At 64.2% G+C, this 57,487-nt stretch carries 48 protein-coding genes (2 of these 48 only partly in view); 25 read left to right on the top strand and 23 right to left on the bottom strand.

Going from position 1 to position 57,487, the window contains the following annotated elements:
- Positions 1-807, top strand: the 3' portion of a protein-coding gene (locus JGZ97_RS08615; RefSeq protein WP_207062211.1) for a methyltransferase. The gene continues 330 nt to the left of window position 1, outside the view; only the last 807 of its 1,137 coding nucleotides appear in the window; the start codon falls outside the window, past its left edge; the stop codon is at positions 805-807.
- Here the strand turns inward: JGZ97_RS08615 and JGZ97_RS08620 are convergent.
- Entirely contained in the window at positions 804-1,757 is a 954-nt protein-coding gene (locus JGZ97_RS08620; protein ID WP_242521626.1) for a tRNA-dihydrouridine synthase, read from the bottom strand. The genes JGZ97_RS08615 and JGZ97_RS08620 overlap by 4 nt on opposite strands.
- Positions 1,758-1,887: 130 nt before the next feature.
- Between JGZ97_RS08620 and JGZ97_RS08625 the strand changes: the two genes are divergently transcribed.
- Positions 1,888-2,676: an enoyl-CoA hydratase gene (locus JGZ97_RS08625; protein ID WP_207062212.1), complete on the top strand. Its 789-nt coding sequence runs from the start codon at positions 1,888-1,890 to the stop codon at positions 2,674-2,676.
- A 3-nt stretch (positions 2,677-2,679) separates the two neighbouring features.
- Here the strand turns inward: JGZ97_RS08625 and JGZ97_RS08630 are convergent, their stop codons facing one another.
- On the bottom strand, positions 2,680-2,910 hold the full coding sequence (locus JGZ97_RS08630) for a hypothetical protein (RefSeq protein ID WP_207062213.1): 231 nt from the start codon (positions 2,908-2,910) through the stop codon (positions 2,680-2,682).
- A gap of 119 nt (positions 2,911-3,029) precedes the next feature.
- On the opposite strand from JGZ97_RS08630, the gene JGZ97_RS08635 reads away from it, so the two are divergent.
- Positions 3,030-3,644, top strand: coding sequence for a flavin reductase family protein (locus JGZ97_RS08635; RefSeq protein ID WP_207062214.1), 615 nt, complete (start codon positions 3,030-3,032; stop codon positions 3,642-3,644).
- Positions 3,645-3,742: 98 nt separating this feature from the next.
- Here JGZ97_RS08635 and JGZ97_RS08640 read toward each other — a convergent pair whose 3' ends face one another.
- Positions 3,743-3,949 (bottom strand): hypothetical protein, encoded by a 207-nt coding sequence (locus tag JGZ97_RS08640; protein ID WP_207062215.1) that lies wholly within the window; start codon positions 3,947-3,949, stop codon positions 3,743-3,745.
- Between the two features lie 245 nt (positions 3,950-4,194).
- Between JGZ97_RS08640 and JGZ97_RS08645 the strand changes: the two genes are divergently transcribed.
- Complete coding sequence (locus tag JGZ97_RS08645; RefSeq protein ID WP_242521627.1) at positions 4,195-5,409, top strand: nitrate/nitrite transporter; 1,215 nt, start codon at positions 4,195-4,197, stop codon at positions 5,407-5,409.
- Positions 5,410-5,786: 377 nt separating this feature from the next.
- Here the strand turns inward: JGZ97_RS08645 and JGZ97_RS08650 are convergent, their stop codons facing one another.
- Positions 5,787-7,382 (bottom strand): isocitrate lyase, encoded by a 1,596-nt coding sequence (locus JGZ97_RS08650; RefSeq protein WP_207062217.1) that lies wholly within the window; start codon positions 7,380-7,382, stop codon positions 5,787-5,789.
- A 293-nt stretch (positions 7,383-7,675) separates the two neighbouring features.
- Here JGZ97_RS08650 and JGZ97_RS08655 point away from each other — a divergent pair, with 293 nt between their 5' ends.
- Positions 7,676-8,623, top strand: a complete 948-nt coding sequence (locus JGZ97_RS08655; protein WP_207062218.1) for a LysR family transcriptional regulator — start codon at positions 7,676-7,678, stop codon at positions 8,621-8,623.
- Positions 8,624-8,770: 147 nt separating this feature from the next.
- Positions 8,771-10,933, top strand: a complete 2,163-nt coding sequence (locus JGZ97_RS08660) for a malate synthase G (RefSeq protein ID WP_207062219.1) — start codon at positions 8,771-8,773, stop codon at positions 10,931-10,933.
- Between the two features lie 93 nt (positions 10,934-11,026).
- Here JGZ97_RS08660 and JGZ97_RS08665 read toward each other — a convergent pair whose 3' ends face one another.
- Entirely contained in the window at positions 11,027-11,431 is a 405-nt protein-coding gene (locus JGZ97_RS08665; protein ID WP_207062220.1) for a cytochrome c family protein, read from the bottom strand.
- Positions 11,432-11,704: 273 nt separating this feature from the next.
- Here JGZ97_RS08665 and JGZ97_RS08670 point away from each other — a divergent pair, with 273 nt between their 5' ends.
- Genes JGZ97_RS08670 through JGZ97_RS08680 form a run of 3 tightly spaced genes read left to right on the top strand, consistent with a single transcriptional unit; the run spans position 11,705 to position 18,195 of the window.
- Positions 11,705-13,999, top strand: a complete 2,295-nt coding sequence (locus JGZ97_RS08670; RefSeq protein ID WP_207062221.1) for an EAL domain-containing protein — start codon at positions 11,705-11,707, stop codon at positions 13,997-13,999.
- A complete protein-coding gene (locus JGZ97_RS08675) occupies positions 13,996-15,108 on the top strand; it encodes an ABC transporter substrate-binding protein (protein ID WP_207062222.1) in 1,113 nt (370 codons plus the stop codon). Before JGZ97_RS08670 ends, JGZ97_RS08675 begins: the two co-directional genes overlap by 4 nt.
- 3 nt (positions 15,109-15,111) lie before the next feature.
- Positions 15,112-18,195, top strand: a complete 3,084-nt coding sequence (locus JGZ97_RS08680; RefSeq protein WP_207062223.1) for a PAS domain S-box protein — start codon at positions 15,112-15,114, stop codon at positions 18,193-18,195.
- Between the two features lie 135 nt (positions 18,196-18,330).
- On the opposite strand, the gene JGZ97_RS08685 is transcribed toward JGZ97_RS08680, so the two are convergent.
- Positions 18,331-19,551, bottom strand: a complete 1,221-nt coding sequence (locus JGZ97_RS08685) for a GGDEF domain-containing protein (protein ID WP_207062224.1) — start codon at positions 19,549-19,551, stop codon at positions 18,331-18,333.
- A 170-nt stretch (positions 19,552-19,721) separates the two neighbouring features.
- Here JGZ97_RS08685 and JGZ97_RS08690 point away from each other — a divergent pair, with 170 nt between their 5' ends.
- A complete protein-coding gene (locus JGZ97_RS08690; protein ID WP_207062225.1) occupies positions 19,722-21,179 on the top strand; it encodes a protein adenylyltransferase SelO in 1,458 nt (485 codons plus the stop codon).
- A gap of 20 nt (positions 21,180-21,199) precedes the next feature.
- Here the strand turns inward: JGZ97_RS08690 and JGZ97_RS08695 are convergent, their stop codons facing one another.
- Both JGZ97_RS08695 and JGZ97_RS08700 read right to left on the bottom strand, forming a co-directional pair.
- Positions 21,200-22,570 (bottom strand): DEAD/DEAH box helicase, encoded by a 1,371-nt coding sequence (locus JGZ97_RS08695; protein ID WP_207062226.1) that lies wholly within the window; start codon positions 22,568-22,570, stop codon positions 21,200-21,202.
- Positions 22,571-22,718: 148 nt separating this feature from the next.
- Complete coding sequence (locus JGZ97_RS08700) at positions 22,719-22,910, bottom strand: hypothetical protein (protein WP_207062227.1); 192 nt, start codon at positions 22,908-22,910, stop codon at positions 22,719-22,721.
- 282 nt (positions 22,911-23,192) lie between these two features.
- On the opposite strand from JGZ97_RS08700, the gene JGZ97_RS08705 reads away from it, so the two are divergent.
- Complete coding sequence (locus JGZ97_RS08705; RefSeq protein WP_207062228.1) at positions 23,193-25,202, top strand: DNA topoisomerase III; 2,010 nt, start codon at positions 23,193-23,195, stop codon at positions 25,200-25,202.
- Between the two features lie 97 nt (positions 25,203-25,299).
- Positions 25,300-26,472 carry an adenylate/guanylate cyclase domain-containing protein gene (locus JGZ97_RS18330; protein WP_207062229.1) on the top strand — a complete coding sequence of 391 codons (1,173 nt, stop codon included), beginning with the start codon at positions 25,300-25,302 and terminating at the stop codon, positions 26,470-26,472.
- Here the strand turns inward: JGZ97_RS18330 and JGZ97_RS08715 are convergent.
- The gene (locus JGZ97_RS08715; protein ID WP_207062230.1) at positions 26,457-26,807 is read right to left on the bottom strand and encodes a hypothetical protein; all 351 of its coding nucleotides are present in this window, start codon (positions 26,805-26,807) and stop codon (positions 26,457-26,459) included. The two genes, JGZ97_RS18330 and JGZ97_RS08715, sit on opposite strands and share 16 nt — an antisense overlap.
- A 264-nt stretch (positions 26,808-27,071) precedes the next feature.
- On the opposite strand from JGZ97_RS08715, the gene JGZ97_RS18480 reads away from it, so the two are divergent.
- Positions 27,072-29,363 (top strand): NADP-dependent malic enzyme, encoded by a 2,292-nt coding sequence (locus JGZ97_RS18480; RefSeq protein ID WP_207062231.1) that lies wholly within the window; start codon positions 27,072-27,074, stop codon positions 29,361-29,363.
- A gap of 130 nt (positions 29,364-29,493) precedes the next feature.
- Here the strand turns inward: JGZ97_RS18480 and JGZ97_RS08725 are convergent, their stop codons facing one another.
- On the bottom strand, positions 29,494-30,147 hold the full coding sequence (locus JGZ97_RS08725) for a hypothetical protein (protein WP_207062232.1): 654 nt from the start codon (positions 30,145-30,147) through the stop codon (positions 29,494-29,496).
- A 353-nt stretch (positions 30,148-30,500) separates the two neighbouring features.
- Between JGZ97_RS08725 and JGZ97_RS08730 the strand changes: the two genes are divergently transcribed.
- Positions 30,501-31,154: a response regulator transcription factor gene (locus JGZ97_RS08730; protein WP_207062233.1), complete on the top strand. Its 654-nt coding sequence runs from the start codon at positions 30,501-30,503 to the stop codon at positions 31,152-31,154.
- An 89-nt stretch (positions 31,155-31,243) separates the two neighbouring features.
- Positions 31,244-31,543 carry a hypothetical protein gene (locus JGZ97_RS08735; RefSeq protein WP_207062234.1) on the top strand — a complete coding sequence of 100 codons (300 nt, stop codon included), beginning with the start codon at positions 31,244-31,246 and terminating at the stop codon, positions 31,541-31,543.
- A gap of 48 nt (positions 31,544-31,591) precedes the next feature.
- Here the strand turns inward: JGZ97_RS08735 and JGZ97_RS08740 are convergent, their stop codons facing one another.
- Positions 31,592-32,923 carry a mechanosensitive ion channel family protein gene (locus JGZ97_RS08740; RefSeq protein WP_242521628.1) on the bottom strand — a complete coding sequence of 444 codons (1,332 nt, stop codon included), beginning with the start codon at positions 32,921-32,923 and terminating at the stop codon, positions 31,592-31,594.
- 265 nt (positions 32,924-33,188) lie between these two features.
- On the opposite strand from JGZ97_RS08740, the gene JGZ97_RS08745 reads away from it, so the two are divergent.
- Positions 33,189-34,715, top strand: a complete 1,527-nt coding sequence (locus JGZ97_RS08745; RefSeq protein WP_207062235.1) for a DUF2235 domain-containing protein — start codon at positions 33,189-33,191, stop codon at positions 34,713-34,715.
- A gap of 19 nt (positions 34,716-34,734) precedes the next feature.
- The gene (locus JGZ97_RS08750; protein WP_207062236.1) at positions 34,735-35,205 is read left to right on the top strand and encodes a M15 family metallopeptidase; all 471 of its coding nucleotides are present in this window, start codon (positions 34,735-34,737) and stop codon (positions 35,203-35,205) included.
- A gap of 1 nt (position 35,206) precedes the next feature.
- Here the strand turns inward: JGZ97_RS08750 and JGZ97_RS08755 are convergent, their stop codons facing one another.
- Positions 35,207-35,569 (bottom strand): hypothetical protein, encoded by a 363-nt coding sequence (locus JGZ97_RS08755; RefSeq protein ID WP_207062237.1) that lies wholly within the window; start codon positions 35,567-35,569, stop codon positions 35,207-35,209.
- A 373-nt stretch (positions 35,570-35,942) separates the two neighbouring features.
- Here JGZ97_RS08755 and JGZ97_RS08760 point away from each other — a divergent pair, with 373 nt between their 5' ends.
- Positions 35,943-37,007 carry a hypothetical protein gene (locus JGZ97_RS08760; protein WP_207062238.1) on the top strand — a complete coding sequence of 355 codons (1,065 nt, stop codon included), beginning with the start codon at positions 35,943-35,945 and terminating at the stop codon, positions 37,005-37,007.
- Here JGZ97_RS08760 and JGZ97_RS08765 read toward each other — a convergent pair whose 3' ends face one another.
- The 7 genes from JGZ97_RS08765 to JGZ97_RS08795 all read right to left on the bottom strand — a co-directional run bounded on the left by JGZ97_RS08765 (position 37,008) and on the right by JGZ97_RS08795 (position 41,513).
- Positions 37,008-37,490, bottom strand: a complete 483-nt coding sequence (locus JGZ97_RS08765; protein ID WP_207062239.1) for a GNAT family N-acetyltransferase — start codon at positions 37,488-37,490, stop codon at positions 37,008-37,010.
- 61 nt (positions 37,491-37,551) lie between these two features.
- Complete coding sequence (locus JGZ97_RS08770; RefSeq protein WP_207062240.1) at positions 37,552-38,901, bottom strand: sensor histidine kinase; 1,350 nt, start codon at positions 38,899-38,901, stop codon at positions 37,552-37,554.
- Positions 38,898-39,566 (bottom strand): response regulator transcription factor, encoded by a 669-nt coding sequence (locus tag JGZ97_RS08775; RefSeq protein WP_207062241.1) that lies wholly within the window; start codon positions 39,564-39,566, stop codon positions 38,898-38,900. Before JGZ97_RS08775 ends, JGZ97_RS08770 begins: the two co-directional genes overlap by 4 nt.
- A 70-nt stretch (positions 39,567-39,636) precedes the next feature.
- Positions 39,637-39,954 (bottom strand): PepSY domain-containing protein, encoded by a 318-nt coding sequence (locus JGZ97_RS08780; protein ID WP_207062242.1) that lies wholly within the window; start codon positions 39,952-39,954, stop codon positions 39,637-39,639.
- Positions 39,908-40,510, bottom strand: coding sequence for a diheme cytochrome c (locus tag JGZ97_RS08785; protein ID WP_207062243.1), 603 nt, complete (start codon positions 40,508-40,510; stop codon positions 39,908-39,910). The genes JGZ97_RS08780 and JGZ97_RS08785 overlap by 47 nt, the downstream gene beginning before the upstream one ends.
- Before the next feature lie 26 nt (positions 40,511-40,536).
- Positions 40,537-40,926 (bottom strand): DUF1924 domain-containing protein, encoded by a 390-nt coding sequence (locus JGZ97_RS08790; RefSeq protein ID WP_207062244.1) that lies wholly within the window; start codon positions 40,924-40,926, stop codon positions 40,537-40,539.
- Entirely contained in the window at positions 40,923-41,513 is a 591-nt protein-coding gene (locus JGZ97_RS08795) for a cytochrome b/b6 domain-containing protein (RefSeq protein WP_242521629.1), read from the bottom strand. The genes JGZ97_RS08790 and JGZ97_RS08795 overlap by 4 nt, the downstream gene beginning before the upstream one ends.
- A gap of 163 nt (positions 41,514-41,676) precedes the next feature.
- Here JGZ97_RS08795 and JGZ97_RS08800 point away from each other — a divergent pair, with 163 nt between their 5' ends.
- From JGZ97_RS08800 to JGZ97_RS08825, 6 genes are all read left to right on the top strand, one after another.
- Positions 41,677-42,411: a precorrin-6A/cobalt-precorrin-6A reductase gene (locus JGZ97_RS08800; RefSeq protein WP_207062245.1), complete on the top strand. Its 735-nt coding sequence runs from the start codon at positions 41,677-41,679 to the stop codon at positions 42,409-42,411.
- Between the two features lie 66 nt (positions 42,412-42,477).
- On the top strand, positions 42,478-43,839 hold the full coding sequence (locus JGZ97_RS08805; protein WP_207062246.1) for a nodulation protein NfeD: 1,362 nt from the start codon (positions 42,478-42,480) through the stop codon (positions 43,837-43,839).
- Positions 43,829-44,593, top strand: a complete 765-nt coding sequence (locus tag JGZ97_RS08810; protein ID WP_207062247.1) for a slipin family protein — start codon at positions 43,829-43,831, stop codon at positions 44,591-44,593. Before JGZ97_RS08805 ends, JGZ97_RS08810 begins: the two co-directional genes overlap by 11 nt.
- A 75-nt stretch (positions 44,594-44,668) precedes the next feature.
- Positions 44,669-45,766 (top strand): efflux RND transporter periplasmic adaptor subunit, encoded by a 1,098-nt coding sequence (locus tag JGZ97_RS08815; protein ID WP_207062248.1) that lies wholly within the window; start codon positions 44,669-44,671, stop codon positions 45,764-45,766.
- Positions 45,767-45,768: 2 nt separating this feature from the next.
- Complete coding sequence (locus JGZ97_RS08820) at positions 45,769-48,945, top strand: efflux RND transporter permease subunit (RefSeq protein WP_207062249.1); 3,177 nt, start codon at positions 45,769-45,771, stop codon at positions 48,943-48,945.
- 123 nt (positions 48,946-49,068) lie between these two features.
- Positions 49,069-49,746 (top strand): type 1 glutamine amidotransferase domain-containing protein, encoded by a 678-nt coding sequence (locus JGZ97_RS08825; protein ID WP_207062250.1) that lies wholly within the window; start codon positions 49,069-49,071, stop codon positions 49,744-49,746.
- 70 nt (positions 49,747-49,816) lie between these two features.
- On the opposite strand, the gene JGZ97_RS08830 is transcribed toward JGZ97_RS08825, so the two are convergent.
- Complete coding sequence (locus JGZ97_RS08830) at positions 49,817-52,891, bottom strand: AAA family ATPase (RefSeq protein WP_207062251.1); 3,075 nt, start codon at positions 52,889-52,891, stop codon at positions 49,817-49,819.
- A complete protein-coding gene (locus JGZ97_RS08835; RefSeq protein ID WP_207062252.1) occupies positions 52,888-54,036 on the bottom strand; it encodes an exonuclease SbcCD subunit D in 1,149 nt (382 codons plus the stop codon). The genes JGZ97_RS08830 and JGZ97_RS08835 overlap by 4 nt, the downstream gene beginning before the upstream one ends.
- 132 nt (positions 54,037-54,168) lie before the next feature.
- Between JGZ97_RS08835 and JGZ97_RS08840 the strand changes: the two genes are divergently transcribed.
- Entirely contained in the window at positions 54,169-55,392 is a 1,224-nt protein-coding gene (locus JGZ97_RS08840) for an MFS transporter (protein WP_207062253.1), read from the top strand.
- A 10-nt stretch (positions 55,393-55,402) separates the two neighbouring features.
- On the opposite strand, the gene JGZ97_RS08845 is transcribed toward JGZ97_RS08840, so the two are convergent.
- Together JGZ97_RS08845 and JGZ97_RS08850 are read right to left on the bottom strand one after the other, a co-directional pair.
- Entirely contained in the window at positions 55,403-56,602 is a 1,200-nt protein-coding gene (locus JGZ97_RS08845) for an ABC transporter permease (RefSeq protein ID WP_207062254.1), read from the bottom strand.
- Positions 56,602-57,487 carry the 3' portion of an ABC transporter permease gene (locus JGZ97_RS08850; protein WP_207062255.1) on the bottom strand. The gene runs 323 nt beyond the window's last position, so 886 of the gene's 1,209 nt are visible here — the last part of the coding sequence; its start codon lies beyond the right edge, outside the window; it ends in the stop codon at positions 56,602-56,604. The genes JGZ97_RS08845 and JGZ97_RS08850 overlap by 1 nt, the downstream gene beginning before the upstream one ends.

The raw sequence follows: 57,487 nt of genomic DNA on the forward strand, positions 1-57,487 counted from the left end.
GATCTGGTGCTGATCAAGATACCCAAGACCCTCGCCCTGCTCGAAGACCAGCTGCACCGGTTACGCCCCTGCCTGACGCCGCAAACCCAAGTTATTGCAGGGGCCATGATCAAGCACCTGCCGGCGTCGGCAGCCGAATTGATGCAACGCATCCTGGGGCCGACCACACCGTCGCTGGCGCGCAAGAAAGCCCGCCTGCTGTTTATCGAACCGGATCTGTCACGGGCCGTAGCCCCCCCGCCCTATCCGACCCAATACCCGCTTCAGGGCACGCCCTACACCCTTCTTAACCACGCCAACGTGTTTTCCCGGGAAAAGCTGGATATCGGTACCCGCCTCCTGCTGCAACACCTGCCAAGCAGCCCGCGCTTTAACGATATCCTCGACCTGGGATGCGGTAACGGCGTGGTCGGGTTGCTCGCCGCCCAAGCCAATCCCAGGGCACGGCTGCACTTCGTGGACGAATCCTTTATGGCTGTCGCCAGCGCCCGGGAAAACTTCCACCGCGCCTTCGGCGACAGCCGCAGCGCCACCTTCGTCGCCGGCAACTGCCTCGACGAAACCCCCGCCGACTCGCAGGATTTGATCCTGAACAATCCCCCTTTTCACCAGCAGCAGACCATCGGAGACCATATCGCCTGGCGCATGTTCCGCCAATCCCGGGACTGTCTGCGCGCCGGGGGGGAGCTCTGGGTGATCGGCAACCGCCACCTGGGTTACCACCTCAAGCTGAAAAAGCTCTTCGGCAATTGCCAGACCGTCGCCAGCAACCCCAAATTCGTCCTGCTCCGGAGCCGTAAAACCTAAGCGCTGGCGCTTTCCCCGAGCGGTAGTGCCGCCAACTGCTGCTGAATCAGATCGTTCCGGGTTTCCCGCTTTATCTGTTCGAACAACAGCGCGGCCTCAGGATAATGCCGCCGCAGGTAGGCCAGCCACTGTTTGATGCGCCCCGGGGCATAGCGGGGCGCCAACTCATCGGACAGGCGTTCGAAGTACTCTGAAATCCAGGGTTGCAGTGTCTCCCAAGCCAGGGGCGCTTGCGAACCTTTAATCTGCTGCGCTAGCCCCGGACGGGACAGCAATCCCCGCCCCAGCATCAGATCGCGACAGCCCGATTGCGCCTGGCAGCGCACGGCATCCGCCGGGCTCCAGATATCCCCGTTGGCGATGACCGGCACCGCGACAGCCTGCCGCACCCGGTCGATTGCGTGCCAGCGGGCAGGCGGGCGGTAGCCCTCGCGCTTGGTGCGCCCGTGGACACAAAGTTCCTCCACTCCGCCGGCCACCATCGCCTGGGCATTGGCCACCGACAACCCATCGTCCTCGTAGCCCAGGCGCATCTTGGCGCTGAAACCCACCCCCTCAGGGACAGCCCGGCGCACAGCGCAGACAATGGCGTAGATCCGCCCGGGGTCTTGCAACAGGATGGCGCCGCCCTGGCTGCGGTTGACGGTCTTGGCCGGGCAGCCGAAGTTGAGATCAATACCCAACGCACCGAGACGCACGGCACGGGCCGCATTGGCCGCCAGCAACTCGGGGTCGCTGCCCAGCAACTGCACGTGGACCGGCGTACCAGCCGGGGTTCGGCTACCCCGGCGCAACTCCGGCGCGAGGCGATAGAAGACCCGGTTCGGTAGCTCCCGGTCCGATACACGGACGAATTCGGTGACACAACGGTCAATTCCACCGATGCGGGTAAGCAGGTCACGCATCAGCGCGTCCACCACCCCCTCCATCGGTGCAAGAATAATTTTCATCAAACGGCGCTCTTTGACTTCACCGGGCGAGGGTACCACGAACGCCGGTGGCGATTGAGGGTTTGCCGCTTCCAGCTTGGCCATTGGCAGGTATACTGCTGCCAAGCCAACAACAAAAAAGGAGCATGAAATGCCCGATCAAGCCGCGCCCCTGGTGCTGCAGAACATAGAAGCGACTGTAGCCACCCTGACCCTCAACCGACCCGATGCCTACAACGCCCTCTCCATTGAACTGATGGAGGCGCTGCTTGCACGGCTACAAGGGCTGGCCGAAGACCGGGAAGTACATGTGATCATCCTCAAGGGGGCCGGGAGGGGGTTTTGCGCCGGTCACGACCTGCGCCAGATGAGCGGCAACGACGATCCCGAGTTCCACCGGCGAACCTTCGAAACCTGCTCGCGGTTGATGCTGCAAATCACCCGACAGCCCCAGCCGGTGATCGCCCAGGTGCAGGGCATCGCCACGGCAGCCGGTTGCCAGTTGGTGGCCACCTGCGATCTGGCGGTGGCCACCGACACCGCGCGCTTCGCCACGCCCGGGGTCAATATCGGGCTGTTCTGCTCCACCCCAATGGTTGCCTTGAGCCGGGCCATCGCCCGCAAGCAGGCGATGGAAATGCTGTTAACTGGCGAGATGGTGGACGCCCGGCGCGCCTGTGAGATCGGCCTGATCAACCAGACCGCACCCGAGGAGGTGGTGGACGAGGTAACCCTGGGGCTGGCCGCCAAAATCGCCGGTAAATCTCCCCACGCGATTCGTCTGGGCAAAGAAGCTTTCTACCAGCAACTCGAAGAGCCGCTGTCTCAGGCCTATGCCCATTGTAGCGATGTGATGTGCTGCAACATGGACAGCGACGATGCCCGGGAAGGCATCGACGCCTTTCTCAATAAACGCGAACCGGTCTGGAAGGGGCAGTAACGCTCAGAAATGTTCCAGCACGGATACCCGCCTGAAGCCCAGGTCCTTGGCGAGGCGGGTGGCATTATCCAGGTTATGGAAAATGCGGGCTTGGCCCGCATTGGTCAGCGGCGAGAGGCTGTCATCCACATCCCTAAACAGGATCACCCAGCCATTGCCGCGGCTGCCCGGTTCGATAATCGCCTCTTTAAGCGCGCCCATCTGGTAACCGAGCTGAACATCGTAATATTCCATAGAGCCCCCGTGAAAACCTCGTTGGCACCGTCTGCTTAAGGATAGCAGCCTGGCGTTGCAGCAGTCCGCGCCAGCTGACAAACTTAGCGCCACGGATACATCCAAGGAGCCTTCAAAACATGCAGATTGACCTCGGTGAACTGTCCCCCAGTGCCACCTACTTCAACATGATTCAGACCCTGATTCCCCGCCCCATCGCCTGGGTGCTTTCCGAGAACGCCGATAGCAGCCTCAACCTGGCCCCCTTTTCCTATTTCAGCGCCGTCTGCAGCGACCCGCCGCTGCTGATGATTTCCCTGGGCAAGAAACCTGACGGCAGCGCCAAGGACACCCGCGCCAACATCGAAGCGCGCGGCCATTTCGTGATCCAAATTCCTTCGATGGGCCTGCTCGAGGCGATGAACGAAAGCTCCATGACCTTACCCGCGGGAGAGTCCGAGCTGGACCGCCTGCAACTGGCCACCGAACCCTTTGCCGGCTCAGCCCTGCCCCGCCTAAAGGACGCGCCCATCGCCTATGCCTGTGAGCTGTACGAACTCCACGAGGTGGGCAACACTCCGCAGGCGCTGATCATCGGCAAAGTCACGCAGCTCTATATCGACGACCGAGTGGCCACCCAGGATGCCAAAGGACGCTTGAAAGTGGATGCCGCCAAGGTGGATCCGGTCGCCCGACTGGGCGCCTCGGAATACGCGAAACTCGGCGACATTATTCGCCTGCAACGCCCGGCGTAACTTGCGCCGCCGCGCTCAACCGCGCGTTGTGCCGGCCTGAATGAGTTCGAAGGGCCGGTACAGGTCCCAGACAACAAAAGGTGATGGGCAGACAGGTACTACCGCTGCCTCATGGATTCTCGAAAGTCCGCGAGCATGGGATCCAACCAGGATGGAAAATCCTGAGAGATGCTGGGTATGACCCGTTGGTGCAGCCGCATCAGCTGGTCCTCCACCTCGTCGAGGCTGTACTCGAGCTGAAAGGCTTTCCACTCTAAATGTCGAAGTTCAAAGCAGACTCGTTCCCTTAACTGCTCCTCGGTCATGGTACACCCCTCTCCCTTTGCGAGTTTTATTTCGATACTTACCAGTCCACCCAGTCCACCCAGTCCACTCAAACCAACTTGCTTAGTTCAATGCGGTTCAATGCGCCCAAAGTGCGTTTTGTCACTTCGACGTGTAAGGTTATGTTAGAAGAGTTTTGATTTTTGGCAACTTATCACCGGCTACCCTTTCTATACCCTCGTGCTAAAGTCCTTCTGCATCCACCCACTGATCCATGACAACCCCCTTGGCTGATTCCGATCCTGCTTCTAAACGCACCCCATTGATCCTGCCTGGCCTGGTGGTAGCGCAGCTGCTAGCAACCTCGCTCTGGTTCGCGGCAAATGCCGTGCTGCCCTCGCTGGAACCACTACTGGAGCGGCAAGGAGCCGTGGCGGATATCACCACGGCGGTGCAGCTTGGCTTTATCACCGGCACCTTCGTGTTCGCAGCCTGCGCGCTCGCCGACCGTTTCTCGCCCAGCCGGGTGTTTTTAATCTGCGCCCTTTTGGCTGCGCTGTGCAACGCCAGCCTGATCGCCCTCGCCCAGCACTACGCCGGCGTCCTGGGGGCACGTTTTCTGGTGGGATTCTTTCTCGCCGGCATCTACCCGGTAGGCATGAAAATCGCCCTCAGCTGGTACCCGGAAGGGCTGGGGCGGGCCCTTGGTTTTCTCGTCGGTGCCTTGGTGTTGGGCACCGCATCGCCTCACTTGATAAGAACGCTGGGACACTCGCTCCCCTGGGAGGAGGTCATCCTGACCACCTCCCTGGCGGCGGCGCTGGGCGGTTTCTGGCTGTGGTACGGTGTCGGTGACGGTCCCCATCGGGGGCCTGCGGGGGAATTGCACCCTCGGGCACTCCTGGCCGCGTTCCGGCACCCGCCGTTTCGCGCCTCGGCCATGGGCTATTTCGGTCACATGTGGGAACTGTACGCATTCTGGGCCTACCTGCCTTTGTGGTTGGCGGCCCATCAGCGGTGGCATGGGGAACCGACATTCAGCGTTTCGCTGTGGAGTTTCTTGGTCATTGCCGCCGGCGCGCTCGGGTGCGCAGGAGGCGGTCTGCTCAGTCGTCGACTGGGCTCAGCGAGGGTAGCCGCAACGCAACTGGGGATCTCGGGAGCCTGCTGCCTGCTCTCGCCGCTTGTTTTCTTGTTGCCCACAGGCGCGTTTCTCGCGGTGATGCTGGTCTGGGGCGTCACGGTTGCCGGCGACTCGCCGCAATTCTCAACCCTCAATGCCACCCACGCCCCGCCTCAACTCGCCGGCTCAGCACTGACGCTGGCCAACTGCCTGGGCTTCAGCCTTTCGGCCCTCAGCCTCCAGGCGCTGGACGCGGCCGCAGGCACCCTGCCGGTAGGCTGGCTCTATGCGCTGCTGATTCCAGGCCCTCTGCTTGGTCTCGCCTGCATGCGCACGCTGATCAAAAACCAGGGCACCCAGAGCCACTCACTGGCCTAGCCGCCCTTCAAACATTCGTTTTAAAAAACCTCCAGGCCCCGTGGATTGGGAGCCGCAAAAAGGTGTTCACAAAAGCTGTGGATAAGACTGTGAACACTCTTCGGGCAAGGGCTCCCAGGTGCGATAAAACAGGCCCCTCCCTCTGATTGATTAAAAAACAAACAAACCCAGTCGATGCAAAATTAATCAATAACTTACGAACAAATGCAGGGTTTCATTTAAACAGCTGATTGATTACTTGAGCGGCCTCTGACTCGTTAACGGCCATGCCTCGTTTTTGTGCATAAGAGAACCCCGCCGCTGGTGCCATTGCCGTTCTCAGCACAAAAAAAGGGCGGGTAAAACCCGCCCTTGATCCCCTAGGGGTCATGCCTGAATTAGAACTGATTCATGGTGTTGTCCTTGCCGCCAGCCTTGAGCGCGGCGTCACCGGCAAAGTACTCCTTGTGGTCATCACCCATGTCGGACCCGGCCATGTTCTGGTGCTTGACGCAGGCAATCCCCTGGCGGATCTCTTTGCGTTGCACCCCTTCAACGTAACCGAGCATACCGGCTTCACCGAAGTACTCTTTGGCCAGGTTGTCGGTAGACAGGGCCGCAGTGTGGTAGGTGGGCAGCGTGATCAGGTGGTGGAAGATACCGGCTTCGCGGGCCGCATCGGCCTGGAAGGTACGGATCTTGTCGTCCGCCGTCTGGGCCAGCTCGCTGTCGTCGTATTCGACGCTCATCAGGTTGGCGCGATCGTAGCCGGAGACATCCTTACCCGCTTCCTGCCAGGCGTCGAATACCTGCTGCCGGAAGTTGAGGGTCCAGTTGAATGAAGGGCTGTTGTTGTAAACCAGCTTGGCGTTGGGAACCACTTCACGGATCCGGTTGACCATGCCGCCGATCTGACCCACGTGGGGTTTCTCGGTCTCGATCCAGAGCAGGTCGGCGCCGTTCTGCAGCGAGGTGATGCAGTCCAGCACGCAGCGGTCCTCACCGGTCCCCTTCTTGAACTGGAACAGACCGCTTTGCAGACGCTTGGGCTTGAGCAACTTGCCGTTGGCCTTGACCAGCACGTCACCGTTTTCAATCTCATCGGCGCTGTTGATGTAGTCGCCGTCCAGGAAGCTGTTGTACTTGTCGCCCAGATCGCCCGGCTCATTGGTGACCGCGATCTGCTTGGTCAGACCGGCCCCCAGGGAGTCGGTGCGGGCCACGATGACACCGTCATCCACGCCCAGCTCCAGGAAGGCGTAGCGAACGGCGCGGATCTTGGCCAGGAAGTCGGCGTGGGGCACCGTCACCTTGCCGTCCTGGTGGCCGCATTGCTTCTCGTCAGACACCTGATTTTCAATCTGGATGGCGCAGGCACCAGCTTCGATCATCTTCTTGGCCAGCAGGTAGGTCGCTTCCTCGTTCCCGAAACCCGCGTCAATGTCGGCGATGATCGGCACCACGTGGGTTTCAAAATTGTCGATCTTGGCCTGAACCGCCTGCTCCTTGGCGGTGTCGCCGGCCTCACGGGCCGCGTCCAGCTCCCGGAACAGCCCACCCAGCTCACGGGCGTCGGCCTGGCGGAGGAAGGTGTACAGTTCCTCGATCAGCGCCGGCACGGAAGTTTTCTCGTGCATGGACTGATCGGGCAACGGGCCGAACTCGGAACGCAGGGCGGCAATCATCCAACCGGAAAGGTACAGGTACTTCTTCTTGGTATTGCCAAAGTGCTTCTTGATGGCGATCAGCTTCTGCTGACCGATAAAGCCGTGCCAGCAGCCCAGGGACTGGGTGTACTGAGAGCTGTCAGCGTCATACTCGGCCATGTCCTGGCGCATGATCTTGGCAGTGTAACGAGCCACGTCCAGGCCGGTTTTGAACCGGTTCTGCAAGCGCATCCGCGCCGCGTACTCGGGGTTAATGTCCTTCCAGGCGCTGCCGGCGGCTTCGCGCAGGGTGGCAATGGTGTCCATCTCTTGGTTGAAGTTTGACATGGTCAAATCCTGCTCTTGCATGGTTTTCGGTTGCGTCCTTCGAGGTGAAAGGCGCCGCTTGATGTCCTGAAATTCATCCTAATGAGGTTTTTAATATAAATACAATAAATGCTATCTATTTTTGCTATTCATCCTATGAATGAAAACAACTGCCGGGCGGGCCGACCTACCACGCTCCCTGCGGCCAGGTGCTACGAAGGTGACCCAGCGGACTTAACGGCTCCGGTCGACAGCGCCGGCCGGGACTGAGACAATTTGCTAAATCTATTGACTTGCTTAATGGCATTTCTGTTATGAATATTGATCGCATTGACCTTAATCTGCTGGTCTACCTGGATGCGCTGCTGCGCGAGCGTAATGTCACCAAAGCCGCCAACCAGCTGGGGTTGAGCCAACCGGCCATGAGCAACGGACTGCGCCGGTTGCGCGACCTGTTCGGCGATCCGCTGCTGGTGAGGACCAGCGACGGCATGACCCCCACCGAGCGGGCCAACGAACTGCAGCCGCAGGTGCGCGATGTCCTGGCCCGTATTGAAAAAGCGGTGCAACCCAATACCCCATTTGACCCCAGCACCTCGGATCGCATCTTCCGTATCGTCTCCAGCGACTATTCTGAGTCGACGCTGATGCCGTCCCTGCTCAAGCGGCTGCGTAACGAGGCCCCGGACGTACGGCTTGACCTGATGCCCCCCAGTGACGCCACCTTCGAGGATGTGGAGCAGGGCAAGATCGACATGGTGATCAACCGCTTCGACTCCATGCCCCAGTCCTTTCATCAGAAAACCGTCTGGAAGGACAGCTTTTCCTGCCTGATAAGCACCAAAAACCCGATTCTCGATCACTTCGACCTGGACTCCTACGCCGCCGCCAAGCACGTATGGGTCAGTAAAACCGGCTGGGGGGTCGGGGTGGGCGTCAACCCGCACGATGTTCAGCGCCTGGGCTGGGTGGATGCCGCGCTGAACCGCCTCAACCGCAAGCGCCGCATCACCGTCTTTACCCGCCACTACCAGGCAGCCATGTTGCTGGCCGAACGCAAGGACCTGATCGTGACCCTACCCAGCAAGGCGGCGCGGATGATGCGCAACAACCCCAATATCGTCATCAAGTCGCCCCCCTTCGACATTCCACCCTTCGAGCTGAAAATGGCCTGGAGCCCCTTGCTTCAACACAGCCCCGCCCACCGCTGGATGCGCCAGCTGGTCATGGAGGTGGCGCAGCAGGTGGACGAAACCTCCTAGTATTCATTCAGAAAATACCGAGCATAAAAGCCATTAATTAGATAAATCACCAAGAGCCCTTTAGGATAAGTGCAGGCCTTTGTCCATGAAGGCACCCATTGACAGCACCGGTGGTACGACCCCGGTTTGGTATCGAGGCAGCCATTTATGACCGCACCCATTCATGTAGGAGGGCTCAAGGTCGCCCCTGAGCTTCACGACCTTATCGTCAACGAAGTGCTTCCCGGCACCGGTATCGAACCCGGTTCATACTGGAATGCACTGGCGTCCATCGTCAACGACCTGGCACCGAAAAACCGCCAGCTCCTGGCCAAACGGGACGACTTGCAGCAGCGCATCGATGCCTGGCACCGGGAGCACGGCGCCGGCGACGTCAATGCTTACAAGGCGTTTCTGCAGGAGATCGGCTACCTGGTCCCGGAGGGGGAGGACTTCACCATCGACACGCGTAATGTCGAGCCGGAAATCGCCCAACAGGCCGCCCCCCAGCTGGTGGTTCCGATCATGAACGCCCGCTTCGCCCTCAACGCCGCCAACGCGCGCTGGGGCAGTCTCTACGACGCCCTGTACGGCACCGATGTGCTCCCTGAAACCGGCGGGGCCGAAAAGGGTACCGCCTTCAACCCGGTGCGCGGCGCCAAGGTCATTGCCTATGGGCGCCAATTGCTGGATGAAATCGCGCCTCTAAGTGAGGGTTCCCACGCTGACGCCACCTCTTACAGCGTCCAGGCCGGCGCGTTACACGTTCGCCTGAACACCGGCGCCGAGAGCACGCTGCAAACCCCCTCCCGGTTTGTCGGTTTCCAGGGCGAGCCCTCCAGTCCCCAGGCGGTGTTGCTCAAACACAACAATCTCCACCTCGAAATTCAGATCGATCCCCAGCACCCAATCGGTAAAACCGATGCAGCCGGGATCAAGGATGTGCTGGTGGAAGCGGCGGTAACCACCATCATGGACTGCGAAGACTCGGTCGCCGCAGTGGATGCCGAAGACAAGGCGCTGGCGTACCGCAACTGGCTGGGGCTGATGAAAGGGACCCTGGAGGAGTCGCTGGAAAAAGGCGGCAAGACGCTGCTGCGACGGCTCAACCCGGACCGCGAGTACCAGCAGCCCCAGGGCGGCACCCTGACTCTCAAAGGGCGCTCCATGCTGTTCGTGCGCAACGTCGGCCACCTGATGACCAACCCGGCGATTATCGACGCCGAGGGCAATGAAATTCCCGAAGGGATCATGGACGCCATGGTCACCGCCACCATCGCGCTGCATGACCTCAAGGGCAACGGCCCCTTCCGGAACTCCACGGCGCAAAGCATCAACATCGTCAAACCCAAGATGCACGGCCCCGAGGAAGTCGCTTTCACCGTGGAGCTCTTCTCCCGGGTAGAAGATGCCCTGGATCTTCCGCGCAACACCCTGAAAGTGGGCATCATGGACGAGGAGCGCCGCACCTCCGTCAACCTCAAGGAGTGCATCCGCGCTGCCCGGGAGCGGGTGGTGTTTATCAACACCGGCTTTCTGGACCGTACCGGTGACGAGATTCACACCAGCATGGAGGCGGGCCCCTTTGCACCCAAGGGCGACCTGAAATCCCTGCCCTGGATAGCGGCCTATGAAGACCAGAATGTCGACCTGGGGCTGGCCTGCGGCCTGCCGGGCAAGGCGCAGATCGGCAAGGGAATGTGGCCCATGCCCGACAAGATGGCCGACATGATGGAGGCCAAAATCGGCCACCCGCAGGCGGGCGCCAACACCGCCTGGGTCCCCTCGCCCACCGCGGCGGTGCTGCACGCCCTGCACTACCACAAGGTGGACGTTCCCTCCCGCCAGGAAGCGCTCAAACAGCGCGCACGGGCCAGTGTCGATGATATCCTCACCATCCCCCTGCTGGGCGATCGCACGCTGAGCGAACAAGAGATCCAGCGGGAGCTGGACAACAATGCCCAGGGGATTCTCGGCTACGTGGTGCGCTGGGTTGATCTGGGCGTGGGCTGCTCCAAAGTACCGGATATCAACGACGTCGGGCTAATGGAAGATCGCGCCACCCTGCGCATTTCCAGCCAGCACATCGCCAACTGGCTGCGCCATGGAATTTGCAGCGAGGAGCAGGTGATGGCGACCCTTAAGCGAATGGCCGCCGTGGTGGACGCGCAGAACGCCGGGGATCCCGCCTACCGCAACATGGCCCCCGGGTTCGACGGCATCGCCTTTCAGGCCGCTTGCGACCTGATTTTTAAAGGCTGCGAACAGCCCAGCGGCTACACCGAGCCGCTGCTTCACGCCCACCGCCAGGCGGTGAAGGCAGGCCAGTGAAGGTCGGGGCTTACCTGCAAAAAAAACGTTAAAAGCCACGACTAAAAAAGGAGCCCTCGAGGCTCCTTTTTTTATGCCCCGGGAGGCTCTTTCCTAATCTTGCAAGGTTTTGAGAAAGTCGATCAGCTCAGCCCGGGTTTCGGGATCGGCGATGGGGGTCATACTTTTCTTAGTCCCCGGCACGTAGGCGGTGGGGTTTTCAAAATACTTGTCCAACGCCTCCTCGGTCCAAGTCCCGCCCTTGGTTTTAAGAGCCGTGGAATACCCGAACCAGTCGTGACGCGCTTTTTCGGCCCCCACGATGCCCCACAGGTTCGGCGCACTGCGAAACGGGCCGTTCTTCTCCAGGCTGTGGCAGACTACGCACTGGGGCGCCTCCTTTTTGCCAAACGGCTCCTTCGGCAGAGCACTGTCGGCCACCCCGAACCCGGCAGCCCCGAGCCAACCGGCAACACACAGAGCGCTCCCCATCCCTCTGGTCAAATTTCTGTTTTTCATCCACTTCTCCTGAAAGTTAATCGCACCGAAACGCCACCGACCTCACCCTGGCTATCAGCATAGCGCATCGCCCGTGAGCCCCTCCAAATCGCCGGCCGAGCGCGTCTTGGGCACGCGACATCCTCCCGGCCTGGTAACGTTACAGTCTGGCGCCGACAGGCTGCTTCAGACTGCCCCCAGGGAACGCGACTATGACGGACGCGGGCACCGCTCCAATAAGTTGCCACTGCCCGTGGGCTCTCTTATATTTGAGGCTAGGAATGTCAATCTGCGGTGCCTGCAGAGCTCGTTGTCGAGGTCGCCGCCCGGGTCAGGGAGACCGCGCGGATCATGGCGACCAGTCAGCACACGGACGAGCTTATCCACTGGGCAGAGGAGTCTAAAGTCCAAGGTCCGGTGTCGCCAGACCTTCCCCCCTGGCGCGTTCTGATCGTCGATGACGATCAAGACGTGCATCAGGCAACCGAGTTCGCCCTCAAGCACCAGCTGATCCAAGGGCGTGCCCTGCATTTTCTCAATGCCCACTCCGCCGCCGAAGCCCAGCACCTGCTCCGTCAAGAGCCGGACATCGCTGTGGTGTTGCTGGATGTGGTGATGGAGTCCGAGCATGCCGGCCTCGAACTGGTACGGACCATCCGCGAGGAGTTGGGCCTTGAAGCCGTGCGCATCGTCCTGCGAACCGGCCAACCTGGCTACGCGCCGGAAATGGAAGCGATCCGCGATTACGATATAAACGACTACAAGACCAAGACCGAGCTCACCCGCAACCGCCTCTACAGTGTTCTGACCACGGCCATCCGTTCCTACCGGCAAATTCAGGCACTCAACAGCCAGCGCGCGGGGCTGAGCCAGCTTGCCGAAAGCAGCAACCGCCTGCTGCAGCAAGACACCCTCGAAGCCTTCTTCCAGCAGACCGTCACAGAGGCGGCGTCCCTCTTCGCCTCACCGCTGCAGGCCGCGCTCTGCGCCCGCGCATCGCCGCCGGTAAATGGCGAGCCACCACGGCTACTGGCCGCGACGCCCGGGCTCCTGGCCGCCACCGACGGATCGTTTTCAACCCTCCCTGGCAATGTCCGCGAGCCGCTTCAAGCCTGCCTCAGCCAGCGTAGCCACCAGCAAAAAACGGATACGCTGGCCCTGTATGTCCGGGGACCGGAGAGCGCCCCCCTGGGCCTCCTTGTGCAGGCCGAGCAGGCGCTGACTCGCGACCAGCTTAACCTGCTGCATCTGTTCGCCGCCCAGGTCGCCACCTGCTTTGAAAACCTCACCCTGCTCAAACGACTGCGCCGGTCGGCGTTCACCGATCCGTTGCTGGACATTCCCAACCGTTCCAGCCTGATCGTTAGCATCAATGAGAAGGCCCGCCAGGATGGGCTTGAAGGCTGGGTGCTGGCACTGCTGGATATCGACCAGTTTGCCGTCGTCAACCACGTGCTGGGTTACCGTACCGGGGATCAGTTGCTTCACGCCGTCGCCCGACGCCTGCAACAGCAGTTCCCGGCGCCGGCGCTCGTCGCACGCCTCGGCTCCGATACCTTTGGCCTGCTGGGCCCCAAGGAGCACATCTCGCTGCCCACCCTTCAGCGTTGCTTTCGTAATGCCTTCAACGTCAACGAACAGGCTCACCGCCTGAGCGCCAGTTTCGGCCTGGTGCGTCTGGACGGGGTCGCGGGCCAGGGGGAAGAGGCCCTTCGCAGCGCCCACATCGCGCTCAAGCGAGTGCAGGAGCGCGACCGCGGCCAGGGTCTCTACTATCACGAAACCATGGCTTCTGAGATCCGCAGCCGGGTATCCCTGGTTGAAGAGCTGCGCAAGGCAATGGCCGACAACCGGCTTTGTCTCACTTACCAGCCGCAGCTCTCGCTTATCAGCGGCCGCCCCATCGGGGTTGAAGCGCTGATCCGCTGGCCGGGAGAGCACGGCGACCCCATCCCCCCCTCCGTTTTTATTCCCCTGGCCGAAAAGGCCGGGTTAATCATCGAGCTCGGGGAGTGGGTGCTGCGCGAAGCCTGCCATGCCCAGCGTGAACTGGCCGCCGCCGGTCATGGCGACCTCCGCATGGGGGTCAACGTCTCGGTAAAACAGTTCGAGCATCCCGATTTCATTGCCATGCTGGACCGGGTCCTGTCTGATACCGGCATCGACCCGGCACACCTGGAGCTGGAGATTACCGAGTCGGTGGCAGCGCTCGACCCGGAACGCCTGACCCAGCTGCTCACCAACCTGAAAGCCCGGGGGCTGAGCCTTGCCATCGATGACTTCGGCACCGGTTTCTCCTCCCTGAGTTATCTGCACCGGCTGCCGATCGACCGCCTGAAGGTCGATCGCAGCTTTATCCAGCAGCTGGGGCAGGACGGTGACCGCGGCGAGATTGCCCGCGTGGTGATCTCTCTGGGTAAGACGCTGCAGCTGGTCCTTATTGCCGAGGGGGTCGAACGGGCGAACCAGGCAGAGTTTCTGAGAGAACTGGGATGTGATGAGGTGCAGGGTTTTTACTTTGCCCGCCCCATGAAGCGGGCGCACCTTCAACACTGGCTGCAGGAACACCCCCTCGGAGTGTCGCATTGAACAGGACATGGCCAAGGCTTCTGGTGCTGCTGATGCAGCTAGGGCTGGTGGCCAGCTGCGCTCAACCAGAGCCCGTCCAACTTGGGTTTATCGGCGAGTTATCCGGTCGCGGGGCGGACATGGGGCTTGAGGCACGGAACGGGGCCGTGCTGGCGGTGGAGGAGCAGAATCAGACCGGCGGTGTGGACGGGCGCTCCCTCAACTTGCTGATCGAGGATGACGGCCGCCATCCCGAGACGGCGCGGCAAGCCTTTAACCGCTTGCGGAGCAAAGGGGTGGTTGCCATCCTCGGCCCGACCAGCAGCGCCATCGCCCGGGTTCTGGTCCCCCAGGCCAACGAAACAGCACTCCTGCTGATGGGCATCACCGTGGCTCCAAACGAACTGACCGAAGCCGATGACTACTTCTTTTCCGCCCTCTCCTCCACCAAGATCTATGCCCGACGGAACGCCCAATACGTCTTGCAACACCTTAACGCCCGACGGCTGAGCATTGCCTATGACCGGGGTGAGCAGGCATTCACGCGCAGCTGGACCGAGGATTTTTCCCGCCACATCGCCGATCAGGGCGGTGAGGTGTTGACGACTGTCCCCTTTGACTCCTCCAACGCCACCGGCTTCAGCAATGTCGCCCGCCAGCTCCTTACCCCACGACCGGATGGGGTTGTGCTGGTCGCCAAATCGGTGGATACCGCGCTGCTGGCCAAGTCGCTGCGCACCCTCAACCCGGACATCCCCATCTCCACCACGGAATGGGGCGGCACCGAGCGCCTGATCAAACTGGGCGGACGCTATGTGGAGGGTATGCTGGTGGCCCAGCTCTTACAACGCGATAGCAGCGCCCCCTATTTCCTGGCATTTCAGGAAGCCTACCGGGAACGATTCGGCGATTTACCCGGGTTTGCCGCCACCACCGGCTACAACGCGACGCGGGTGTTGATCGAGGGGCTCAAAGCCCGCCGCTCCGGTGAGCACCTCAAAGATACCCTGCTGCGAATTGGCACCTTTCGCGGCCTGCAGGCCCCCCTGGCATTCGACCGTTTCGGCAATGCCACCACCAAAAGCTACCCCACCCTGGTCCGCCAGGGCCGGTTCGTACCGCTGGAATAACCCGTGACTCAGCCCCGCAGCCTGCTCAGCCAGCTTTTTTTCCAGATCCTGATGGTCGGGCTGATTCCGTTGCTGCTGGTCAGCGGTGTAGCCGCCTTGCTGGTGGGGCCGGCCCTCAAAGAGATGGTTTCAGCCCAGCAACACAACGTGGTCACCGCTATTTCCGGGAAGGTCGACGCCTACCTCTCCGATGCGGCCCGCGACCTGGAGATGCTGGGCACCCTGATCCAGAGCCGGGATTACAAGGCAGACCCCTTACTGACCCGTACCCTGGATATTCACGCGACCCAAAGAAGCCTCTACGAAGCCGTCTACCTGCTCGATGCCAACGGCATGGTGGCGGCGGCGGGTCTCCCCCAGGCCCGCCACGAGCAGCGGGCCAACCTGGTGGGGATGGACCTGTCGGCCAACAATTTCGTGCGGGTAGCCCGGGAGTACAACCGCCCGGTCTGGTCTGACACCTTCTTGTCGATCACCAGCGGCCAGTTATCGGTCGCCCTGGCCATTCCGCTCAAAAACTACACCCTGGTGGGCGAAGTCGGTATCGAGACCCTCTCCGAGCTACTGTCGGAAATCCGCCGTGAGAGCGGACTCGAAGTGATGGCGGTGGATAGTAAAGGCCATATCGTCGCCCATCCCGATGTGGATCAGGCCATCCAGAAACTCAACCTCGGACACCTGGAGCCGGTGCAGACCGCCGCCGAAGAGGGCAGCGCGGTGACCGCCGATATCACCCTGAACGGGAACGAGCGGCTGGCAATCGCGACGCCGCTGCACAGCATCAACTGGGTACTCATGGCCAGCCAGCCCCTGGAACTGATCAACCAACCACTGCGGCTTGCCGCCTGGATTATGCTCGCCGGGATCGGCATCAGCATGCTGTTCGCACTCACGATCGGCGCCCAGGTGGCGCGCCGCCTCGCCTGGCGTATCCGCACCTACTCCCAGCACGCCCGCGATATCGCCGCGGGACGACGCGAACACCGTTGGCCGGTCTCGAAAGTCACCGAATTCAGAGAGCTGGCGGCGAACCTGCAGCGCATGTCCGACCAGCTTTACCGGCACGAGCAGCAAGTACAGGCGAGTGAGCGCAGTTACCGGGAACTGATTGAGGACGTGGAGGACTTGGTGGTACGGGTCGACCCCGAGGGCCGCTTTACCTTCGTCAATCACGCAAGCCGCCATATATTCGGCCTGGAGCCCGGGCAGTGCCTCGGTCTGAGCGCCTTTGACTTTATTCACCCCGGTGACCGGGAAAGCACGGAGCAGGCTTTCAACAACTGGCTCCATTTCGGAAAAACCCATTTCAGCTTCGAGAACCGCATCATGCGCCGCGACGGCGAGGTCTGCCACGTATCCTGGAGCATACGGGTACACCAGAACGGTGATGAGGAGGTGGTGGACATGGTCGCCATTGGCCGCGACATCACCCACCAGGTCAAGGCCCAGGAAGCGCTCAAGGAACGGGAAAAACGCTACCGGGCGCTGGTCCAGCAAAGCCCCCTGGCGATCATCGAATGGAACCTGGATTTTGAAGTGGCGGAATGGAACCGCGCCGCCGAGCGCATTTTCGGCTATGGCCGCGAAGAGATGCTCGGACAGAGCGCTGAGGTACTGGCCGCGCCGGAACAGCGTACAGAACAAAAGACGGCGTGGCAGCAGCTGCTGGCCAGCACCGGCGGCACCCGCCAGGAGTGGGTCAACCTCAACCAGGACGGCGTCTCCCTGACCTGTGTCTGGTACAGCCGCCCCCTGATCGACGAGGATCTGCAGGTCAGCGGCGCCATCAGCCTGGTGGAGGATATAACCGAACACAAGGCGGTCGAGCAGAAACTGGCGGCCAGCGAGGCGCAGTTCTCAACCCTGTTCCATGCATCCCCGGTGCCGATGACCGTGGTGCGCGGTGCCAGAGGGGAGTCCCTCCTGGACTGCAACAGCGCGTGGGAAAAAATGTTCGGCGCCGATGCCAGGCTGGCACTCGGCCCCGCGGAAAACACGGCGGGCATCTGGATCGGCAGCGCCGATCGGGAAGCCGTCTGGCAGGCGCTCACCACCCAAGGGACCCTAGAGGGGTTTGAAGCCGAGCTCCAGAGCCGCAGGGGCGCCTGCCGCTGCGAGATATCCGGCCGTCGAATCGAGATGGGTGGCGATGTCTGCTACCTGATAACCGCCGTCGACCTCAGCGAGCAGTTGCGCCAAAAGGCACAGATAAAACACCTGAATGCCACCCTTGAAGAACGGGTCAAGAAGCGCACACAAGAGCTTGAAGAGACGCTGGCACGCCTGCGACATACCCAGGCCGAGCTGATCCAGTCCGAAAAACTGGCGGCCCTGGGCGGCATGGTGGCGGGAATTGCCCACGAGCTGAACACGCCCATCGGCAACGGCATGATGGCCGCCACCACCCTGGCCGATGAGACCAGCCGACTGGTCGAACAATTTCAGGCCCAGCAGCTCAAGCGCTCGACCCTTGAGCATTACGTTGAAGACGCCCAGACCAGCAGCGATATCCTGGTACGCAACCTGGTCAAGGCCAGCGACTTGATCAGCAGTTTCAAACAGGTTGCGGCCGACCAGACCAGCCAGCAGCGGCGTCACTTCAACCTCGACGCCCTGATCGAGGAGATCATCACCACCCTGCGGCCACAGCTCAAGCGCACCCCCTATAAAGTCGTCACCGACCTGCACACCGACCTGATCATGGACAGCTATCCGGGTCCTCTGGGTCAGGCCCTCACCAATCTCATCAGCAATGCCCATACCCACGGTCTGGAAGGGCGAGATCAGGGCGTCATTACCGTCACCACCCGACAATCGGCCCCGGACCGGGTCGAGATCGACGTGAGCGATGACGGCCGCGGGGTGCCCGCCGAGCACCGAGAACGGCTCTTCGACCCCTTTTTCACCACGCGAATGGGCCGGGGCGGCTCAGGCCTGGGCCTGCATATCGTTCACAATCTGGTTACCCAGGTCATGGGAGGCCAGGTGGAGCTGGTTAACCGTCCGGTTCCCGGCGCTACCTTCCGCCTTCAGATACCGGTGACCGCTCCGCAACACCCCGGCGACTCGGATACGACCGCCCCCTAGGAAAACTTCCTGCCCCGCCACGGTGAACCCATAATCGCTTTCGAAGATAACGGTATAAAGCGGTTGGTGATCCTGGCTCAACCCCGAAGCCAAAAGACAGGCTTCAGCTCGCCCTTGAGCTGTCTTGCCAAAGACTCAGCGGCCCGCTTCCACCCGGTCTCGCCCCTGGCGCTTTGCCTGGTAGAGGGCATCGTCCGCCCGCCCCAGGACGCATTCAAAGCTCTCCTCCTCCGCCCCCACGGTCGCCACTCCCAGGCTCAGGGTGACGGTGACGGGCTGGCCGGCCAGCGTCAGGGGACGCCCCCTGACCGCTTCTCGAATCCGTTCGGCGACCCGGCGCGCTTCATCGGCATCGGCTTCGGGCAGCACCACCAGAAACTCCTCACCGCCGTACCGGCCCACCTGGCTGTAGCGGCGCACCTGCCCGGCGATACGCTCAGCGGTGCCGCGCAGGGCCTCGTCGCCTGCCAGGTGGCCAAGACGGTCATTCAGTGCCTTAAATTCGTCGATATCGGCCATGATCAGGCTGAAGGGGGCCGGTTCGCCGGTTTCCCGCTGACGAAGGTAACGGGCGAATTCACTCGCGCCGCTGCGCATGATCTCCCGCCGGTTAGGCAATCCCGTGAGGCTGTCCACCGCCGCCAGCTTGCGCAACTCCTCCTGCGTACGGGCCAGCTGCCTGACCGCCATACTCAGGATCACGTAGGCGAGCGAAAACACCAGGGCCAGAATGGCGGCGAACACCACCACCGAGACCAGGACGCTGGTCATCAGCGCCCGGCGGTGATGGCTGGTGTCCTGGTAGATTTCGAAGCTGCCCACGACGCTACCGACATCGTTGCGGATGGGCACGTAGGTCTCGACCAGATCCACGTCGAACCGCTGTTCATGCATCAAATCAAACACCTGCTCCCGGGTCTCGAGCTTGGAGTTGCTGTTTCCCTTCAGGGCCTCGGCCAGGCGCGTGTTGTCACTGCTGAATTCTCCGATGATTCCCGCATCCGTGCTGTAAACCACCCGCCCCGCCGGCGAGAACACTTTGATTTTGAGGATGCCGTAGGGGGCCAGAAACCGCTTGAGGGATTGATCCAGGCGATCGATTTCATGCGCTTCCAGCACCAGCTGCCGCTCGTCGCTATCACCTGTTTGGTTCAGTAGCAGCGCCTGTTCCAGGGCGACAATGGACTGGCCAACCGCAATCGCCTGCTCCTCTGCGCTGGCGACCACGTAGTTTTCGTAAAGCTTGTAGATGGCGACGGAGGAGAGGCTGAGAATGATCATACTGGCTGCCACTGCCACCAGGTGCAGGAGGCGGATAAAACTGCGGGGGTTATCTGTATCCTTCAGCATGGGCATGTTGATCGTCCTGAATCGGGCCTGCGCTCGCCGGGCACGCGCCGACAGCTGCTTGCCCCCTTATAACCCACGCTATACCGGCTTACAACCAAAGCAAAGGATTCGGCGGTTGTTAATACCCTACTGTTTTGCTTAACTATTAACCTGCCCCCAGCCATTGGAAGCGCCTTGTGTTTACCCACCCGCTGCGCCAACCCTGCAGCTACCAGCAACTGACCGAGGGGGTCTTTTTCGCCCGGGTACACCCAAAACCCCTTGAAACGCCCCGCCTGGCCCACTTCAACGCACGCCTCGGCGACCGGTTCGGGTTGACTGAAACCGACTTCTCCGGAGATGCCTTCGTCGACGTCCTGGCAGGCCGGAAACCGCTGCCCGCCCCGGTGGAGCCGCTGGCCACAGCATATTCAGGCCACCAGTTCGGCGGCTTCAATCCGGGCCTGGGGGATGGCCGGGCCATGCTTTTGGGGGAATTTTCCGACCGGGAGGGTACCCCTTGGGAGTTCCAGCTGAAAGGCTCCGGTCCCACCCCCTACTCCCGGGGATTTGACGGCCGTGCGGTGTTGCGCTCGGTCATCCGCGAATACCTGGCCTGCGAGGCGGTTGATGCCCTGGGAATCGCCACTACCCGCGCCCTCTGTGTGGTGGCCAGTGATACCCAGGTGATTCGCGAGATCCCGGAGCCGGGGGCCATGATGATCCGGGTGGCCCGCAGCCATCTGCGCTTCGGCTCTTTTGAGCATTTCTACGCGCGGCGCCAGACTGGCCATCTGCAACAACTCGCCGATTACTGCATCAACCGTTTTTACCCCCAATTTAAGGCCAGCCGCACCCCCTACCGCGATTGGTTCGAGACAGTGGTGCGCGACACCGCGCAGCTGATCGCCCAGTGGCAGGCGATGGGGTTCTGCCACGGGGTCATGAACACGGATAATTTTTCCATTCTGGGCCTGACCTTCGACTACGGCCCGTACGGTTTTCTTGAGCGCTACGATCCCCGCCACATCTGCAACCACTCGGATACTGAGGGTCGCTATGCCTTTGAGCGACAGCCGCGCATGGCCTTGTGGAACTGTTACTGCCTGGCCCAATCCCTGACCCCGCTGATTGCGCGGGACAGTCTGCAGGCGGCGCTCGATCAGTTCGAATCGACGCTGCAGGCCGGCTACCTGGCGCGCATGCGCCGGCGCCTGGGGCTCACCCGGGAGCGTGAGGATGATGGGGAGCTGCTGTCCGCGCTGTTAAACCTGCTGGAAAGGCAACAACTGGACTATCACCGGTTCCTGCGCGGCCTCTGCCACTTCGCCGGCGGCGAGGCGCGCCACCCCTGGCTCTATGAGCGAGGGGACCGCGAGGCAATCGACCACTGGCTTAACCGCTACGCCGCCCGCCTGGCCCTGGAGCCAAATCCAGGGCGGGCCGCAGCCATGGGGAGGGAGAATCCGAAGTTCGTGCTGCGTAACTACCTGGCGCAAGAAGTGATCGAAGCCGCCCAGGAAGGCGATTACGCGCCCCTGGACACCCTCTTAAAAATCCTGCAGGCCCCCTTCGAGGAGCACCGCCTGCACGACCGCTGGTGCGAGCCGGCCCCGGACTGGGCCAGCGGGCTCAGCGTCAGCTGCTCATCGTGAGCAGCCGCCGCAAGTCACCCTCAGCGGGCGGGGGCCTGGAGCAGCGCCGGCTTTTCCTGCCGCCGGCGCCCGCGGCCCCGGGGAGCGGCACTATCCCGTCGCGCCCCTCGAACCGCTGCCGCCGCTTTGGGCCTGGCGACGTTGTTGCCGGACTCCGGAGCAGCCGCCCCATCCCGAGCTGCGTTCTGCGCCGTTTTCGGCTTTTTCGGTCGCCGGCGACGCACAGGCGCATCGACGTTTTTAGTCTCCGGCAGCTCCGCCTCCGGGTGGAAACGGGTCAGGGGCACGCGATCGATCTTGCGCTTGATCAGCCGCTCGATCCCGTTAAGCTGCTTGCTTTCGTCGGGGCTCACCAGCGATACCGCCTGCCCCGTGGCACCCGCACGCCCGGTACGCCCGATGCGGTGCACGTAATCTTCAGCCACGTTGGGCAGGTCGAAGTTCACCACCTGGGGCAACTGCTGAATATCCAGGCCGCGAGCGGCGATGTCGGTGGCCACCAGCACCCGCACCGAGCCGCGCTTGAAGTTATCCAAGGCCCGGGTACGTGCCCCCTGGCTCTTGTTGCCGTGGATGGCCATGGCGTGAATGCCTTCGCGCTCGAGTTTCTGGACCAGTTTGTTGGCGCCGTGCTTGGTGCGAGAGAAAACCAGCACCTGGTGCCAGTTATGGTCTTTGATCAGGTGGCAGAGCAGCTCGGCCTTGCGCTTTTTGTCCACCGGGTGAATCCACTGCTCCACACTGCTGGTGGTGCTGTTACGCGGGCTCACCTCAATCAGGACCGGGTCGTGAACCAGCCCCTGGGCCAGGCGGCGAATCTCATCGGAGAAGGTGGCCGAGAACAGCAGGTTCTGCCGTTTGCTGGGAAGGAGCTTCAGTATCCGCTTGATATCGTGAATAAAGCCCATGTCCAGCATGCGGTCCGCTTCGTCCAGCACCAGCACCTCCAGATCATCGAAGCGCACCGCCCCCTGTCCATGCAGGTCCAGCAACCGTCCGGGAGTCGCCACCAGCAGGTCGACACCGCCACGCAGCTTCATCATCTGCGGGTTGATCTTGACGCCGCCGAACACCACCGTCGACTTCAGCGGAAGAAACTTGCCATAGTGAACGGCGCTCTCCCCGACCTGGGCGGCCAGTTCCCGGGTGGGGGTCAAGACCAGTGCCCGAACCCGGTTGGCACGTACCGGCGTGCCCGAGGCGAGGCGCTGAAGCAAAGGCAGGGTAAAACCGGCGGTTTTGCCGGTCCCGGTCTGGGCCGCGGCCATGACATCCCTGCCCTCGAGAATCGGGGGGATGGACTGGCTCTGAATCGGGGAGGGCTGGCTGTAACCTTTTTCTTCTACGGCACGCAGAAGGGGCTCGGACAGGCCGAGGGAGGAAAAACTCATAAATTGAACTCTGAGGGCGAACGGAGTCGCGGAAAAAAACGATGGTGACTAACGGGCACCGGGCCCGAAAAAAAGGGCGATAATCATACCGCAGTTCAAGAGAAATTACGAACCCGCGGACGCGGGCTCGTGAGGACAGCGGGCGGCGTCAGCCCTGGATGGCGCGCTCCCAGAACTTGCGCAGAAAAGCTTCCATCGCGATACGGTCGTTAAAGTGGTGTTCCCGGCCTTCGACGCGTACGCGCAGTGCCAAGGGGTCGATATCCAGAGCAACGTCCTGATCACGGACCCTGGGGGTGAGAAGGGGGGCGGCTGGCTGCCGGGCAACGGCTTGGTACATGGCTAATCCCTCATTGGTATGGCCCTCGGACGCTGAACCGGATGGCGCGGCTCAATGAAAACCGTCCTAGATAGCTGATCTACATATATTATTTTTTTATCATCCCTGTGCTTACGCACGCCCCGCGAAGCGCGGGAGTCTTAAGGCTAGCACCGGAAGAGGCCCCCTGCCAAGGGTGAACACCACGGCAACCCCCTCCCCCATCCCTCTTAGCATACTGTTTGCATATACAGGACTTTTGCTATAAAAAGCCTGTTTCCGCCCGCTTCGGGAAACCGACCGATGAAACTCTACATCGCCGAAAAACCCAGTCTAGGACGCGCCATCGCCGCGGTGCTGCCCAAGCCCCAGCGTAAGGAGCAGGGCTGCATCCACCTGGGCAACGGCGACTGTGTGACCTGGTGCATCGGTCACCTGCTGGAGCAGGCGGAGCCCCACGCCTACGATCCCGCGTTCAAGCGCTGGGGGCTCGAGGCCCTGCCCATCGTCCCCGAGCGTTGGCAGTTGACGCCGCGAGCCAAGGTGCGCAGCCAGCTCGCCGTCATCCGGCGGCTGGTTAAACAGGCTGACACCTTGGTTCACGCCGGCGACCCGGATCGCGAAGGGCAGCTGTTGATCGACGAAGTCATCGACTACCTGGGTGTTCCCGCCGCCAAGCGGGCCGGCACGCAGCGCTGCCTGATCAGCGACCTCACCCCGGCGGCGGTGCGCCGTGCCCTGCAGAACCTGCGCCCCAATCGCGAGTTCGTGCCCCTGTCCACTTCTGCCCTGGCCCGCGCCCGGGCCGACTGGCTGGTGGGGATCAACCTGACACGGGCCTGCACTCTACAGGGACAGCGGGTCGGCTACCGGGGTGTGCTTTCGGTCGGTCGCGTCCAGACCCCGGTACTGGGGCTGGTGGTCAATCGCGACCGCGAGATCGAACACTTCGTCAGCCGCCCTTTCTACGCCGTGCGCGCCCATCTGGAGACCGCCGGCGGCGACCGTTTCACGGCCGACTGGCGCCCCAGCGAAGCCTGCCGCCCGCACATGGATGAGGAGGGGCGAGTGCTCTCACGGCCCCTGGCCGAGCACGTGGTCCGACGGATCCAGGGCCAGCCGGCCCGAGTGCTTAAGGTGGAGGAGAAAACGCGGCGCCGGGCGCCCCCCCTGCCCTACAACCTCTCCGCCCTGCAGATCGACGCCGCCCGCCTTCACGGACTCAGCGCCCAGCAGGTGCTCGATACCTGCCAGGCGCTTTACGAGCGCCACAAGCTGATCACCTACCCTCGCTCCGACTGCCGCTATCTGCCTGCCGAGCAACACGCTCACGCCCCCCAGGTGGCGGCAGCGCTTGCAGGCTTTAGCGAGGGTCTCGACCGGGCGAGGCAAGGGGCCGACTTCCAGCTGCGCAGCCAGGCCTGGAACGACAGCCGGGTCGGCGCTCACCATGCCATTATTCCCACCAGCCGACCGGTTCAGCAGATTAGTTTAAGTAATAGGGAAGCGCAGGTTTACCGGCTGGTGGCGCGCCAGTATCTGGCCCAGTTTTACCCCGCCCAGCGCTATCTCGAAACCAAGGTGGACCTGGAGATCACCGGTGGCCTGTTTCAGGCCCGCGCCCGCCGTATCCTGGAGACAGGCTGGAAAGCGCTGTTCGAGCGGGATCGGCAAAAAGATGCTGACGGCGATACCGGTGAATCCGAATCCAACGCCCTACCGCCCCTGGCCGAAGGCGACGAGCACCTTTGCCGTGAAGGCGAGCTGCTGGAGAAACAGACCCAGTCCCCCAAGGCCTTTACCGACGCCACCCTGATGGCGGCCATGACCGGCATCGCCCGCTTCGTCAGGGATCCCGAGGTGCGCCGTATTCTCAAAGAGACCGACGGCCTGGGCACGGAGGCGACCCGGGCCGGCATTGTCGAGCTCCTGTTCAAGCGCGGTTTCCTGCGCCGCGAAGGCAAGGCCATCCGCGCCACCGCTGCCGGTCAAGGGCTCGTAGACAGCCTACCCGAGGAGCTGGTGCGCCCCGACATGACAGCGCGTTGGGAGTCCCAGCTGGCCGGCATCAGCGAGCGCCGCAGCAGCTACGCCGCCTTCATGCAGCCCCTGACCGAGGGGGTGGCACGGCTGGTAGCCGAAACCACCCGCCAGCTACCGCGTGCGCTGGAGGGAGTCAAGGCGGAAAGGCCACCCAAGGGTCGCTTGCGCCCCCGACGCGGGGGGTGCAAACCGACTACCCGCAAACGACGGGGCCAGAAGCCAGTCGAACATTCAGCCCGCAAGGCTCGCCGCACTGCCACCGGGCATTGACCTCGAGGGGCAGTTACGCTGAACTGCAGTCACCCTCCCCAGCTGGAGCCCAGCCATGACCACTCCGCCATCAGCCCACTTAGGATCTGCCGACGCCGTGATAGCCTGGCTGCTGCGCGAAGGCCGCCTGCTTCCGGATGCCGCCACGCTCACCGCCGCGCTCGGCAGGCGGCTGCTGGAAGCGGGGCTGCCGGTTGATCGGGTACGGGTCAGCCTGCGCACCCTCAACCCTCTGGTCGTGGGTCGGGCATTTACCTGGTGGCAGGATCGCGACGCGGTGGAGGTTTTCAACCCACCCCATAGCATCCTGGATTCCCCCGATTACCTGGGCAGCCCCATCGAAGCCGTGCACCGAAGCGCACGCCCTTATCGCTGTCGTCTCGCGCAGACGCCCCCCGGGTCCCAGCACCAAAGCCTTGAAGTGCTGCGTGCCCGGGGCACCACCGATTACCTGGCACTGGCCCTGCGCTTCAACCAGGACCCGGTCCCCGGCCCCTGGATTCTCAGCAGCCGAGCCCCCGGGGGGTTTAACGACGCAGACGTCGAGAAGCTGCAACGCATCGCCCACGCCCTGGCCCCGGTACTGGAGGTACACGCCCTCACCGCAACTACACGCTCCCTGTTGGACACCTACCTGGGGCCTCGCAGCGGGCAACGGGTCTTCGATGGCCAGGTACGTCGGGGTGACGGTGAGCGGATCCAGGCCGCCATCTGGTACAGCGACATGCGTAATTCCACCGGCATCACCGAAACCCTACCCCTGGAACAGCTGCTGGAGCTGCTGAACCGGCATTTCGAAGTAATCAGTGATGCGGTAAGAGCCGAGGGGGGCGAGGTGCTGCGGTTTATCGGCGATGCTCTGCTGGTGGTGTTTGCCGCCGCGCCCGGCCCGTCACTGCAGGCGGCCTGCAACGCCGCCCTGCGCGCCGCCACCAAGGCTCGACGCGCCATGGCCGCGGTCAACCAGGAGCTGCAGGGCAAAGGCTTGCCCGAGGTACACTACGGGCTGGGGCTGGATGTGGGGGAAGTCGTCTACGGCAATGTCGGTGCCCGTGACAGGCTCGACTTTACGGTCATGGGGCGCGCCGTCAACCGCGCGGCGCGCATCGAAACCCTGACCAAGGTCACCGGCAGGGAGCTGCTGGCCTCCGCCCCCTTTGCCCGCCAGGTAGGTAACCGGCTGGGCTATGTGGGCGAGTTCCCGGTGGCGGGGATGGAAGCGCCCCTGCAAGTGTTCGGTCTGCGCGAACCGGATCAGAGCCCGACGTAGTTACCCACTTCAAAGGCGTCGGGGCGGCCTTCCTCAAGCCCGAAATAACACACTTCCTCGCGCTCACCGCTCTGTTCGTCGATCACTCCCAGCGCCCATTCCAGCTTGTGCTCCCGGGCCAGGCCATAGAGAAATGCCAGCGGCGCTTTGAGCTCCCCTTTGCGCTTGACGTGCATGTGCAGACCCAGGCGCGGCTCGTGCGGCTCGTCCACCGGGACATAATCAGCCCCCTGCTCCTCACTCCAGGCGGCGAGGGCGGCGGCTACCGGTGCCAGCCTTTGTGCCCTCACCTCAGGCTCGATTTCGCTCTCGTCCACGTAGATAAACAGTTGCATACGCCCTCGCCCTTTTGCTGTTCTGGAAAAGGGGTCGATCATAGCGGTTTCACCCTCGGAAAACAGCCTCGTTCCCGAGGACCGAGCGGATGCACGCGCCGCGCAGCCTCGGAAACACGCTTGCCCCCTATACTTCTACCCGCTATGCCTTATCATCGGAGTCAGGTAAGACGCCATCCGGTCGCCAATCAAGGATAACCATAATCCGCGGCACCCCGGTCGCCGCGTTCAACGACTCGCAAAGTCTAGAAGGATACCCGCACGATGTCCGACAACTTCAAGGAAAGCGCCCTGCGCTACCATACCGATCCGGTCCCCGGAAAGCTGGCCATCCAGCCCACCAAGCCCCTCTCCAACAAGCGTGACCTCTCCCGCGCCTACTCCCCCGGAGTCGCCTACGCCTGCGAGGCCATCGTCGAGGACGCCAACGAAGCCGCACGCATGACCGCCCGCGGCAACTTGGTGGGGGTAATTTCCAACGGCACCGCGGTGCTGGGTCTGGGCAACATCGGGCCCCTGGCCTCCAAGCCGGTAATGGAAGGCAAGGCGGTGCTGTTCAAGAAGTTCGCCAACATCGACGTCTTTGACATCGAGGTCAACGAGAACGACGTCGACAAACTGGTGGACATCATCTGCGCCCTGGAGCCCACCTTCGGCGGTATCAACCTTGAGGACATCAAGGCGCCGGAGTGTTTTATCGTCGAGGCCAAGTGCCGCGAGCGGATGAACATCCCGGTTTTCCACGATGACCAGCACGGTACCGCCATCGTCGCCGCCGCCGCGGTCTACAACGGACTGCGGGTGGTCGAAAAGCAGATCGAAGAGATCAAGTGCGTGGTCTCCGGCTCCGGCGCCGCCAGCATTGCCTGCGTCGACCTGCTGGTCAGCATGGGCCTGAAAAAAGAGCACGTGACCCTGATCGACCGCAGCGGCGTCATTTACCAGGGACGCGAAGGAGGCATGAACCCCTGGAAAGAGAAGTACGCCCGAGATACCGCCGATCGCACCCTGGAGGATGCCATCAAGGGCGCCGACCTCTTCATGGGGCTGTCCGGTCCCGGCGTGCTGACCCAGGAGATGGTCAAGACGATGGCCGACAAGCCGCTGATCCTGGCCATGGCCAACCCCACCCCCGAGATCATGCCGGAGCTCGCGAAGGAGGTGCGCCCCGATGCGATCCTCGCCACCGGCCGCTCCGACTACCCCAACCAGGTCAACAACGTCCTCTGCTTCCCCTTCATCTTCCGGGGCGCCCTGGACTGCGGCGCCACCACCATCAACGAGGCGATGAAGCAGGCAGCGGTGAAAGCCATCGCGGACCTGGCGATGAAGCAGGCCACCGACGTGGTCACCGAGGCCTACGCCGGGGAGGACCTCACCTTCGGTCCCGACTACCTGATTCCCAAGCCCTTTGACCCGCGCCTGATCGAGGAGGTGCCGGTGGCGGTGGTGGAAGCCGCCATGGCCAGTGGTGTCGCCACCCGGCCCATCGAAGACCTTGAAGCCTACCGCCAGTCCCTGCACGAATTCGTCAACCGCGCCGGCCTTTTCATGCAGCCGGTGATCGAGACCGCCAAGCAGGGGCCCAAGCGGCGCCTGGTCTTCGCCGAAGGCGAGAACGACGACGTGCTCATGTCCATGCAGGCGATTGTCGACGAAGGCGTGGCTCAGCCGCTTTTGATCGCCCGCCAGGAGATTGTCGACGAGGCCATGGAGCGCCTGGGGCTGCGCTTTAACCTGGGCGAGGATGTGCTGGTGTTCGACCCCCGCGACTGCGACCGCCACGACCGCTACTGGCAGCACTACCACGACAAGGTGGGGCGCAAGGGCATTACCGTGGAAGCAGCCCGCTCGCAGATGCGCCAGAACCCGACGGCGCTGGCCGCGACCATGGTGGACATGGGTGAAGTCCACGGCATGATCTGCGGCAAGGTCAACCGCTTCGAGCACCACTTCCGCCATATCCTCGAGGTGCTGGGGACCAACGGCAACGGCCACGTCTCCTCGGTCTGCACCCTGCTGCTGCCCACCGGCCCGCTGTTCCTGGCCGATGCGTTCCTCAACGTGGACCCCACCACCGACGAGCTGGTCTCGATCACCGAATCCAGCATCGACTTCGTCAAGAACTTCGGGGTCGAGCCCAAGGTGGCGCTGCTCTCGCACTCCAACTTCGGCTCCGCCCGCACCGACCAGGCGAAGAAGGTACGGGCCGCGGCCGCCACCCTGCGCGAACGCCACCCGGGCGTTCAGATCGACGGCGAGATGCACGCCTACACCGCCATGAACGAGGCGTTGCGCCAGCGCATCCTGCCCGGGGCCAACCTCTCCGGCAGCGCCAACCTGCTGATCATGCCCAACCTGGATGCGGCCAACATCGCCCTGGGGCTGATCCGCTCGTTGACCGACGCGCTGCTGATCGGCCCCTTCCTCAACGGCATCAGCAAGCCGGCACACATCGTGATTCCCTCGGTCTCGCCCCGGGGTATCTTCAACATGAGTGCCCTCACCGCCGCCGACGTGCAACGTTACTGCAAGGACAACGTCTGCATGCCCTGACGGGACCTGCCGGAGGTGTTACAAGCACACAAAAAAGGACGGCCCGGGCCGTCCTTTTTTGTATTACGCCCCCTGCCGGTCATCGCGCAGGCTGATCGCGTGACTCAGGCAGGCGGTTACCGCCCGGGCTTCAGTACTTGCCCAAGCCGGCCCCGTTGGGAGAGATGAAGGGGACCCCGCCGCGGCTGCTAGTCTCCTGGACGATGATGAACTGCCCCCAGATGTCCGGACCCAGCTCCTGACCGTTAGCGTCAAACCAGACCTTGTTTTCGTCTTTGTAGGCCCCTTCCGGTGCCGCGACGATCTTGGTTTGAGAGAACGTCATCTTGCCGTTTTCATCGATGTAGTTCTCGGAGTAGATCTCCCAGGCGCCGGAACCGATGTAGCTCGGCAGGCCACTGTGGCGGTCAAGCTGCCCGTCCCAGTCTGCGTCCTTGTTGCTGAGCCAGGCGTCGTTCCACTTCATGGAAATATCGATGTTCCGGTAAGGCCAGGCCCAGTGAGTCTCCGCCTGCGGACAGACGCTCAGGTGAGCCTCGTCGTCGCCCTCATAGGGAGGACAGGCGTGGCCCTTACGTCCGGCGTAGGCATTGTAGTATGAACCCGAAAAACGGTGCGCCTGGTAGTTGTACCCGAAGATGTCATACCCCTTGGGGATAACCTCACCTTCGAGATAGTGTCCGGTGCTGTAATAGACATCCCCGCCAGTGATCGATCCGGCAGCGGCGTTTAATGAAACACCTACAAAAACGGTTGCAACAGCGGCTTTCATTATTTTTTGCATATTCAACTTCCCTTTACCTTTTGGTTTCCACATTCAATCGGCCACAGCATCAGACCGCTGCCGCGCCTGAACGCACTAATGCCTTAGAAAAACAGGGGCCATAGGATAGTAGCCGAGGCTATATGCTTATACCAATAACAAAAAGGCTAATATCCGCTCTATGAACAAGAAGTTAGGACTGCATTCTGGCAAACGGTGGGAAGCCGCCGGCGCCCGGCGTCCGTCGTGATGGGATGGCACAGCGCGCTGTTTGACGCGCGAACGCCAAGCATTTCCCGACAGCAGCTGGTTGTTGCGGAGAGGTTCAACGGGCACTATTACCTTGAGTATCGGGACAAGGAATCAAATAACGCATGGACGCCAAGCCCCGCCGAATTCTGGTGGTCGACCCTCAGCCCGTGGTGCGCCTGGGACTTCGCTGGCTGGTCAATACCGCCCCCGGGTTCGAGATCGACGCAGAAGCCGCCGGCGTGCCCGAAGCCCTGGAAAGCTTTGACCGGGCGCCTCCTGACCTAGTGGTGCTGGAGGCGGCGCTGCGCGACGGAAGCTGTTTTGACCTGATCAAGCGCCTGAAAGCACGCCGCCGGTCGATCCCGATTCTGGTCTGGTCCAACGCGCCCGAAGCCGTTTACGCCGCGCGGGTTCTGCGCATCGGGGCCCTGGGCTACATCGGCAAAGCCAGCCCCGCCGAGGAGCTGCTGGCCGCACTCAACAGCGTGCTCAACCACGAGCGCTACCTGAGCCGGGCCGCCACACACGCATTTTTGCGAAGCAGTTACGGGCAGGATGAGGGAGAAGGCGCACCCCTGGCCGACCTTTCCAACCGTGAGCTGGAAGTCTTTCGCTGGCTGGGTGAAGGGGTTGCCCTGGAGGAGATCGCCGCCAACCTCAGCATCAGCGTTCATAGCGTCAACAGTTACCGCCACCGCATCAGAACCAAGCTGGGACTGAACAGCAGCGCCAGCCTGCAGGCCCGGGCTTCCCGCTGGTGCCTCGACAACTTGTAGCACAGCGCTTTCCCGGCGCGTCCGTGCCGACTCCCGGGCCGGCTTCTATACTCTTTAACCCGTCAGTTTCACCCTCAAAGGAGATCACCATGCAACGGATGCTTGCCCCTTTCTGGCTCGGGGCGTTCGCCGCTTCACTGCTTAGCGCAACGGCGCTGGCGGAGGACCGCTATGAACGCTTTGACCGCCTCGACCTGGATGGCAATGGCCGCCTCACGACCCTCGAGGTCGAGCAGCATCACGACATCCGCAAGCACTGGGATCAAGTGGACTTGGACGCAAGCGGCGATATCGACCTCATCGAGTTCAGCGCCTTTGAAGCGCAAATGGAAGAGTCCGGTGAAGAACCCATCACGGGGGCCAAAGAGCCAAAGGCAAGAGCTGATTGAGCCAGTAGCAGCCACGCCGCGGCCGAAGACGCCGCTAGGCTAACGCCCCTAGCCGCCCTGACCGCCCGCGTCCACCACCTTGATTTCACGCTGGGGAAAGGGAATCTCGATGTCATGCTCTTTCAGTGCGTACCAGATCATCAGCAACAAGTCGGCGCCGACCCGGTTGCGGCCATCGTCGATCCCCTCCATCCAGAACTCCACCAGAATATTGACCCCCGAATCGCCGAAGCTGGCGATCTCGGCGTCGGGACGCTCCTCCGGCGAAGCCGCTTCACCGCTGAGCACACTGGGGTGGCTTGCCACCACGTCGCGCACCAGGCCAAACAACAGTTCCAGATCGGTTTTGTAAGCCACCTGGAATTCCAGCGAATAGCGCTGCTTCTTGTTCTTGTGGGTCCAGTTGGTAAAGGCGGTGGTCACAAAGGTCTCGTTGGGGACCATGATGTCCTTGCCGTCAAAGGTCTCAAGGGTGGTGGAGCGCATGTTCAGCTCGCGGATGGTACCGGCCCGCCCATCCTCCAGCTCAATAAAATCCCCCACCGTCAGCGAGCGCTCAAGCAGCAGAATCACCCCGGAGATGAAGTTGGAGGCGATGGACTGCAGACCAAACCCCAAGCCGACCCCCAGGGCGCCACCAAACACGGCCAAGGCGGTAAGGTTGATCCCCAACAGCTGCAACAGCAGGATGAAGACCACCACGAACAGCACCACCTGGAACAGCTTGGCGAACACCTCCCGGGTCCCCAGGTCCAGGTCTTCCTGGCTGCGGATCAACCGCTGCCCGGCGCTGCTCGATACCCGCCCCAGCCAGAACAGCAGGGAGCCGAAAATCAGCACCCGCACCACGCCGTAGGCCGACAGCTTGATATTACCCACCTCCAGGGCGAGGCTGTCGAGGTAGGCGGTAACATCGTCCAGCCAGCCAAAGATATGCAGCACAGCGACCGGTATCGCCACCCAGCGCACCGCACTGCGGGCCAGGCGATGGCGGATCAGCTGACCAAGCAAGGTATACAGCATGAAGACCACCGCCCCGCCCTGCCCGAGCTGAACCAGCCAGCTCTGTTGTACCAGCAGGTTGCTGAAATCGCTGGCCATCGCCAGCATCAGGATCAGCAGCAGGGGAAAGATCAGGTCACGGGTCTGGTATATTCGCGTTCGCAGCCCCTGTAGCCCCCCCGGCGCCGGCGGCTCCCGCAGCAGGGAAGAGTGACGGCGAATGGTGCTGGCCAGCGTCCAGGCAAGAATGATCGCCAGCAACACCAGCCCCGCCTGGGCGTAAAACTGGGGGCTGCTGGCCCAGTGCACGACCTTCAGCAACAGCTGATCAAAAAATGCCACCAGGGTTTCAAAGTCCAGCCCTACCGCCTCTTCCATCCTCGTGTTCTCTCCCGTGACCTTGCTAACTCGTTAATTGCACTCAAGTATCCCCCCGTCCGCCAACCGCGGCAAGGGCCTGTCGCCGCGCCCGGGGGCGGCGCGGCACGCGCTCGGCATACAAACTGGGTGGTCGCTCCACCGGCCTTTGGCTAACTTTGGGTAAGCAGGAAGCATCCAAAGGCTGAGGTCCCTGCGCTTGGGGTGCCCGCCAGTCCATCAGGTCGGGCGCCGCTTCTTCATCCCCGGGCTAGGGAGCGACCTCATGGGCAAACTGATCATCTTCAACTTCGACGGCACCTGCAACGATCCCAGCGACGCCGTGCAAAGCCGTGACCGCCGCGGGGCGATCGACGACGACAATATCACCAACGTCCTCAAGTTCCACCTGCTGGCTGGCGGCAACCTGCGTTGCGATAAACCACCCGTTGTCCAGCGCCAGATCAGCCTCTACTACAACGGAGTCGGTACTTACGGCAACTGTTTCCAGCGCATGTTCAACGCGGGCCTGGCGGGTGAGTGCTGGGACGTGGCCAGGATCCTGCGGACCGCGTTGGAGGACTTCAAATTTTACTACCACGAAGGGGACAAGCTCCTGCTCACCGGGTTCAGCCGCGGCGCCGCCCTGGCGCGCCGCTTTGCTGCCCTGATCAACGATACCTTGCTAGGGGATGATATGGTGGAGGCGGTTTTCGATACCGTGGCCTCCATCGGGCTGCCCAACCTGAGCCCCGAAGAGCGCCCGGAAACCGAGGTGGTGTTCGAGCATGGTCATACCCTGCCACCCCGGGTGGTCAGAGCGCTGCACATGGTTTCGCTGGACGACAAACGCAAGGCGTTTCAGCCGACCCTGATGAACGCCGAGGAAAAGATCACCGAAGTCTGGTTTGCCGGTGCCCACGCCGACGTGGGGGGCGGCTACTATTTCGACGGGCTGGCGGATCTGGTGCTGCGCTTTATGCTCGACTGGCTCGAAGAGCTGCCCGAGCGGATCGGCGAAGCCTGGCGGGTGGAGCTGCGCTCCCCGGCCCAGATCGACTACGCCAACCTGACCGACCGCGATGCTGGCTACAGGGTGGAGCCCGACGATCTGCAGATCGACCCGGACCCCTTCGGCAAGAACCACGAGCAATCGCGCAGCGCAGTGATGGAATGGCTCACCCTCACCGACCGGCGCCTGTGCACCATCCAAGATGACCAGCTCTGTGACCAGCCGCCCCTGGTGTTTCACTCCGTGGCAGCCCGCATCGCCCGGGACCGGAACTACCTGCCCCGCTCCCTCAAGCGCAAGCCCCACCAGATTCTCTATGAAAACGACGAAAGAAAGGAGTTCACCGGCTACGCCGTACACCGGGAAAACCGTTTCCAGAGCATGCAGATTCCCGTGGCGGGTGCTCCCCTGATCACCCACGTATTCGCCCACAAGCCCTACAACCACAGCGGCCTGCACCTGATCAAAGGGGAACGTTACCGCTTTTCGGTCATCGGCGATCAGCAGTGGCGGGACGGCGGAATCACCTGCGGCCCGGAAGGGTGGAACCGGGAAGGGGTGGAGCTGGGCCTTCAGGAGCTGCCGATTCGAATGACCGAACCTTTTCGCCGCTGTCCGCAGGCCAACTGGTTCTGCCTGATCGGCGCCATTGGCGATAAGGATGAGCACCTGTTTCCCATCGGCCGGGGCACCACCCTGGAAGCGCCGGAAACCGGCGAACTCTGCCTTTTCGCCAATGACTTGATGCGTTTTTACGGCAACAACATGGGCAAACTGAAAGTCACGGTCGAGCGACTCTGATAATCAGGGAGGAACCAAAATGGCCAAATACCGACTGGGCAAACGCTCACTGCGGGAACTGGAAGGGGTCCACGCGGACCTGGTGGCGGTGACCAAGCGGGCCATTGAACTGACCCCGCAGGACTTCTCCGTCCACGACGGGCTTCGCACCCTCGCCGAGCAACAGCGGTTGGTGGAGCGGGGTGCCAGCAAGACCCTGAGCTCGCGTCACCTCAGCGGCCACGCCGTCGACCTGGTGCCCTATATCAACGGCAAGCTGCGCTGGGAGTGGGAGCCCCTGTACCTGGTCGCGGACGCGATGCGCTTGGCCGCCCAGGAGCTTTCAATTCCGATACGCTGGGGCGGGGCCTGGGACCAGACCCTCACCGAGTGTGTCGACTGCCCGGAAGACCTAGCCACCGACTACGCCGCCCGTCGGCGCCAGGCCGGTTGCCGGGCGTTTCTCGATGGCCCCCATTTTGAGCTGCCGGTGGCGCTCTACCCGGCCTGAGTCAGAGCCGCATCCCCTCGGCCGGCCCCAGGTGACTGCGGTGGAAGTGCTCGACGACAAAGGCCGGTTTCTCCGGCGCACAGGCATGCACCTGCCACTGCTCGAACTGCACCCGGTCGCCCGCCTCCAGCCCCAGGTGGGCCAGGGGGCGGGTGGCGATGCCCAGGCGTGAATCCAGCCCCCGCACCACCCCCTCAAACTGCTTCCGGGGGGCCTCCCGGTCAGAGTGTAAGACCTCGACCCAGAAGGCATCCCCCACATCGTCCTTTAACAAAACCCAGTCTCCCCGCCCCGGAGGGCGCTGCTCATTGTGCAGGTAGAGAATTCCCTGCCCGTCCGGGCGGGGACGAAAGCCGCTGAACATAGAGGCCTCCCTCGAAGTTAAGGTGCTTGCCAGGCGGCCGCGCTGCACCGCCATATCCCGCAGGCTTCAGTATGGCACCAACCCCCGCCCCTCTGGCGTACCAAGGCGAAAAAGATAACGGTATAAATAGAAATTGGAGACTCTAAGGAAATCCGGCCCGGTTGTTGCTTTATCCACTCTGGAGCTGAATTTTGTCCGCCGTTACGCCATCCAGCGGGTCCCGGCACATGCTGCCAGCAATCGTTTTCAGCTTTAAAAACATCAGGTTTTAAAAATAAAGCTTATTTCCCTTTGTCGATTCATCACATTCACCATTTGCAGACCCGGGGCGGCAAGCCCTTGCCGTCTTCGTCCCACGACAGGAGTTCTCCCCATGATCGTTGAAAACAGTCAGATACAACTGAGCGGTGAGCACCAAAAAACCGAACGCCACCAGCAAAGCACCTCCCTAGAGGCCTTCGTGGTGGAACTCGATGCTGCCCGCAGCGGGACCAAAGGCAGCGCGACGCCCCAACTCAATGGCGCCCTCACCGAGGCGGGTATTGACCCGAGCCGGCTGGCCCGGGCCCAGGAGGGTGCTGGCCTACTGCGCAATGAGGCGCCCGGGCGCGGAGCGGACACCGGCGCGCTGGATACCCCCGCCAAACTGTTCCTGGCCCTTCTCGAGGCGTTGACCGGACGGTGCACAGGCAACATGCAGAAGGATGAGGTGCCCCCCGTCGCAGGTTTACGGCCAAAGGAGCCCGGAGAAGGCGAGGCGGAGAAACCCCAGCGGGCGCTGCGGGTCGAGCTGCACCTGCACCAGATGACCGCGGAGTACGAGCGCAGTCAGTTCGCCGTTCAAGGGCGGGTGCAGACCGCGGACGGACAGCAGCTGGCCCTGGATTTTTCCCTGACCATGAGCCGCAGTTACCGCTCCGAGACCCACCTGGCGCTGAACCAGGCCCTGACCTTCAAGGACCCGCTGGTGCTGAACTTCGACGGCCAGGCCGCCGAGCTCAGTGATGAGCGATACCGTTTCGACCTGGATGCGGACGGCGAAGTCGAGTGGCTCAGCCGCCTCAGCGGAAACAGCGCGTTTCTGGCCCTGGATCACAACGGTGACGGCATCATCAACGACGGGCGCGAGCTGTTCGGCGCCTTGAGCGGCAACGGCTTTGCCGACCTGGCTGCATATGACGAAGACGGCAACGGCTGGATCGATGAGGCCGACAGCGTCTTTGAGCAGTTGCGGCTGTGGCGCCAGGACGGTGAAACAGAGCCCCTGCAGAGCCTCGCCGAAGGCCAGGTGGGCGCCCTCTACCTGGGGGCCACCGACACCCCCTTTGCGCTCAAGGGGGACGACAACCGCACCCTCGGCGAAGTTCGCCAGAGCGGCATCTACCTGAACGAGGACGGCAGACCCGGCAGCCTGCAGCAAATTGATCTCGCGGTCTGATCAGAGGGTTTTCAGCATCCAGACATCGCAACCGCTGTGGGGGGTTCCCGGCAACGGTTGCGCCAGCCGGTCAAAGCCCAGTTGGCGGTAGAGGGCGATGGCGGCTTCCATAGTGGCCAGGGTGTCCAGGTAACAGCGCCGGTACCCCAACTCCCTGGCCGAGCCCAGGCACTGCTCGGCCAGGGCCCGGCCGATGCCGCGCCCGCGCGCACCGGAAAGCAGGAACAGTTTTCTCAGCTCGCACAGATCGGGCTCTGTACCAAAGGGGGCGATGCCGCCACCGCCCACCACGGCCCCGTCCAGGCGGGCCACCCAGTAGACGCTGCCCCGGTCGGGACTGTAGTGGCGGCTCATGGCCTCCACCTCGGGATCGGAAGGACCAAACCCCTCGCCGATGGCGCCATACTCGGCCCCCACTGTGCGAATGATATGAGCGATGGCGGCATCGTCCGCCGCGTCTATGGGTTCCAGTTGCAGGGTCATTGCGCCTCCTTTACTGCCAACCTGACCGCGACTCACGCTGCCTGAATGGCCGCAGTCTACCTCAGCCGCTGACGCCGGGCGAGGTGCCGGGCGAGGCGCCGGGCAACGGCAGCCTGGCCTCCACTGCCAGCCCCGGAAACTCTGAGCAGAGCGCAGCGTCGAAACCCAGGGTGCCCCCGTAGCTGTCGACGATCATGCGGCAGATGGAGAGTCCCAGGCCGTGCCCTGCCACCGTCTCGTCCAGCCGCCGGCCCCGCCCGGTCAGGGCCTCCCGGTCAGACCCGGCAATGCCGGGTCCGTCATCCGATATGCACAACCGTAATTCGGCCTGTTTCCGCTCAAGCGCAAGACCCACCCGGGAACGAGCGAACTTGCAGCCGTTGTCCAGCAGGTTGCCGATCAGCTCCAGCATGTCATCCCGGTCCAAGGGCAGGCTGCCGACACCGCCCAGGCGGGTTTCGATGCCTATCGCCGGGTAGATCCGCTCCAGCACCGATACCAGGTGGGGCAGGTCCTCGGCCGGGTCGAAGTGGCGCCCCGGATGGGGTGTGCCGGCAATCCGGGCCCGCCGCAGCTCTCTTTCCGTGAGCCGCTCAACCTCACCCAACAGCCGCTGGTAGGGCTCCCGTTCAACGGGGGGGAGCTGTTCGGTCTGCAGCTGCAGCTGCTGCAGACTCCGCTTGAGTTCGTGGGCCAGGTTGCCCATGGTGGTGCGGGCACGGCCGATCTGCTGTTCCAGGCGCGCCAGCAGCCGGTTAATCTCGGCGGTAAGCGGCTGAATCTCCCGGGGAACCCGCTCCTCGAGGCGGGCGATCTCCCCCTGCTGCAGCTTACCGACGGCCCGGCGCACCCCCTCCAGTTGGCGAAAGCTGCGGCGCAACAGGTGTCTCTGCAACGCCAGCTGCCCCACCAGGGCCAGGGCCATGACGGCATAGAGCCCCCAGGCAAAGCGGCGCCACTGGGATTCCAGCGGTGTCAGGTCCTCAGCCAGCCACAGGGTCAGCCGCTGCCCCTGCCACTCGATGCCCTGGTGCCAGGTCAGCCAGTGCTCCGTCCCGCGATACAGCGCCTCGAGCCTGGACGCCCCCGGCGCCAGCAGGCTCACGTCTGGCGCCCGGTCCCACAGCGAGCGCGAGCGCAGCCGCTGGCGCTCTCCCCGTATCTGGAAGTAATGCCCGGAGTGCACCCGCTGGTAGATGGGCGGCACCTGCGTCTCCTGCAGCCGCCAGCCACCGTCGGGGGCGAGCTCCAGGGCCCGGATCAGGTTATCGGCGTCATGCTCCAGCCGGGTGGCGACGAAGGCCTGGCTCAGGCGCGCCACGCCCCACTCGGCCAGTCCGGCCAGGGCCAGGAAGGTCAGCAGCAGCGAGAGGGCTAGACCCGCGCCGATACGCCGTTCAATCGAACTCAAGGCACCACCGCTCCCAGCCGGTAGCCCTGGCCCCGACGGGTCTCGATCAACCCCTTGCCGAAGCGCCCCCGCAACCGGTTGACGTAAACCTCCACCACGTTGCTGTCGCGCAGGCTCTCTTCCTCGTATATGTGCTCGCTGATTTCGGCCTTGGAGAGCACCCGCTCCGGGTTCATCAGCAGCAGGCGCATCAAGCGGTATTCGATCCCGGTAAGCGACTCGGCGGGGCGGCCCGGCAGGCGCAGCTGGCGGGCGTCGGTGTCGAGTTCGATCCCGCAGTGACACAAAAGGTTGGCGGCATGACCGTGGTGGCGGCGGATCACTGCCTCCAGGCGCGCCAGCAACTCCTCGCTGTGAAACGGCTTGCCCAGGTAGTCGTCGGCCCCCGCCTTGAGCCCGTCGACGCGCTCCTGCCAGCTGTCCCGGGCGGTTAAAATCAAGACAGGGACGGGGTTGCCGGCCTCGCGCCAGTGCCTGAGGACCTCGAGCCCCGACCGCTTTGGCAACCCCAGGTCCAGCACCACTGCGTCAAACGCCTCCTCGTTGCCGAGAAACTCCGCGTCCACCCCGTCGTGACTCAGCTCCGCCGCGTAGCCGGCGCCCTTGAGCGCATCCTTGAGCCGGGACGCCAGTTCCCGGTCATCCTCGACCAACAGAATATGCATCAACCGCTCCCTGTCCCCTGCGCGGTTTTCCCCGATCCTTTTATGGCCGGTCCTTTTATGGCCGACCCTTTTATAGCCGGTCCTTTCCCAGCCAGCGGCCGCTTCTGGCATCGATCAGGTATTCACGCACCCGCCCTCGTTCGTCGATCATCTCGATTTCATAGATCAGCACGCCGTCCTCGTACTCCAGTTCCAGGTCGATAATGCGCCCCCGCAGCCGCTCCCGATGCCGCTCCAGGATATGTTCCAAGGGCAGCGCCTCTCCTTTCTCGACCAGGCGCTGCGCCTCGTACTGGTCGATGCCATCGGCGCGGGCCGGCACCGACAGCAGCAGGCTGAGGCTAATCGTCCCAGCGACCGTAACCAGGAATCGCCACGTAATCTTCATCGAAGCGGCCCTCGGCTGCGGTCTGATGGCAACGATCACACTGGCTGAAGCCGCCGACTTCAGGGTTTTGCGCCACCCAGCGCGGATTGATCTCGTCATGCTCGTTCCGGAAATAGGGTAGTTCGGTAATTCGCAATGGCACAGCACCATCCCGCACCCCCGCGGCAAAGCGACGGTTGCGGTAGGCGCCCCGGTCCGCCGCCCGCGCCAGCAGGTAGGTCTCGATAGCCTGTTGGTCCTCAGGCAGCAGCTCGGCGTTGTCGCCGAAGTGGTCAGCCAGCCCATTCATCAGCGCGCGCCAGCTCGCTGCGGGCAGCAGTCCAGCCGGGTACGCCAGGTGACAGCTGCCGCACTCCTCAACATAGCGTCGCGCCGCCGGGCTCGACTCCGATGCACCTGCGGCTGCCCACCCCCGCCACGCCCCCGCTTCATCATCGTCGTGTTCGCGGTCGGCCCAGACCTGGCTGGTGCTCAAACCGAAAACGCCCGTTCCCAGCGCACCGCTTAGCAGCAGGACGCCCAGCGCCCAGCGCCAGTTGGCCAATTTCTCGTTCATGGTTATCTCCTTAAATAGCATTGAGCTCACTGTTGTTCGAGCCAGGTCAGCAGATCGCCCTTTTCCTGGGGGGTACAGGGGCGGTCAAAGGTCCACTGGCAATTGCGCTTCAGCCACTTGCGCACCTGTCGTTGATCGCTCAGACGTTTGGGGTTAACGGAGGGCGCCAAAGGCTCGATCGCCTTGCCGGTCTTGGCGTGCTTGCCGCTGCCCCGCAGGTCCCCGGAGTGACAGTCGGCGCAACGGCGTCCCAAAGGTGCGCTCTGCCAGAGCGCGGCCCCCCGGGCGGCGTCGAAAGGACCGGCGCCCTCGGCCTGGTACTGGCGGCGCAGGTCATCCACCGGCGTCGCCGCCGCTCCCTGCAGCGCTCCACTCAATAGCACCGCGGTCAAAACTGCATGGACAGTTCTCATCATCCTTGCTCCTGTCGGGCCCGCTTGCGGCCGGTGATCATGGCCCGCACCAGGTTCTCGTGGTGGGCCAGGCTGCTGACCAGCACGCCGGCAACGTGAACCACCACCAGCCCCAGCATCAGGTTGGCCAGCCCCTCGTGCAGCTCCTCAAACAGCTCCTCGGAGAGCCCGGCCAGGAAGGTGCCGCTGAGCGGCCCCAACCCCTCGCTCGCCAGGGTCACCACCCCGGTGAAGCAGGTCAGGGCGAGCACCACCAGCATCAACAGAATCATCAGGCCACCGGCGGGGTTGTGTCCCTCGTAGTGGGCGGGCTGTCCGCGCAGCAGTGAACCCAGGTAGCGCCCCACCGTGCCGGGTGAAGCCACAAAGTCGGTGAAGCGGGCGTGACGGGTGCCGATAAAGCCCCAGGCAACCCGGAACAGCAACAAGCCGACGACCGCGTAGCCGGCAACGCTGTGCAGGTCGAGCCAGTCATCCTCGGTCAGGTAAGCAATCAGAAAAAATCCCGCCAGGGACCAGTGGAACAGTCTCACCAGCGGATCCCAGACCCGGACCCAACGATCGGGCCCCATCGTGTCGCTGCGTTTCATGTCAGATCTCCTTAAATTGGCCTTGCACCGACAGATTACCCGGGGCGCGCTTAAACCAACCTTAAAAGCCCACCCGGCGAAGCGGCTCCATCGCAACCGCTTCGCTATGCTTTCAGGTAACGTGCCGCAAAAGGCGTTGTCGAAGCGGGATGGAGATCACACGATGAACATTCTGATTCTGGGGGGCACCGAAGAGGCGCGGACCCTGGCCACCACCCTGGCCCGGGGTGCACACGTCCCCTTCTACCGCAGTGCCGGGACGGAGCAAGCGCTTAACGGTGTGCGTTGCCGCTGGGGGCGTTACCCCAACATCAAGGCGCTGGTCGATGACCTGCGCCAGAACCAGGTCGATCTGCTGGTGGACGCCACCTCCCCCTACGCCCGTGCCATCAGCCTGCGGGCCTTTGAGGCCGCCGAACAGGCCGGCATCACCCTGTGGCGTTTTCAGAGCCCGCTCTGGGAGCAGGCTGAAGGCGACCACTGGATCCACACCCCCGACTGGTTCGCTACCCTCGAGATGTCCGACTTCCAGCAGCCGATAATCTGCCTGGAACAGAGCGCCGCGGATTACCTGTCGCGCATTCCGCCCGGGCAGCAATGGCTGCTCTGGGACGCCGGCGGCAAACAGCCCACCGGCGCCGGTTACCGGGTCGAACAGCGCCCGCCCGACGCATCCACCGAAACCGCCCTGGCCCTGATCGACAGCCACGGCTGCGACGTGATCGTCACCGGCGACCTCGGGGGCCCCCGGTTGAGCCCGGAGGTCGCCGCCGCAAGGGCTCGCGGGCTGGCGGTGATCTTCCAGACCCGGCCGCTGCTGCCCGAGTCCGAACGGCTGTTCGACGACATCAATACCCTGCTATTGGCCCTGGACGAACTCACCGCCGTACCGTCCTGAGGACCGCGCATACCCGCTTGAAGCGCCCCGGGCCACCTATAATTAGGGCGTCTACAAGGGGCAGCAATGAATACGGCAGCCAAGCGACTTCGCAACATGTTGGCCTGGCTGGCACTCTGGGTGCCGGCGGCGCTGGTCAATGCCCAGTCCAGCGGCACCGACCCCTGGGCGCTGGTGCTGAACGGCCCCATCGGCCCGGCCAGCAGCGACCTGGTGCAACGCACCCTGACCCGGGCCGAAGCGGCGGAGGTGCCGTTTCTGGTGCTCCAGGTGGATACCCCCGGGGGGCTCGACCAGTCCATGCGCGCGATGATCCAGGCGATCATCAACGCGCCCCTGCCGGTCATCAGCTATGTGTACCCGTCCGGTGCCCGGGCGGCCAGCGCCGGCACCTACCTGCTCTATGCCAGCCACGTCGCCGCCATGGCACCGGCCACCAACCTGGGGGCGGCCACCCCGGTGCAGCTGGGCGGCGGCAGCCCGGCCACGCCCGAGACGCCCAAGTCAGAGCAGGATGCCCCCGCCGACAACGCCACCGCAATGCGGCGCAAGGTGGTCAATGACGCCGTGGCTTACATTCGCAGCCTCGCCGAGCTGCGCGGACGCAATGCCGACTGGGCCGAGCGCGCGGTGCGTGAAGGGGCCAGCCTCAGTGCCCGCGAAGCGCTGGACGCCGGGGTGATCGACCTGATGGCAGACGATCCGGAACAACTGCTGTCGAAACTGGACGGCCGCAGCGTCCAGGTCCAGAACCAGACCCGGGTGCTGGCCACCCAGGGGCTCGGCCTGAAGACCGTCGAAGGCGGCTGGCGGCACCGGTTTTTGCAGACCATCACCAATCCCAATATTGCCTACGTGCTGATGCTGGTAGGGCTCTACGGGCTTCTTCTGGAGGCCTACAACCCGGGCATGGGGTTTCCCGGGATCGTCGGCGGCATCTGCCTGCTGATCGCCCTTTACGCCTTCCAGATGCTGCCCGTCAGCTACACGGGACTGGCCCTAATCGGACTCGGCGTCGCCCTGCTGGCGCTGGAGGTCATGTCCCCGAGCTTCGGGCTCTTTGGCATCGGCGGCACGGTGGCCTTCGTCATCGGCTCCATCATGCTGATGGATACGGAGCTTCCGGGCTATCGCATCGCCCTCCCCCTGATCGCCGCCTTCACCCTGGTGACGGTGCTGATGGTACTGGTGGTACTGGCGCTGGTGATGAAAGCACGTAACGCCCGCCTGGTCAGCGGCCCGGACACGCTGCTCGGGCAAGCGGCCCGGGTACTCGACGACTTCCAGGGCCGGGGCAAGGTGCAGCTGCAGGGCGAAACCTGGAATGCCCACTGCAAAAGCAGCCTGCGCCGGGGCGATGAGGTGACGGTCACCGGCATTCGGGGCCTGGTACTGGAGGTGGAAAAGGAGAAAAACCATGAGCGGTAGCTACTTTTTGCTCGCCGTGCTGGTGTTCGCACTGGCCTTGCTGTTCAGCATGTTCCGGGTCCTGCGCGAGTACGAGCGGGCGGTGGTGTTTCTGCTGGGGCGCTTCTACCGGGTCAAGGGGCCCGGGCTGATCATCATCGTGCCGGTGATCCAGCAGATGGTGCGGGTGGATATCCGCACCGTGGTGATGGATGTGCCGACCCAGGACGTCATCTCCCGGGACAACGTCTCGGTCAAGGTCAACGCCGTGGTCTACTACCGGGTGGTCGACTCGCAAAAGGCCATTATCAACGTCGAGAACTTCCACGCGGCCACCAGCCAACTGGCCCAGACCACCCTGCGCTCGGTGCTGGGGCAGCACGAACTGGACGACATGCTGGCCTCCCGGGACGCGCTCAACCAGGCGATCCAGGACATTCTCGACCAGCAGACCGAGAACTGGGGCATCAAGGTCTCCAACGTGGAGATCAAGCACGTGGATCTCAACGAATCCATGATCCGCGCCATCGCCAAGCAGGCCGAATCCGAGCGCGAGCGCCGCGCCAAGGTGATCCACGCGCTGGGTGAGCAGGAGGCGGCGGAAAAACTGGCCCAGGCCGCTCACGTCCTGGCCGGGGAGCCCCAGGCCCTGCAACTGCGTTACCTGCAGACCCTCACGGAAATCGCCGGGGAGAACAGCAACACCGTGGTCTTTCCGCTGCCCATCGAACTCCTCAACTACCTGAGGAGCAAAACGCCGGCACCCGACAGCTGATGGTCGCGCCCAGCCCGTGGCGGATGGACTAGAATAACTGACAATTGCGCTCAGCTTTCACCCTCCGGGTGGTTCATGCCAAACGTCCCTCGCCGCCGTGTTTGCCTCTGGCTGTTTGCACTGGCCGCCGCCGTGCCCCCCCTGGTCTCAGCCCAGGGCAGCGCCCCGCCGGTGGTGGTCACCCGCGTTCAGGAACAGCCGGTCATCGAGTCCCTGCCCCTCTCCGGCACCGTGACCGCCCCCCGCTCTGCCCGGCTTTCGCCCGGGGTTGCCGGCCTCGTGGAGCGGGTCGAGGTGGACGCCGGGGATCGGGTCGAAGCCGGGGCCCTGCTGCTGACCCTGGACCCGGCGCTTGCCCGCTGGTCCCTGGATATGGCGGCGGCCGCCTCCGAGCAGGCCCGGGAGGAGCTGGCCGACGCCCGCCGGCGCCTGGAGGATGTACAGCGCCTGGAAAGCAACCGTGCCATCGCCCGCACCGAGCTGCACAGCCGCAAAAGCGAGGTAAGCATCGACCAGGCGCGAGTGCGCCTGCGCGAAGCCGAACGCCGGATCGCCGACGAGCGCCTTAAACGCCACAACCTCAGGGCCCCGTTTGCCGGCGTCATCAGCCGCAAGCACACGGAAGCCGGCGAATGGGTCAACCCGGGCGACCCGGTGCTGGAGCTGGTCGCCGACCGGGAGCTGCGCGTGGACCTGGCGGTCCCCCAGCGGGTATTTCCGCGGATCGACGCCCAGACCCGGGTTGAGCTCCGGCTCGATGCCTTGAACAACGAAGTGCTGCCCGGACGCATCGGCGACATCGTCCCGGTCAGCGACCCGCAGGCCCGCACCTTCCTGATCCACGTCTACCCCGAGGGCGACAACCGCCACCTCATCCCGGGCATGTCCACCAGCGCCACCCTCTACCTGGACACCGGCGCAACCGGGCTGGTGGTTCACCGCGACGCCCTGCTGCGCCACCCCGACGGTCGCACCACCGCCTGGGTCGTCACCGGGCAGACGCCGCCCCGGGTGGAAGAGCGCCAGGTAAAGACCGGCCTTGGGTTCAACGGCCTGGTGGAAGTTCGTGAGGGGTTGCAGGCGGGTGACCAGGTGGTGGTTGAAGGCAACGAGGCGCTGCAGCCCGAACAGGCGGTCACCCTGCAGACGCGCCTCTCCCAGGGCGCGGACTGAACATGTTCGAGCGTCTGATCCATCGTGGCACGCTGCTCACCGTCGTGGTCCTGATTCTCTGCGTGATTGGCCTGGTGGCGGCGCTGAAAATCCCGGTGCAGATGATTCCTGACCTCGACGTGCGCACCATCACCGTGCGCACCGCCTGGCCCGGGGCCACCCCCCAGGATGTGGAGAAGGAGATCCTGATCGAGCAGGAGGAGTTTCTACGCACGGTGCCGAGCCTCAGCCGGCTGGTAGCCAGCGCCGAGTTCGGCCGCGCCAGCGTGGAGCTGGAATTTCCCTACGGCGTGGACATCAACGAGACCCTGATCCGGGTCAGCAACGCCCTCAGCCAGGTCCCCGGCTACCCGGAAAACGTCGACGAGCCCCGGGTCTACGCCACCTCCTTCTCCGGCAACTCGTTCATGTACTTTCGCGTGATTCCACTGCCCGGGAACCCGCGCGGGCTGGACATGGTGCTGATGCAGGATTTTCTCGGGGACCAGGTGCGGCCGCGCATGGAACGTATCCCCGGGGTATCCCAGGTCAACGTCTACGGCGGCGCCGAACGGCAGATTCAGATTCTGCTTTCACCCGCGCGGCTGGCCGAGCGCGGGCTCACCGTCAGCGACGTGCGGCGGGCTCTGAACGCCCGCAACCGGGACGTCTCGGGCGGTGAAATCGAGTCCGGCAAACGCCGCTACCTGCTGCGCACCCTGGGCCGCTTCCGCGACCTGGACGAGCTGCGGGGACTGATACTGGCCCGTCGCGGTGACGGCCTGATCCGCCTCGGCGCGGTCGCCGAGGTACGTCTTGATCACTTCGAACTCAGCGGCCACTCCTACACCGACGGGCAGCCGGGGCTAGGGATGTCGGTACGCCGCGAACCCGGGGCCAACGTGATCGCCATCAAGGAGGCGATGCTGGAAGAAATGGAGGCGCTCAACCGGGAGCTGCTCAACCCCGCGGGGATGGCCCTGCGCCTGATCGCCGAAGACGTGGGCTATGTCCAGGCCTCGTTGGGCAACGTCTGGAAAAACCTCGCCCTGGGGGCCCTGCTGGCGAGCCTGGTGCTGTTTATTTTCCTGCGCTCGATGCGGACCACCCTGGTCGGCGTCATGGGGATTCCCATCTGCACTATCGCCGCCTTCCTGGGCCTGCTGCTGGCCGGGCGCACCATCAACGTGATCTCCCTGGCCGGCGTCGCCTTTGCCCTGGGCATGACCCTGGACAACAGCATCGTGGTGCTTGAGAGCATCGAGCTGGCCCGGCAGCAAGGCCTCAAGCGTTTTCAGGCCGCCGCGGAGGGGGTGCGGCGGGTGTGGCCGGCGGTGCTGGCCTCCACCCTGACCACGGTGCTGGTGTTCGTCCCCATCCTCTTTATCGAACAGGAAGCCGGGCAGCTCTACTCCGACATCGCGCTGGCCGTCTCCGCCGCCATCCTCGCCTCCATGCTGGTGGCCATTACCGTGCTACCCACTGCCTGTGCCCGCATGCGCTTCGCCAGCCCCTCCCGCGCGGAGCAAAGGGGAACGCGCCGCGTGCTCAACGCCATCGCCTGGCTGACCGGCGGCCTCTGGCGCCGCGTGGCCACCATCCTCGTCACTGCCGGCATCAGCCTGGCAATCATCTTCTGGCTGACCCCGGCGGCCGAATACCTCCCCGAGGGGGAAGAACCCAAGACCTTTGCCCGCATGCACGCCCCACCGGGCTATAACCTGACCACCATGAGCCGGGTGGGCGGGCAGGTACAGGCCTACCTGCTGCCTTTTTTGGAGCACTCGCCGGCCGACTTTGATGCGGGCAAGTCCCCGGTCCCGGCCCTCAAGTACGTCAACATGCGGGTGGATTCAGAGGGGCTTCGCGTGATCGCCGAACCCAAGGATCCCGCCCATATCCGGCCCCTGATGGATGCCCTGCGCACCCACTTTGAAAGCTACCCCGGCATGCGCTCGTTCGTCTCGCGCGGCTCGATCATCACCAGCAACGACGGCGGCACCCGCAGTGTCAACCTGGACATCGCCGGCACCGACCTGGCCACCCTCTACCGGGTGGCCCTCGCCGCCTACCGTCGCGCGGAAGTGGTATTCGACCAACCGCGAATCCAGGCCAACCCTCCCAGCCTCTCCCTGTCGCAGCCGCTGGTGGAAGTGCGGCCCGACTGGACCCGGGCGGCGGAGCTCGGGGTCAGCGCGGCGGACCTGGGATTTACCGTCTCCGCCCTGTCGGACGGGGCCTTTGTGGACGAGTTCCTGCTCGACGACGACAAGATCGATATCTACCTCTACAGCGCCACGGGCACCGCCAGCACCCTCGACGACCTGGCCCAGCTTCCGGTCTACACCCCCGGCGGCGCCGTAGTTCCCCTCACCACCCTGGCCACCCTGGAAGAGACCGTGGACACCAACCGCATTCGCCGGGTAAACGGGCGGCGCATGGTCACCCTGAGCATTATTCCGCCGCGCACCGTGGCCCTGGAAACGGCGGTAGAGCGGGTGCGGACAGAAGTGGTGGGGCACCTGCAGGCGAGCGGCGAGGTGCCGGTCCAGGTGAGCATGAGCATCTCCGGCGCCGGCGACCAACTGGACGCGACCCGTGAAGCCCTGGCGGACAACTACTTGGTGGCCGTGGTGATCATCTACCTGCTGCTGGTGGCCATCTTCACCCACTGGGGCTATCCCCTGCTGATCATGACCACTATCCCCCTGGGGGTGGCCGGCGGCATTCTCGGCCTCTGGCTGATGAACTGGGTGGGGACGCAACTACCGCTGGTGGGCCTGCCGGTGCTGACCCAGCCCTTTGACATGATCGCGATGCTGGGTTTTCTGATCCTGATGGGCACCGTGGTCAACAATCCGATCCTGATCGTTCACCAGGCCATGACCAACGTCCGCCGCCACGGCATGGGCGCGGTGGACGCCGTACGCGACGCGGTGGAGACCCGGCTGCGTCCCATCGCCATGTCCACCCTCACCACCGTCTTCGGCCTCGCCCCGCTGGTGTTTCTGCCCGGCGAAGGGGCGGAACTCTATCGGGGGGTGGGGGCCATCGTGCTGTTCGGCCTGCTGGGCACTGCGATCGTCTCCCTCACCTTCCTCCCGGCCCTCACGGTCATGGTGCTTAGCTGGCACCAGGGGCGTTCACCCAGGACGTCGGCCCCCGCTTCTTCCGGCCACCTACCTCCCGGTAACGCCTAGCCGGCGCAGGCGCCGCCGGCAGCCCGAAATCCCAGTCGCCTGACGGTGTTCCAGGCGGTGTTGAACTACCCTTAAGCACGCCCTGCACCCCGGGCGTCAATACCCACCCAACAGGAGGAGACCATGAAAGTACTGATGATACTTACCTCCCATGATCAACTTGGAAACAGCGGCCAGAAAACCGGCTTCTGGCTCGAGGAGTTTGCCGCACCTTACTTCGTGCTGCGTGACGCCGGCGCGGACATCACCCTGGCCTCACCCAAGGGGGGCCAGCCCCCCATCGACCCCAAGAGCGACGCCCCGGAGTCCCAGACCGACGCCACCCACCGCTTAAAGGGGGATGAGAACGCCCGGGCGGCACTGGCCAACACCCAGAAGCTTTCCGAGATCAACGGTGACGAGTTCGATGCGATTTTCTACCCCGGTGGCCACGGCCCCCTGTGGGACTTGGTAAAAGACCCCCACAGCATTGCCCTGATCGAGTCCTTCTACGATGCCGGCAAGCCGATCGCCGCCGTCTGCCACGCCCCCGCCGTGCTGCTCAAGCCTCGCCGGGGTGACAACTCGCCGGTGGTGATGGGCAAGGCGGTGACCGGTTTCAGCAACGACGAAGAGGCCGCTGTCGGCCTGTCCGATGTGGTGCCCTTTTTGCTTGAAGACGAACTGAAAGCCGAAGGCGGGCGTTACACCAAGATGAATGACTGGCAGACCCACACGGTGGTCGATCTGCCCCTGATCACCGGGCAAAACCCGGCCTCCTCCGAGGATACCGCCAAGGCGCTGATCCAGCAGTTGAAATAACCGCCCCCGCGCTTCCCGGCGGCGAACGGACCGCGCCGCCGGGGCCACAAGCCTTGCGGCGAGCCGGCCGTTAAAGGGTCTTCACCCGCAGGGTACTGCGTCCGCGGCTGGCATCCACGTCGATGCGGTTCCAGCCCAGCTCCTTGAGTTCGCTGACGTGGGAGATGATGCCGATCATCCGACCGCTGGCCTGCAGGTCAATCAGGGTGCGTACCGCCAGATCCAGGGACTCGGGGTCCAGGCTGCCAAACCCCTCGTCGATAAAGAGCGTATCGAGCTTGATCCCCCCGGCGTAGGACTGCACCACGTCGGAGAGTCCAAGGGCCAGGGAGAGGGCCGCCATAAAGGACTCGCCCCCGGAGAGAGTCGCCACCGGGCGGCTCTTACCGGTGTAACCGTCCTCCACTTCCAGCTCCAGTCCCGAGGCCTTGTGGCCCTTGGCCCGCTCCTGCTTGCGCACCAGCTGGTAGCGCCCCTTGCTCATGCGGTAAAGCCGCTGCGAGGCCTGGATCAGCACGTCGTCCAGCAGCACGCTGAGGACAAAACGCTGCAGGCTGATCTTGTCCCCGGTCTGACCGTTGGCCACCTCGCTGAGGGTGCCGTAGATCCGGTAGCGGGCCTCAAGCGCCGCCTGCTCCTGGTGCGCCCGCTGCAGCTTTTCCTGCACGTCCGCCAGTTGCCGGCGGCGCTGATCCTGCCCGCGCCAGGCTTCATCCGCCTCTCGGTAGGCCTGTTCGGCAGCGCGCAGGGCCGCCGCCAACCCGTCCAGGTCGGGTGCGGCCTGCTCGGCCAGCTCTTTCTCCAGGGCCGCGACGGCCCCCTGCGACTGATCCACCCGGGAGTGGTGGGCGCGAACCGCCTCCCGCAGCCGCGCCTGGATCTCATTGTCCAGGCGCGCCCGGGTAAAGTCCGCCTCGTCGGCAAAATCGCTGGCGGCCAGGGCTGACTGCCACTGCTGCTTCGCCCCCTCCCGCTGGATTTGGAGCTGCTCGCGCTGGCCCGCCAGGGCGTCGCGCCGCTCCTGAGCACGGTCACGAACCGAGCGGGCCTGCTCGGCCTGCAGCCGGGCTTCAGCCAGGGCCTTTTCCAGCCCCTCGATCCGCTGCTGCCGCTCGCCCAGGGCCCGGTCCAGGGCCGCGGTGGTGCGATAGGCCTCGGGCAGCTGCTCCTCGAGCTGGCTGACCCGGGCACGGGCGTTGATCAGCCGCGCCTGGTCGGCCTGTGCCGCCGCCTCCTGCTGACTGAGTTTAGCGCCGAGCGTTGTCAGCTCACCCCGCTGCCGCTCCAGTTCCGCGGCCAGGCGGGTGCGCTGCTCGCGACGGGTCTGTTGGGCGGTGACCGCGCGGGCCTGTTCATCCCGAGCCCGCTGGACTTCGGCCAGGGGCTGGTCCTTGAGCGCGCCGATCGCATCGGAGAGTTTCTGCCCCTGCTCCCGGTTCTCCGCCAGGGCCCGCTGGGCTTTTTCCAGGGCGACACGGGCGGCTTCGGCACGGGCACGCTGCGCCGCTTCACGCTCACGGGCCGCTTCCACCTGCTCGGTGGTCACCAGGTCTTCAGCGCGGGTGCGGGTAGCCGGCGCCGGGTGCTCGGTGCTGCCACATACCGGGCACGGCTCACCGACGGCCAATGCCTGCGCCAGCAGGGCAGCCTGGCCGCTGTGCCAGCGCAGCTCCAGGGTACGGGCCTCGCGCCGGGCTCCGGCTTCGGCCTCTGCGGCCCGCCGCTGCGCCTCCTCGGCCTGCTTCAGTGCCTGCTGCAGCGCCCGGTAGCCCTCGCGCAACGTCTCCAGCTCCCGACGCTGGCTAAGGTGCTGCTCAAGCTGGTGCAGCTGCAACTGCTGCTCGGGAAAGTCAGCCAGGGTGCGATCCAATTCAGCCAGCTCGGTCTCGCGGCGGGCCTGGGCCTCGCTCAGGGCCTGCTGTCGTTGACGGGTCTGCGCCAACGCTGAATCGCTGGCCGCGGCCTCACGCTCGGCGGCCGCCACCTCACGCCGGGCGGCCCCCAGCTGCTCCAGTTGCCCCCGGTGCTGGTTGAGGTTGTGCTGTTCCCGCTTGAGACCCTCCACCTCGGCGTGGGCCTGCTGGACCTGCTCCAGGCGCTGACGGGCAGCACTGTCGGCCTCCAGCGCCTGGGCCGCCTCGCGCTCGGCACTTTCCAGGGCGGTCAGGCACTCGGCCAGCTGCGCCCCTGCCTGCCGGAAGCGTTCGAAGTCGGGCTGCAGGGCCTGGGCGGCGCCGGCCCGGGCCAGTTGCGCCTCCTGCTCACGCACCTGGGCATCCTCGGCCGCCAGCCCTTCAAGTTGGCGACGCTGCTCGGCCAGGCTGTCAAAGCGCGCCTGCAGGGCCTGGCCCCGGTCGCGGGCGCTGGCAGCGGCACTGCGGGCCTGCTCGGCCGCGTCGCGGGCGCTGGCAGCCTCTGCCAGGGCCGGGGCGAGCGCCGCCAGCTCCTGAGTGACCGCCGCCTCGTCGGCCAGATCGGCACCGGCGAGAATGCCCCGCAGCCGCTCCTGGTGGGCTTCGACCTCGCGGCGGATATCACCGGCCTCGGCTTTCAGGGCCTCCTCGATCCGTCGGTAGATGCGGGTCTGAAACAGTTGGCCAAAGATGCGCTCGCGCTCTCTTGAATCGGCCATCAGCAGCTCCCGGAACTTGCCCTGGGGCAGCACCATCACCTGGCGGAACTGGTCGGCGTCAAGGCCGATCAGATCGCGTATCATCTGGGTTGCGTCATTGACGCTGCGCGACACCAGCAACTTGCCCTCACCGGCGTCAGCGCCAGAACCGTCCTCCTCCCAGAGCTGGGCCTGGGCCTGGGCCGTAGTAGTGCCCTCGCCCCGTGCTTTGGGGCGCTCCTGGGTGGGCATACGGCGCACCCGGTAAACCCGTTCACCCAGGGCAAAGCGCAGGGTCACCTCGGTGAGGCAGTCGGGGTCCGCCTGGTCGCAGCGCATCTGCGCCGGCTCGCGCTCGTTGCCGGTGGTGGTGCCGTAAAGGGCGAAACAGATGGCGTCCAGCAGTGAGCTCTTACCCGCCCCGGTGGGGCCGTTGATCAAAAACAGGGGGTTCTGCCCCAGGGCGGTGAAATCCAGCTGTTCGGTTTTGGGAAAGGGGCCGAAGGCCTGCAGTTCAAGGCTCAAGGGCTTCATGCGTCACCCTCCCGCTGCAGCCGTTCCAGAGTGGCGCGCAGGGCCGCATCCTGGTCATCCGCCAGCGCCCGCCCGGTGACCTGGCTGAAAAAATCCCGGAACATGGCCAGCTCGCCACGCTTGAGCTGCTCCCGGTTGGCCCGCTGCTCGCCGGTCTCCAGCATGCCGGGCTTCTCCAGTTGAAGAACGTTGGGATAAACGGCCCGCAGCTTACCCATGGGATCGAGCAGGGCGTGACGGTCAGTGAGCCGCACCAGCAGGTAGTCCTGGTGATGGGGGTCGGTTCGCCCCCGCTCCAGCAGTTCCGCCAGCTCACCCTCGATCACCCGCATATCCCGGGGCGGACTGAGGGGCAGCAGGCGGGTCTGGACCCGCTCCCCGGCGGGCGCCTGCGGGTCAATGTCCACCAGGGTCACCCCCTTCTTCTGGTGCTGCTCGGAGAAGCTGTACTTGAGCAGCGAGCCCGCGTAGCGGATATGCTCGCGGCCCCGGTACTGGGGGCTGTGCAGGTGGCCGAGGGCAACGTAGTCAAAATCGACCAGGGGCCGGAAGTCGACCCGGTCGGCGCCGCCGATGGAGAGGGGACGCTCGGACTCAGACTCCTCGGCGCCATCGATAAAGCAGTGGCTGACCAGCACCCGGGGCACCTGCCTCGCTCGGGTCTGGGTCTGGGCCTCGATCCGCTCCACCAGGAAGCGATGGGCTTCATCGTGGGTTTTCACCGCGCAGCCAAAGCAGGCCCGCACCCGCTCCGGGTCGTTATAGGGAATGCCGTAAAAATCGACCCCGCCCAGGGTCACTGGCGTGGCGCTCTCACCGAGGCCGGCGACGATATGCAGGCCGGCCTTTCTCAGCTGGCGGGCACCAAAAGCCAGACGCTCGGCGCTGTCGTGGTTGCCGGGAATCATCACCACCGGCACCCCGCGCTCCTCGGTAATCCGGTGCAGCAGGTCGTCGAGCAGTTCCACCGCCGCCGCCGGTGGCACCGAGCGGTCGTAAACGTCCCCGGCCACCACCAGGGCATCCACCGCCTCCCGGTCGATATGTTCAAGCAGCTGCTCCAGCACCTGACGCTGGTCGTCGAGCAGGGACTGGCTGTGAAACTGGCGGCCGATGTGCCAATCGGAGGTGTGGATAAAGCGCATGAATCCTCGTGTCTACAGTTGGCGGGAAAGATCAGGGGGCAGATTATGCCACGTAGTCGGGGCGTTAAACGATTCACGGTTGCCAGAAGCGCCGCAGCCCGGAGAATAGAGGTTTTGGCTCCGGAGACGCCCATGACCACGCCCCGCCCCCTGCAGAGCAGCGGCTTTCTGATCCTCAGCGCCTGCCTGCTGCTGACCCTGAGTTTCGGTTACCGCTCGGGCTTTGGCCTTTTCGTCCCCCCGATCACCGAAGCCAACGGCTGGTCGCGGGAGGTGATCTCCCTCTCCCTGGCGATCCAGAACCTGGTCTGGGGCATCGTCGCGGTGTTCGCCGGCGGGCTGGCCGACCGCTTTGGCAACGTGCGGGTCATCGTCGCCGGCGCCGCCCTCTACAGTGGCGGCATGTGGCTGATGGCCGGGGTCGACAGCCCCTGGCTGCTGCACAGCTCCGCCGGTTTGATGGTGGGCGCGGGCATCGCCGGCACCGCCTTTGGCATCGTGCTGCCGGCCATGGCCCGGGCGGTGCCCGAAGAGCGGCGCCAGTGGGCCCTGGGCGTGGGCACCGCCGCGGGCTCTTTGGGGCAGTTCCTGGTGGTGCCCGTGGCCCAGTCCCTGATCGATGCCTTCGGCTGGATCGCGGCGCTGCAGGTGCTCTCGGTCACGGCCCTGGCGATGGCGCTGCTGGCCATGCCCCTGGCCCCCTACTCCGGTGCCGGAGACAACCAGGGGGCCGGCGCCCAGCAGTCGATCCGCGAGGCCCTGGGCGAGGCCCTGCGCCACCCCTCGTTCCTGTTGCTGGTGGGCGGCTTCTACGTCTGCGGTTTCCAGGTCGCCTTCGTCACCGCCCACATGCCCGCCTTCCTGCAGGACGCCGGGTTCGACCCCAGGGTCGGCGCCTGGGCCGTGGCCATTATCGGCCTGTGCAACGTCGCCGGTGCCTTCCTTTCGGGAATTCTCTCGGGCCGCTTCCCCAAGCGCTGGGTGCTGGTGGTGATCTACGCGGTGCGTGCCCTGGCGGTCAGCGCCTTTATGCTGATTCCCATGACGCTCACCTCGGTGCTGGTATTCAGCGCGGTGCTGGGGCTGTTCTGGCTGGCAACCATCCCGCCCACCTCGGGGCTGGTGGCGGTGATGTTCGGCACCCGCTACATGGCACTGCTTTACGGGGTGGTCTTTCTCAGTCACCAGGTCGGCAGCTTCTGCGGTGTCTGGCTGGGCGGTGTGCTCTATGCCCAGACCGGTAGCTACGACCTGGTGTGGTGGCTGGGCGCCCTGCTGGCCCTGGCCGCCGCCCTGGTGCACCTGCCGATCCGTGAGGAAGCGGTTCCCCGGCTGCAACTGGCCAGGAGCGTCTGAGGATAGCCCCCTACTCCAGCGGCCGCAGCGCCTCCACCGGGCTCAGGCGGGCGGCGTGGGTCGCCGGGTAGACCCCGGCGGTGACGCCGATCAGCACCGAGAGGCCCAGAGCAATCACCACCGCCTGTACCGGCAAATGGGCCGGAAAGTCGGGAGCGGCCATTTGCAGACCGACCAGCAGCAGCAGGGTCAGGACCAGCCCGGCAAGACACCCCAGCAGGGCCAGGGCCACCGCCTCGCCAATAAACAGGTTGCGCACCTGGGCGCCCGTGGCCCCCAGAGCGCGCAACAAACCAATCTCCTGCACCCGCTGGTGGCCCACGATCAGCATGATGGTCAGGATACCCACCCCACCCACCAGCAAAGAGACCGCCCCAAGGGCTGCGCCGGCGTACTTGAGCATGGCGAGAATCTTGTCCAAGCTCGCCAGCACCTCGTCCTGGGTGATCAGGGTGAAATCGTCCAGCCCGTGCCGGCTGCGCAGCAGGCGCTCCACCGGTACCCGGGCCGCCTCGGAAGTCAGGCGGGCATTGTAGACCAGGTCGACCTCCATCAGGCTGTCGCGATTGAACAGGGCCAGGCCCTTGGCGGCGGGAATGTAGGCGGTGTCGTCCAGGTCGGTGCCCATGAACTGCCCCTTGGGGGCCAATACCCCCACCACCCGAAAGCGCGCCGAACCGATATGGACGAACTCCCCCAGGGCGGGTTGGCTGCCAAACAGCTCGCGCTTCAGGGTGCTGCCCAGCACCGTAAAGGCGCGAGGGTTCTGCAGCTCGTCCTCGGGCAGAAAACGCCCCTGGCTCAGACGTAAACGCCACACATCCAGGGCCGCCGGCCCGACCCCACCGACGTTGACGTGACGACCACGGCGACCGTGACTGACCCGGGCGGTGCCGAACACCACCGGCACCACCCGCTCGATGCCGGGCAGGCGCACCAGGGCCTCGGCGTCGGCCAGGCTCAGGGGCCGAATGGTGGTCAATACGCCACCAAGGCCGAAGGTCTCGGTCTTACCCGGGGTCACCGCCATCAGGTGGCTGCCGAACTGGGTAAACTCGGCCAACAGGTAACGCCGCGCCCCTTCCCCCAGGGCGCTCATCAGGCAGACGGCGGTGATGCCGATCGCCATGCCGGCCAGGGTCAGGGTCGAGCGCAGCCACTGGGCGCTGAGGGCCCGCCAGACCCAACGCAGAAAATCCGAGGCCGCCATCAGGCCAATCCCCTTAACGCCCGCACCGGGTCAAGCCGTGCCGCCTGACTGGCCGGCCACCAAGCGAAAAGCGCACCGCACAGCAGGGCCACGGCCACCGCGGCGAGATCCGCCCACAGGGGGGCGGCAAAAGGGAACTGGGGCAGCAGGCGCAGGGCCACCGCCACCGCCGCCTCCCCCAGCAGCAGCCCGGCCCCGGCGCCGAGGGCTGCCAGCAACAGGGCCTCGTCCAGGAACAGGCGCCGCACCTGGCGGGCGCTGGCGCCGAGGGCCTTGAGCAGGCCGATCTCGGCGCGACGCTGGGCCACCGAAATCAGGCTCAGGTTCATAATCAGCACCCCGGCCACCACCAGGCTGATGGCGGCGATGGCCCCGAGAATCAGGGTCAGCATGCGCAGAATCCGGTCGAAGGTGGCCAGCAGGGCGTCCTGGCTGATCAGAGTGACATCGTCCTCGCCGTCGTGGCGTTCGCGGATCAACGCCCGCACCCGCGCCTCCACCGCCGCCTGCTGGGCCGGCCCTTCCAGCTGAACCAGGATACGGAACAGGCTCTGGGTGTCGAACAACTGCTCGGCGGAGCGGGCCGGGATCACCGCCATGTCCCGCAGGTCCATGCCCAGGTGCTCGCCGGCGGTCTGCAGCACCCCGATGACCCGAAAGCGCCGGTCGCCGATCCGCACCCACTGGTACATGGGGCTCGCCCCATCAAACAGGGCCCGTGCCAGGGTATCCCCCAGCACGCACACCGGCTGCGCCCGGTTGGCGGCCGCCGCCGGCAGGCCGCGCCCCTGGGCCAGACGCAGATCCCGCACCGGGAACAGCGCCGGGGTGCTGCCGATAATCACCACGTCCCGGGCCCGGGCGCCGCGGCTGACCCGGGCGGTG

Source organism: Motiliproteus sp. SC1-56 (genome assembly GCF_017309075.1).
Classification (GTDB): Bacteria; Pseudomonadota; Gammaproteobacteria; order Pseudomonadales; family Balneatricaceae; genus Motiliproteus.

Coding starts and splice junctions, on each gene's coding strand:
- JGZ97_RS08815 (WP_207062248.1), top strand. CDS start 44,669: ATGCCAAACGTCCCTCGCCGCCGTGTTTGCCTCTGGCTGTTTGCACTG.
- JGZ97_RS08740 (WP_242521628.1), bottom strand. CDS start 32,923: ATGGAAGAGGCGGTAGGGCTGGACTTTGAAACCCTGGTGGCATTTTTT.
- JGZ97_RS08785 (WP_207062243.1), bottom strand. CDS start 40,510: ATGAACGAGAAATTGGCCAACTGGCGCTGGGCGCTGGGCGTCCTGCTG.
- JGZ97_RS08820 (WP_207062249.1), top strand. CDS start 45,769: ATGTTCGAGCGTCTGATCCATCGTGGCACGCTGCTCACCGTCGTGGTC.
- JGZ97_RS08665 (WP_207062220.1), bottom strand. CDS start 11,431: ATGAAAAACAGAAATTTGACCAGAGGGATGGGGAGCGCTCTGTGTGTT.
- JGZ97_RS08630 (WP_207062213.1), bottom strand. CDS start 2,910: ATGGAATATTACGATGTTCAGCTCGGTTACCAGATGGGCGCGCTTAAA.
- JGZ97_RS08795 (WP_242521629.1), bottom strand. CDS start 41,513: ATGAAACGCAGCGACACGATGGGGCCCGATCGTTGGGTCCGGGTCTGG.
- JGZ97_RS08800 (WP_207062245.1), top strand. CDS start 41,677: ATGAACATTCTGATTCTGGGGGGCACCGAAGAGGCGCGGACCCTGGCC.
- JGZ97_RS08705 (WP_207062228.1), top strand. CDS start 23,193: ATGAAACTCTACATCGCCGAAAAACCCAGTCTAGGACGCGCCATCGCC.
- JGZ97_RS08730 (WP_207062233.1), top strand. CDS start 30,501: ATGGACGCCAAGCCCCGCCGAATTCTGGTGGTCGACCCTCAGCCCGTG.
- JGZ97_RS08755 (WP_207062237.1), bottom strand. CDS start 35,569: ATGTTCAGCGGCTTTCGTCCCCGCCCGGACGGGCAGGGAATTCTCTAC.
- JGZ97_RS08790 (WP_207062244.1), bottom strand. CDS start 40,926: ATGATGAGAACTGTCCATGCAGTTTTGACCGCGGTGCTATTGAGTGGA.
- JGZ97_RS08660 (WP_207062219.1), top strand. CDS start 8,771: ATGACCGCACCCATTCATGTAGGAGGGCTCAAGGTCGCCCCTGAGCTT.
- JGZ97_RS08825 (WP_207062250.1), top strand. CDS start 49,069: ATGAAAGTACTGATGATACTTACCTCCCATGATCAACTTGGAAACAGC.
- JGZ97_RS08625 (WP_207062212.1), top strand. CDS start 1,888: ATGCCCGATCAAGCCGCGCCCCTGGTGCTGCAGAACATAGAAGCGACT.
- JGZ97_RS08725 (WP_207062232.1), bottom strand. CDS start 30,147: ATGCAAAAAATAATGAAAGCCGCTGTTGCAACCGTTTTTGTAGGTGTT.
- JGZ97_RS08640 (WP_207062215.1), bottom strand. CDS start 3,949: ATGACCGAGGAGCAGTTAAGGGAACGAGTCTGCTTTGAACTTCGACAT.
- JGZ97_RS08760 (WP_207062238.1), top strand. CDS start 35,943: ATGATCGTTGAAAACAGTCAGATACAACTGAGCGGTGAGCACCAAAAA.
- JGZ97_RS08750 (WP_207062236.1), top strand. CDS start 34,735: ATGGCCAAATACCGACTGGGCAAACGCTCACTGCGGGAACTGGAAGGG.
- JGZ97_RS08745 (WP_207062235.1), top strand. CDS start 33,189: ATGGGCAAACTGATCATCTTCAACTTCGACGGCACCTGCAACGATCCC.
- JGZ97_RS08635 (WP_207062214.1), top strand. CDS start 3,030: ATGCAGATTGACCTCGGTGAACTGTCCCCCAGTGCCACCTACTTCAAC.
- JGZ97_RS08805 (WP_207062246.1), top strand. CDS start 42,478: ATGAATACGGCAGCCAAGCGACTTCGCAACATGTTGGCCTGGCTGGCA.
- JGZ97_RS08810 (WP_207062247.1), top strand. CDS start 43,829: ATGAGCGGTAGCTACTTTTTGCTCGCCGTGCTGGTGTTCGCACTGGCC.
- JGZ97_RS08620 (WP_242521626.1), bottom strand. CDS start 1,757: ATGAAAATTATTCTTGCACCGATGGAGGGGGTGGTGGACGCGCTGATG.
- JGZ97_RS08695 (WP_207062226.1), bottom strand. CDS start 22,570: ATGAGTTTTTCCTCCCTCGGCCTGTCCGAGCCCCTTCTGCGTGCCGTA.
- JGZ97_RS08765 (WP_207062239.1), bottom strand. CDS start 37,490: ATGACCCTGCAACTGGAACCCATAGACGCGGCGGACGATGCCGCCATC.
- JGZ97_RS08650 (WP_207062217.1), bottom strand. CDS start 7,382: ATGTCAAACTTCAACCAAGAGATGGACACCATTGCCACCCTGCGCGAA.
- JGZ97_RS08715 (WP_207062230.1), bottom strand. CDS start 26,807: ATGCAACTGTTTATCTACGTGGACGAGAGCGAAATCGAGCCTGAGGTG.
- JGZ97_RS08840 (WP_207062253.1), top strand. CDS start 54,169: ATGACCACGCCCCGCCCCCTGCAGAGCAGCGGCTTTCTGATCCTCAGC.
- JGZ97_RS08700 (WP_207062227.1), bottom strand. CDS start 22,910: ATGTACCAAGCCGTTGCCCGGCAGCCAGCCGCCCCCCTTCTCACCCCC.
- JGZ97_RS08845 (WP_207062254.1), bottom strand. CDS start 56,602: ATGGCGGCCTCGGATTTTCTGCGTTGGGTCTGGCGGGCCCTCAGCGCC.
- JGZ97_RS08835 (WP_207062252.1), bottom strand. CDS start 54,036: ATGCGCTTTATCCACACCTCCGATTGGCACATCGGCCGCCAGTTTCAC.
- JGZ97_RS08775 (WP_207062241.1), bottom strand. CDS start 39,566: ATGCATATTCTGTTGGTCGAGGATGACCGGGAACTGGCGTCCCGGCTC.
- JGZ97_RS18480 (WP_207062231.1), top strand. CDS start 27,072: ATGTCCGACAACTTCAAGGAAAGCGCCCTGCGCTACCATACCGATCCG.
- JGZ97_RS08830 (WP_207062251.1), bottom strand. CDS start 52,891: ATGAAGCCCTTGAGCCTTGAACTGCAGGCCTTCGGCCCCTTTCCCAAA.
- JGZ97_RS08685 (WP_207062224.1), bottom strand. CDS start 19,551: ATGCCCATGCTGAAGGATACAGATAACCCCCGCAGTTTTATCCGCCTC.
- JGZ97_RS08655 (WP_207062218.1), top strand. CDS start 7,676: ATGAATATTGATCGCATTGACCTTAATCTGCTGGTCTACCTGGATGCG.
- JGZ97_RS08780 (WP_207062242.1), bottom strand. CDS start 39,954: ATGAAGATTACGTGGCGATTCCTGGTTACGGTCGCTGGGACGATTAGC.
- JGZ97_RS08735 (WP_207062234.1), top strand. CDS start 31,244: ATGCAACGGATGCTTGCCCCTTTCTGGCTCGGGGCGTTCGCCGCTTCA.